42 protein-coding genes and 2 riboswitches are annotated in these 52,570 nt (G+C 52.5%); of the genes, 19 read left to right on the forward strand and 23 right to left on the reverse strand.

Annotated features, from left to right (window positions below):
- The first annotated feature begins 307 nt into the window (after positions 1-307).
- Positions 308-2,113: a glutamine--fructose-6-phosphate transaminase (isomerizing) gene (gene glmS, locus ABF463_RS02155; RefSeq protein ID WP_415531894.1), complete on the forward strand. Its 1,806-nt coding sequence runs from the start codon at positions 308-310 to the stop codon at positions 2,111-2,113.
- A gap of 91 nt (positions 2,114-2,204) precedes the next feature.
- On the opposite strand, the gene ABF463_RS02160 is transcribed toward glmS, so the two are convergent.
- The gene (locus ABF463_RS02160) at positions 2,205-2,825 is read right to left on the reverse strand and encodes a TetR/AcrR family transcriptional regulator (protein ID WP_415531895.1); all 621 of its coding nucleotides are present in this window, start codon (positions 2,823-2,825) and stop codon (positions 2,205-2,207) included.
- A gap of 159 nt (positions 2,826-2,984) precedes the next feature.
- Here ABF463_RS02160 and ABF463_RS02165 point away from each other — a divergent pair, with 159 nt between their 5' ends.
- Positions 2,985-4,706 carry an MFS transporter gene (locus tag ABF463_RS02165; RefSeq protein WP_415531896.1) on the forward strand — a complete coding sequence of 574 codons (1,722 nt, stop codon included), beginning with the start codon at positions 2,985-2,987 and terminating at the stop codon, positions 4,704-4,706.
- Between the two features lie 57 nt (positions 4,707-4,763).
- Here ABF463_RS02165 and ABF463_RS02170 read toward each other — a convergent pair whose 3' ends face one another.
- Positions 4,764-12,377 carry a GH36-type glycosyl hydrolase domain-containing protein gene (locus ABF463_RS02170; RefSeq protein WP_415531897.1) on the reverse strand — a complete coding sequence of 2,538 codons (7,614 nt, stop codon included), beginning with the start codon at positions 12,375-12,377 and terminating at the stop codon, positions 4,764-4,766.
- 216 nt (positions 12,378-12,593) lie between these two features.
- Here ABF463_RS02170 and ABF463_RS02175 point away from each other — a divergent pair, with 216 nt between their 5' ends.
- The 4 genes from ABF463_RS02175 to ABF463_RS02190 all read left to right on the forward strand — a co-directional run bounded on the left by ABF463_RS02175 (position 12,594) and on the right by ABF463_RS02190 (position 16,009).
- Positions 12,594-12,884, forward strand: a complete 291-nt coding sequence (locus tag ABF463_RS02175; protein WP_415531898.1) for a YerC/YecD family TrpR-related protein — start codon at positions 12,594-12,596, stop codon at positions 12,882-12,884.
- Positions 12,881-13,627 carry a class I SAM-dependent DNA methyltransferase gene (locus tag ABF463_RS02180; RefSeq protein ID WP_415531899.1) on the forward strand — a complete coding sequence of 249 codons (747 nt, stop codon included), beginning with the start codon at positions 12,881-12,883 and terminating at the stop codon, positions 13,625-13,627. Before ABF463_RS02175 ends, ABF463_RS02180 begins: the two co-directional genes overlap by 4 nt.
- A gap of 4 nt (positions 13,628-13,631) precedes the next feature.
- Positions 13,632-14,507 carry an Hsp33 family molecular chaperone HslO gene (hslO, locus tag ABF463_RS02185; RefSeq protein ID WP_415531900.1) on the forward strand — a complete coding sequence of 292 codons (876 nt, stop codon included), beginning with the start codon at positions 13,632-13,634 and terminating at the stop codon, positions 14,505-14,507.
- A 45-nt stretch (positions 14,508-14,552) separates the two neighbouring features.
- A riboswitch (Fluoride riboswitch) is annotated at positions 14,553-14,627 on the forward strand.
- A gap of 86 nt (positions 14,628-14,713) precedes the next feature.
- The gene (locus tag ABF463_RS02190; RefSeq protein WP_415531901.1) at positions 14,714-16,009 is read left to right on the forward strand and encodes a chloride channel protein; all 1,296 of its coding nucleotides are present in this window, start codon (positions 14,714-14,716) and stop codon (positions 16,007-16,009) included.
- Between the two features lie 51 nt (positions 16,010-16,060).
- Here the strand turns inward: ABF463_RS02190 and ABF463_RS02195 are convergent, their stop codons facing one another.
- Positions 16,061-16,741 (reverse strand): metallophosphoesterase, encoded by a 681-nt coding sequence (locus ABF463_RS02195; protein ID WP_415531902.1) that lies wholly within the window; start codon positions 16,739-16,741, stop codon positions 16,061-16,063.
- Between the two features lie 105 nt (positions 16,742-16,846).
- Between ABF463_RS02195 and ABF463_RS02200 the strand changes: the two genes are divergently transcribed.
- Entirely contained in the window at positions 16,847-17,014 is a 168-nt protein-coding gene (locus ABF463_RS02200; RefSeq protein ID WP_415531903.1) for a DUF1540 domain-containing protein, read from the forward strand.
- A gap of 62 nt (positions 17,015-17,076) precedes the next feature.
- On the opposite strand, the gene thrC is transcribed toward ABF463_RS02200, so the two are convergent.
- The 7 genes from thrC to rplS form a co-directional block, all read right to left on the reverse strand.
- Positions 17,077-18,576 (reverse strand): threonine synthase, encoded by a 1,500-nt coding sequence (thrC, locus tag ABF463_RS02205; RefSeq protein ID WP_415531935.1) that lies wholly within the window; start codon positions 18,574-18,576, stop codon positions 17,077-17,079.
- Positions 18,577-18,713: 137 nt separating this feature from the next.
- Positions 18,714-19,091: a YraN family protein gene (locus ABF463_RS02210; RefSeq protein WP_415531904.1), complete on the reverse strand. Its 378-nt coding sequence runs from the start codon at positions 19,089-19,091 to the stop codon at positions 18,714-18,716.
- Positions 19,078-19,701: a ribonuclease HII gene (gene rnhB, locus ABF463_RS02215; protein ID WP_415531905.1), complete on the reverse strand. Its 624-nt coding sequence runs from the start codon at positions 19,699-19,701 to the stop codon at positions 19,078-19,080. Before rnhB ends, ABF463_RS02210 begins: the two co-directional genes overlap by 14 nt.
- A 2-nt stretch (positions 19,702-19,703) precedes the next feature.
- The gene (ylqF, locus tag ABF463_RS02220) at positions 19,704-20,564 is read right to left on the reverse strand and encodes a ribosome biogenesis GTPase YlqF (protein ID WP_415531907.1); all 861 of its coding nucleotides are present in this window, start codon (positions 20,562-20,564) and stop codon (positions 19,704-19,706) included.
- Positions 20,565-20,609: 45 nt separating this feature from the next.
- The gene (gene lepB, locus ABF463_RS02225) at positions 20,610-21,179 is read right to left on the reverse strand and encodes a signal peptidase I (protein WP_415531908.1); all 570 of its coding nucleotides are present in this window, start codon (positions 21,177-21,179) and stop codon (positions 20,610-20,612) included.
- A gap of 23 nt (positions 21,180-21,202) precedes the next feature.
- Positions 21,203-21,763, reverse strand: a complete 561-nt coding sequence (gene lepB, locus ABF463_RS02230; RefSeq protein ID WP_415531909.1) for a signal peptidase I — start codon at positions 21,761-21,763, stop codon at positions 21,203-21,205.
- Positions 21,764-21,884: 121 nt separating this feature from the next.
- A complete protein-coding gene (gene rplS, locus ABF463_RS02235; protein WP_415531910.1) occupies positions 21,885-22,229 on the reverse strand; it encodes a 50S ribosomal protein L19 in 345 nt (114 codons plus the stop codon).
- Between the two features lie 318 nt (positions 22,230-22,547).
- Between rplS and ABF463_RS02240 the strand changes: the two genes are divergently transcribed.
- A complete protein-coding gene (locus ABF463_RS02240) occupies positions 22,548-23,231 on the forward strand; it encodes a GH25 family lysozyme (RefSeq protein WP_415531911.1) in 684 nt (227 codons plus the stop codon).
- Positions 23,232-23,281: 50 nt separating this feature from the next.
- Here ABF463_RS02240 and ABF463_RS02245 read toward each other — a convergent pair whose 3' ends face one another.
- From ABF463_RS02245 to lon, 4 genes are all read right to left on the reverse strand, one after another.
- The gene (locus tag ABF463_RS02245; RefSeq protein ID WP_415531912.1) at positions 23,282-23,779 is read right to left on the reverse strand and encodes a DNA-deoxyinosine glycosylase; all 498 of its coding nucleotides are present in this window, start codon (positions 23,777-23,779) and stop codon (positions 23,282-23,284) included.
- Positions 23,772-25,070 (reverse strand): diaminopimelate decarboxylase, encoded by a 1,299-nt coding sequence (lysA, locus tag ABF463_RS02250; RefSeq protein WP_415531913.1) that lies wholly within the window; start codon positions 25,068-25,070, stop codon positions 23,772-23,774. Before lysA ends, ABF463_RS02245 begins: the two co-directional genes overlap by 8 nt.
- A 78-nt stretch (positions 25,071-25,148) precedes the next feature.
- Entirely contained in the window at positions 25,149-25,769 is a 621-nt protein-coding gene (yihA, locus tag ABF463_RS02255; protein ID WP_415531914.1) for a ribosome biogenesis GTP-binding protein YihA/YsxC, read from the reverse strand.
- On the reverse strand, positions 25,766-28,201 hold the full coding sequence (gene lon, locus ABF463_RS02260; protein ID WP_415531915.1) for an endopeptidase La: 2,436 nt from the start codon (positions 28,199-28,201) through the stop codon (positions 25,766-25,768). The genes yihA and lon overlap by 4 nt, the downstream gene beginning before the upstream one ends.
- Before the next feature lie 204 nt (positions 28,202-28,405).
- On the opposite strand from lon, the gene glyA reads away from it, so the two are divergent.
- From glyA to ABF463_RS02285, 5 genes are all read left to right on the forward strand, one after another.
- Positions 28,406-29,665, forward strand: a complete 1,260-nt coding sequence (gene glyA / locus ABF463_RS02265) for a serine hydroxymethyltransferase (protein ID WP_415531916.1) — start codon at positions 28,406-28,408, stop codon at positions 29,663-29,665.
- Entirely contained in the window at positions 29,665-30,936 is a 1,272-nt protein-coding gene (locus tag ABF463_RS02270) for a replication-associated recombination protein A (RefSeq protein ID WP_415531936.1), read from the forward strand. Before glyA ends, ABF463_RS02270 begins: the two co-directional genes overlap by 1 nt.
- Positions 30,937-31,290: 354 nt before the next feature.
- Positions 31,291-32,055, forward strand: a complete 765-nt coding sequence (locus ABF463_RS02275) for a glycosyltransferase family 2 protein (protein ID WP_415531917.1) — start codon at positions 31,291-31,293, stop codon at positions 32,053-32,055.
- A gap of 9 nt (positions 32,056-32,064) precedes the next feature.
- Complete coding sequence (locus tag ABF463_RS02280) at positions 32,065-32,880, forward strand: hypothetical protein (protein ID WP_415531918.1); 816 nt, start codon at positions 32,065-32,067, stop codon at positions 32,878-32,880.
- A 25-nt stretch (positions 32,881-32,905) separates the two neighbouring features.
- On the forward strand, positions 32,906-34,330 hold the full coding sequence (locus tag ABF463_RS02285) for a lipopolysaccharide biosynthesis protein (RefSeq protein ID WP_415531919.1): 1,425 nt from the start codon (positions 32,906-32,908) through the stop codon (positions 34,328-34,330).
- A gap of 62 nt (positions 34,331-34,392) precedes the next feature.
- Here the strand turns inward: ABF463_RS02285 and ABF463_RS02290 are convergent, their stop codons facing one another.
- The 3 genes from ABF463_RS02290 to ABF463_RS02300 all read right to left on the reverse strand — a co-directional run bounded on the left by ABF463_RS02290 (position 34,393) and on the right by ABF463_RS02300 (position 35,807).
- Positions 34,393-34,713, reverse strand: a complete 321-nt coding sequence (locus ABF463_RS02290; RefSeq protein WP_415531920.1) for a DUF2752 domain-containing protein — start codon at positions 34,711-34,713, stop codon at positions 34,393-34,395.
- 119 nt (positions 34,714-34,832) lie between these two features.
- Positions 34,833-35,315: a DUF4190 domain-containing protein gene (locus ABF463_RS02295; protein WP_415531921.1), complete on the reverse strand. Its 483-nt coding sequence runs from the start codon at positions 35,313-35,315 to the stop codon at positions 34,833-34,835.
- A 72-nt stretch (positions 35,316-35,387) separates the two neighbouring features.
- Positions 35,388-35,807 (reverse strand): DUF4190 domain-containing protein, encoded by a 420-nt coding sequence (locus ABF463_RS02300; protein WP_415531922.1) that lies wholly within the window; start codon positions 35,805-35,807, stop codon positions 35,388-35,390.
- Positions 35,808-36,023: 216 nt separating this feature from the next.
- On the opposite strand from ABF463_RS02300, the gene ABF463_RS02305 reads away from it, so the two are divergent.
- Together ABF463_RS02305 and ABF463_RS02310 are read left to right on the forward strand one after the other, a co-directional pair.
- Positions 36,024-37,400 (forward strand): NAD(P)/FAD-dependent oxidoreductase, encoded by a 1,377-nt coding sequence (locus ABF463_RS02305; protein ID WP_415531923.1) that lies wholly within the window; start codon positions 36,024-36,026, stop codon positions 37,398-37,400.
- A 43-nt stretch (positions 37,401-37,443) separates the two neighbouring features.
- Positions 37,444-38,529 carry an undecaprenyldiphospho-muramoylpentapeptide beta-N-acetylglucosaminyltransferase gene (locus tag ABF463_RS02310; RefSeq protein ID WP_415531924.1) on the forward strand — a complete coding sequence of 362 codons (1,086 nt, stop codon included), beginning with the start codon at positions 37,444-37,446 and terminating at the stop codon, positions 38,527-38,529.
- 134 nt (positions 38,530-38,663) lie between these two features.
- On the opposite strand, the gene ABF463_RS02315 is transcribed toward ABF463_RS02310, so the two are convergent.
- The 5 genes from ABF463_RS02315 to ABF463_RS02335 all read right to left on the reverse strand — a co-directional run bounded on the left by ABF463_RS02315 (position 38,664) and on the right by ABF463_RS02335 (position 43,940).
- Positions 38,664-39,158, reverse strand: coding sequence for a DUF1648 domain-containing protein (locus ABF463_RS02315; RefSeq protein WP_415531925.1), 495 nt, complete (start codon positions 39,156-39,158; stop codon positions 38,664-38,666).
- 50 nt (positions 39,159-39,208) lie between these two features.
- On the reverse strand, positions 39,209-39,907 hold the full coding sequence (locus tag ABF463_RS02320) for an SdpI family protein (protein ID WP_415531926.1): 699 nt from the start codon (positions 39,905-39,907) through the stop codon (positions 39,209-39,211).
- Positions 39,908-40,050: 143 nt separating this feature from the next.
- Entirely contained in the window at positions 40,051-41,385 is a 1,335-nt protein-coding gene (locus tag ABF463_RS02325; protein ID WP_415531927.1) for an alanine/glycine:cation symporter family protein, read from the reverse strand.
- A 257-nt stretch (positions 41,386-41,642) separates the two neighbouring features.
- Entirely contained in the window at positions 41,643-42,773 is a 1,131-nt protein-coding gene (locus ABF463_RS02330) for a DUF4317 domain-containing protein (protein WP_415531928.1), read from the reverse strand.
- A 363-nt stretch (positions 42,774-43,136) separates the two neighbouring features.
- Positions 43,137-43,940, reverse strand: a complete 804-nt coding sequence (locus tag ABF463_RS02335; RefSeq protein ID WP_415531929.1) for a class I SAM-dependent methyltransferase — start codon at positions 43,938-43,940, stop codon at positions 43,137-43,139.
- Positions 43,941-44,129: 189 nt separating this feature from the next.
- Positions 44,130-44,309: riboswitch (cobalamin riboswitch) on the forward strand.
- A 183-nt stretch (positions 44,310-44,492) separates the two neighbouring features.
- Between ABF463_RS02335 and ABF463_RS02340 the strand changes: the two genes are divergently transcribed.
- Positions 44,493-45,614 (forward strand): NAD(P)H-dependent flavin oxidoreductase, encoded by a 1,122-nt coding sequence (locus ABF463_RS02340; protein ID WP_415531930.1) that lies wholly within the window; start codon positions 44,493-44,495, stop codon positions 45,612-45,614.
- A gap of 90 nt (positions 45,615-45,704) precedes the next feature.
- Here ABF463_RS02340 and ABF463_RS02345 read toward each other — a convergent pair whose 3' ends face one another.
- The gene (locus tag ABF463_RS02345) at positions 45,705-47,498 is read right to left on the reverse strand and encodes an ABC-F family ATP-binding cassette domain-containing protein (RefSeq protein ID WP_415531931.1); all 1,794 of its coding nucleotides are present in this window, start codon (positions 47,496-47,498) and stop codon (positions 45,705-45,707) included.
- Between the two features lie 389 nt (positions 47,499-47,887).
- Here ABF463_RS02345 and ABF463_RS02350 point away from each other — a divergent pair, with 389 nt between their 5' ends.
- The 3 genes from ABF463_RS02350 to ABF463_RS02360 all read left to right on the forward strand — a co-directional run bounded on the left by ABF463_RS02350 (position 47,888) and on the right by ABF463_RS02360 (position 52,061).
- Positions 47,888-48,811 (forward strand): AEC family transporter, encoded by a 924-nt coding sequence (locus tag ABF463_RS02350; RefSeq protein ID WP_415531932.1) that lies wholly within the window; start codon positions 47,888-47,890, stop codon positions 48,809-48,811.
- 472 nt (positions 48,812-49,283) lie between these two features.
- Positions 49,284-50,600 carry an MCP four helix bundle domain-containing protein gene (locus tag ABF463_RS02355; RefSeq protein ID WP_415531933.1) on the forward strand — a complete coding sequence of 439 codons (1,317 nt, stop codon included), beginning with the start codon at positions 49,284-49,286 and terminating at the stop codon, positions 50,598-50,600.
- Positions 50,601-52,061, forward strand: a complete 1,461-nt coding sequence (locus ABF463_RS02360; protein ID WP_415531934.1) for a methyl-accepting chemotaxis protein — start codon at positions 50,601-50,603, stop codon at positions 52,059-52,061.
- Positions 52,062-52,570 lie beyond the last annotated feature (509 nt).

The following is a 52,570-nucleotide window of genomic DNA, read 5'->3' on the forward strand; positions in this document are numbered from 1 at the left end:
CGAAGATACTTGGAGGGCAGCTTCCTGGGAAAATAGGTCGGTGCCGACACAAACAAAAGCGAAACAGTTAGTAATAACTGTTTCGCTTTTGTTTGTGCATATAAAAATAAATATAAGATATGGTGAGACCTTGACAATACAGTGAGAGCGGGTATGATGTAGAAGTAGAAATGATATGATGGTTATGATTTGCCTGTGAAACACACAGGCAAACGCGAAAAAGGCAAACATTTGATCATATAAATTGAGTTGTCATTTTGATGTGGCCACTGTTTATTGAACAGTGGGTGATTGGAGGGTTCGTCCTATGTGTGGCATTGTGGGATATGTAGGAGAAAAAGATTCAGCAGAGGTTTTGCTTGATGAGCTTGGAAAATTGGAATACCGTGGGTATGACTCGGCGGGTGTTGCCATTTTTGAGCAGGGTAAAATCAAAGTTGTTAAAGCGAAGGGTCACCTTTCCGCGTTAAAGGGCAAATTAAAGAAAGAAGGAACACCGCAAGGGGTATGTGGCATCGGCCATACGCGCTGGGCAACACATGGCAGTCCCTCTGATGTAAATGCACATCCTCATTCTGCAAAAAAAGTGACTATTGTACATAACGGGATTATTGAAAATTATCTGCACTTGAAAGAGATGCTCAAAACAAAGGGCTACACGTTTGTTTCGGATACCGATACGGAAGTCATGGCCAAGTTGATTGATTTTTGCTATCATGGCGATCCGGTAAAAGCCATCGCAGAGGCGCTGGGTCACACATGTGGTTCTTATGCGTTGGGGATGCTTTTTACGGATTTCCCAGAGCGCATCTATGCAGTGCGCAAAGATAGTCCGCTTATTGTGGGAGCTGGTAAAGGTGAGAATTTTATTGCATCTGATATTCCGGCAATTCTGAAATACACACGCGACTACTATTTGTTGGGTGAAAATGAGATTGCAGAAATCACGATGAAGGGCATTACGTTCCATTCACTCTCCGGTGAGATAGTCGAGAAAGAGAAACAAACAGCGACATTCGATATTGCCGCTGCCGAAAAGGGCGGATTCGCGCATTTTATGCTCAAAGAGATCTACGAGCAGCCGAAGGCATTGCGTGCCACAATCAATCCACGCATTCTCAATGGTCTGCCTTCTCTGGGGTGCGGCAATTTGTCCCATGTGGAGCGCGTGCACGTCGTTGCGTGTGGAACTGCCATGCACGCGGGTTTGGCGGGACGTGCTGTAATAGAAAAGTTTGCAAGGATACCGGTCGATGTGCATATTGCCTCTGAATTTCGCTATGGCGACCCCATTATTGGGAAAAACGATTTGGTTGTTATGATATCGCAATCTGGAGAAACGGCGGACACGCTTGCGGCGCTGCGCTTGGCAAAACAGAAAGGTATTCGGACCTTGGCGGTTGTCAATGTGGTGGGGTCTTCTATTGCACGTGAAGCTGACTGCGTGCTGTATACTTGGGCAGGACCGGAAATTGCGGTGGCTTCCACGAAAGCGTATTCCGTGCAGTTGGCAATGCTTGATTTGCTGGCCGTGCAGCTAGCCGTTGATCATGACCGGCTCAGCACACAGGAGGCACGTCTGCTCTGCGCCGATTTGCAAAAGCTGCCCGACGCAGTAGAAGAAGCGCTCAAATTGGACGCGCAATGCAAAGCGGCGGCGGAGGCATATGCCAAAGCGGACATGGCGTTTTTCATCGGGCGTGGTGTAGACTATCCGTCGTGCATGGAGGGCGCGCTCAAACTCAAAGAGGTTTCTTATGTGGAAAGCGAAGCCTATGCGGCCGGCGAGCTTAAACATGGTACAATCTCGCTGATTGTAGAGCATACGCCGGTGATTGCGCTGGCAACACAAAGCAACCTGTTTGGAAAGACTGTGAGCAATATTAGAGAAGTAAAAGCGCGCGGCGCCGAGGTTTTGTTGCTTTGCCGAAAAGGGAAGGATGTGACAGCGGATGTGGCCGACCATGTGATGGCCCTGCCCGAGGTTTCGGAATGGTTCATGCCGTCGTTGTCTGTGGTGCCGCTTCAGCTGTTTGCTTATCACATGGCTAAAGAACGCGGGTGCGACATTGACCAGCCGCGCAACCTTGCCAAATCAGTCACTGTGGAATAAAGCCGGCATCTCATTCATATAGGATGTCATTGGTTCGCCAAAAAGCCCCCGTACAGGAGTGTTTCCTGCGCGGGGGCTTTTTGGTGGTTGGTCAGTCTGCGATATCTAAATACCGATAAACTGCACGCAATCCTTCTTTGATAATGCGCTCTTGATCGATTTTATTTTCATAAAATGCAACCCGATCGATAAAGGCGTCAATCATTTCATAGAGTACAATCGCTGCCGCCTCAATATCGTGCACATGAAATAAATCGGTGGATTGCCGCATGAGACGGAGCAAAGTATCTTGAATTTGTTCCTTGTTTTGATCCAAGTGGAACTGTATTTCTGCGTCGCTGTGGTATAGGGCGGTCATTTCCAGAAAAAAGTTCTTATATTTAATGTGGATATCAATCATCTGAACAAAATAAGAACGGAAATATTCTTGAAAATCAATAAAGGAATGCTGCAATTTCTTTTGAAACATGTTTGTTAAGGTGCCAAATTCCTGCTGACATCGTCCCAGTAATTCCATGAAAATCATGTGTTTGTCGGTAAAATACGAATACAGGCAACCCGTGGATACCTGTGCGCGCTCCGCAATTTCCGGTGTGCTGGTGCGATAATAGCCTTTTTCGCAAAATAAAGCGTATGCGGCGGAAAGAATGCGCTCTTTTTTCTCAATGCTCCGCTTTTGACGGGGCATACGAATGGCGTTGCTGCCGGGCATAGAGATCCCTCCCTTGGCCTTATTATAAAAGCAAACAAAGAAGAAGTCAATAACACGAATAATCCTGTTTGTTTTTGTATTGACAAAAAGTTTGATAAGGCGTACAATCTCAACTGAAGAACATGAATAATACTTCGTGTATGAGAGGGAGAATATCATATGGATCAGGTAAGGATTAAATCCGCAGAACAAAGCAAAGGCGGTATACGAAAGATACTGGGATTTGCAGCGCTGATTATCGCAACCTTTATGGGGGTGATTGATGGGACAATCGTCAATATCGCGCTGCCGGATATCACGACCTATTTTCACACATCCCTGAGCGATACGGCATGGATTACCACCATTTACATCATGGCTCTGGCGGTCTTTATGATTACGGCATCCAAGCTTGCGGACCAATTTGGCCGGAAAAAGATGATGCTGATTGGCTTGGTGATATTCGGGGTGGCGTCGGCGCTGTGCGGTGTTTCTAATTCGTTGATGTCACTCATCGCCTTGCGCCTGTTTCAAGGGTTAGGCGGCGCAATTATCACGCCGGTAGTTATTCCTATGGTAATCGAACTGTTTGGAAAATCCAAAATGGCGTCGATGGCCAGCGTGATCGGGGCTGTCACTGGTTTAGCGGCGGCGGGAGGCCCTCCGTTGGGTGGTGTACTGATTCAATACGGTGGATGGCGCACCATCTTTTTTGTGAATGTGCCGTTTGCTGTTCTGGCATTCCTGCTGGTTGCTGCTTGCACCGATGAATCTTATGACCACACGGTTTCCAAGAAAGTAGATGTGTGGGGCATCTTGTTGTTAAGTGCCGCGATTTTCCTACTGTCGTTTGCGCTGCTGAAAGGCAACGATTACGGATGGCAATCCGTCGGCATAATCGGGATGTTCATTGGCGCCGCTGCGAGTACGGTTTTGTTTTTCGTTGTGGAACGAAACGTAAAAGCACCGATGATCGAGTTGGGTCTTTTTAAAGAGATGACGTTCACCATGTCCTCGGTATGCTATATGCTGACGGGGTTTGGGCTGGTCGGGTCCTCAATCATCTTTAACTATTTCTTACAGAATGTGCGGCAATACAAGGCGCTGGACGCAGCCTTTATTGTTATGTTTGCGTCGTTAACCGTCATTATTGCGATGCCGCTTGGCAGCCTGATCACCAGTAAATGGAGCGCCCGACCGGTCAACTTTTTAGGTGTGCTGCTGATGGGCGTCGGTTGTTTTCTGCTTTCGCGCGTCGGTATCCATACCGCCAAGCATGTGATGATTGCAGATATGGTCGTGGCTGGGGTTGGTATGGGATTTGCCTGCCAGACCATTGTATCGTCTATTAAGCATCTGCCGCATGAAAAAAGTGGATTTGGTTCAGGGATCGTGAACGCCGCCAGACAGATTGGCACCTGTATTGGCATTGCCTTGCTGGTTAGTTTGCTGGATACAAATGTGGCAAATGCAAAGACCGACCTCAAGCATGACGCGCTGCTGGATATTGATCGGATGTCTATTTCCGATTCCGTAAAAACGGTTGCAAAAAAGGATTTGCAGGACATCTTCCAAACTTCGGATACCGATAAACTGAAAACCCTGCAAACAAAACTAGAAACCGACGTGAAAAGCGCTGTGATCGCGCAGGCCGCACATCCGGACGCCGCGCTTCTGCGTCAGGCGAAGTCTCCTGCGGATGCACAGCTGTTGGTAAAGGCACAGTTACTCAAAGAGAGCGACAGCTTCCGGCAAGTCATGACGCGCGTCAACAACGAGAGAGATGACAAAATGGTAGGGGCTTTCCGCAATGTGCTTGGCATTGCGGCGATCATTTTGATGGTTACGTCTGTTTTTGGTTTGTTTACAGACCGCAAAACCCAAAAGATAACGGTGCAATAAGAATCACCTCATCAACAAAAAAGCGCACGGAACGCGTCTGCGTCCGTGCGCTTTTTGTTAGATGCCCAAATGAGCCGTATGCGTCCCGCCGTCCAATGGAATGGCGGAGGACGTTGTTCCATCTACCGTCAGGCCGCGTTCGCCTTCCTTTTCCACGTGCAGGGTGATATCACTCCCGTGCAAGTGCAGATGAGCGGAGAATCCATCCCAATCTGACGGCAGGGAAGGCGTAATAAGCAGTTCATGGGCGTGGATGTGCAGACCGAGCAGCTGCTCCAACACCACGCGGTAATACCAGCCCGCCGCGCCCGTGTATAAGCTCCAGCCACCGCGTCCTTCAATGGCAGGATTGGATGCAATATCGCCGGCCATCGCATATGGCTCCAGACGATAACGGTTGGCTTGTGCCGCATCGGTCGCGCGGTTGATGGGATTGAACCATTGTAAAATACGCCATGCGTCATCCGGGCGTCCGTCAGCCAGCAGGCCCGATGCCGCCCAGACCGCGCTGTGGGTATATTGTCCGCCGTTTTCCCGAATGCCCGGCGGGTAGGAGCGGATATAACCGGGATTGTGCGCGCCATGGTCAAACGGAGGCGTGAACAGTTTGACCAATTGCAGGCGGCCGTCTGCCAGATACTCCAGCATGGAGTCCAGTGCCTGCCGCCTCCTGTTCGCATCCGGCATCCCCGCAAGGGCGGCGAACGCCTGCGGCAGAATGTCGATACGGCATTCATCGCAGTCTTTACCGCCCAGTGGCGAACCGTCGTCGTAAAACCCACGCAGATACCATGCGCCGTCCCAGCAGTGCGCGTCTACCGCTTCACGCAAGGCGCGCGCCCGGTCTGCGTAAGCCTCTGCCCGCGCGTCGTCGTGCATACCACGGCAAATGGGGGTAAACCGGTCAAGCACATGCACGAGGAACAAGGCCAGCCAGACGCTTTCCCCTTTGCCGCCCGCGCCAACCAGATTCATGCCGTCGTTCCAGTCACCCGCACCAAACAGCGGCAGCCCGTGCTCTCCAGACGTGGAGGCGCGTTCGATGGCGCGCACACAATGTCCATAGACGGTATCTTGTTCGTCAGAGCGGTTGGGGGCGAAATAGCGGTCGCTTTCCGCGGGCTCCAGTTCCGGTCCGTCCAGATAGTGTATCATGGTGGTCAGAATAGAGTCGTCTCCCGTTTTCTCCAAATAGTCGCAGACGGTGAGCGGCAGCCAAAGCAAATCGTCTGAAATACGGGTGCGCACCCCGCGTGCACCACCGTCGCGCGGGGGCAGTTGGTGCCACCAATGCATGACATCACCCGCACGGAACTGGTGTGCGGCACAGCGATAAATATGCGATTTTACCAATTGCGGGTCCAGCAAAAGCGCCGCGCCGCAGTCCTGTAGCTGGTCGCGAAAGCCCCATGCACCGCCGCATTGGTAGAAGCCGGTGCGGCCCAGAATGCGGGACGAGAGAAATTGCCGCCGCAGCACGGACAGCAAATAGTTGAGCGGTTTGTCCGGCGTTTCCACTTCGATGGTATCGTCCGTATAGGGCAGTTGTCCCCGATAGACTGGCCGTTTTTCAGCAAGAGTTCCCGAGGATACATTGTTTTTGTCAGGCGGTGCATCCGCTATGTCGGTTTGGAGCGAAACAGGTGCGAGTGGAGCGGCGGCTTCCATCCGTGCGGAAACCGTCACCGGGACGGGCTGGGGGATGGGTTCCCCGAGAGCAGGCTCTGCGGACGCACTTTGCGGCCATTGCAATGCAAGACGTGCCATTTGCAGGGCGGCGTGTTCATTCGCGCTCCACCCCAGTGTAAAGAGCAGCGTTTTGTGTTCCCCCGGAGCCAGTTCGCCATGCTGTATCAGTGTTGCACACGGGTCGGGAGAATCTTCCTCCTTTCCTGCCCAATCGCCGGAAAGAAATGCCGCGCGTCCGGTCAGCAAAGTGCTTTCTCCCTGCGCCGCCAAAAAACCATTGCCGGTAATCACTGCCCACGGATTGGTCAGCAGCACGGCGTCCGCCTCCCGCCGAACCGACAAATAGCGGCGTACGCCCAGATGCACCCCGCAGACTGGTTCGGTGTAATAGGCTGCTTCATACGGCAATGTCTGTCCTGCCGTGTTGTGCAGTTCCACTGTCAGAACCTTTGCCATGAGATTGCCCGGTACCCGCACATGCACCGTACAGGCAATCTGCGCGGCTTCACAGGCATAACGCGCTTCGCCGTTGGTAAAGGTGACACGCGCATTGGCACAGAGGTCATAAATCCGCCGTCCCATACGCAGCAGGAGCAGTTCGCCGCGGTTGTCACTCACAGGGTCATTCAGCCAGGGGGTCAGTTTGTTTTCGTGTGCGTTGATTGCCCAGGTATAACCCAACGCGCGGTCAGAGACCAGTGTGCCGAAGGTACGGTTGGCAAGGATGTGGCACCACGGCGCGGGCGGCCGTTCTTTCCCGTGCGGGATACAGATGTCACTGTTGATGAACCCACCCGCATAAAACGGAAATGTCCATGCTTCGCCATCTGCCGGTTTGGGCGCGAGCAGTTCCGCGGCGGTGTATGGCAGGAACGTGGGTTTGGCGGACGGGTGCGCGATATGGCAGGCCACCGCACGCAGCAGGAGATGAATTTCCTCAGGGTGGTGGTTCAGGTTGATGGGATGCACGCCGCCGCGTGCGCCGATGAGGTAGTCGCTGCCACAGGCCTTTAAGATGGCATTGATTCCATCAGCCTGTGAGCGGGCGTAGTCGCCGCCCTCTCGATAGGTGATGACCAGATCGCAGGCAATGCCTTGCAGGCGCAGAACCCGGTGGGTGCGCACGTAAGCATCAAGCTGTTCGTTTGCGCCGTCAAATGGGAACAGGATGAGCGGCAGGTCGCCCGAAACGCCTACGCTCCACAAACCCGGCTGCCCCATGCGGTTCTGTGACTTCGCTTCCGCACGATGATCGCCGTCGCCCACCGGAAACAGAATTTGCGGCAGGATAAGTGCGGCAAGCCGGGACTCGATGCCGCTGCCGTTTTTCCCTGCCGCGCCGCGCAGAATGCCGTGGAATCCCTCGCGCCGCGCTTCGATCAGGCGGGCTTCGGCCTCCTCTTCGGTGTTGGCGGCGACCAGCAGCAGTGTGACGCTTTTTTTACCGTGCGCGGGTACCGGCAGGCGCAGGCGCAGGGCGGCAGATGCGTCCGGCACCGCGCCTGTTTTGTGTGAGAAAGGCACGTCAAACGCGCCCGGCAGGGAGGTGATACCATCCGGTCGTGTCAGCAATGCCGTGCGGTCCAGTTCAAAGGTAAACGGCACGTCCAGCTCCGCGAAGCCAATAGCGAGAAACGCGGGCAGTTCATTTCCGCGCGGGCGGCGAGCAAACAACAGAACGCGCGTGTCCTCTCGATAGGCCGCGCGCAGAAACAACCGGGAGAAAGCCGGATGGGCGGCCTCGTCCGCTGTCTTGGCGAGCAGCGGTTCCAGATAAATGAGCAGGTCGGCACGGATCGTGTGGGCGGAAAAATTGGACAGTTCCAGCTTACGCGCTTCACAAGGTGCCTGCCCGTGCAGGCAGACGTGCATGGTAAGCCCCCAGAACGCGCCCTCTACGGTATAAAGCGCTCCGTCCGGCAAAAACGCGGCGGTGCGCTTGACCGTGCTCTTTTGCACATAGAACGGCGCGGCGGTTGCGCTCAAAGTTTCCTTGCCTGCCCGTGCCAACACAAAAATACCGGTGGGCCGGCGCAGCAGATCGTCACATCGTTTGGTGAGATCGATCCCCCGAAACAGGGAAAAGGATGCCCCGCAGTCTGTCAGAACCAGCGTGTATTCGCCGTTGGCGATGGTATGGACACGCGGCGTGGCGGGGCTGACTTGCTCGAATTCCTCCCGCACGAATGGCCCGCGCCCGGGCTTGTCGGGAACCTCCCGGCGAGGGATATCGTTAAATACCACCGCACCGGATGGGATTTTCTCCTGCAACAAATCCTGTGCGGCGCGCATACTGCTGTTGCGTAAAAAACGCTCCTGCATCACGCCGCCGAGCAGCGCGTTGGCGCAGGCGACCATGCTCATCCCCACATGATGTGCCATATAACTTTTGACGATGGCGCTGCGTCCATTGGTACGCGTTGCAGTAAAGTCGATTGCCTCAAAAAAACCGCAGCGCCCGTACATACCCAGCTTTTCCAGATGTTCAAGGTTGCGCAGGCTGTCCTGCACATCAAATGGCAGCGCGAGGAATGTGGAGTAAGGTGAAACGACCAGGTCGTTGTCCATCCCGCGTTTGAGCGCCAGTTTTTGCACGCCGTGCGCTTCATATTGATAGTGGAGAGCCGCGTCAAACGCATAGAATCCGCTTTCAGAGATTCCCCACGGCACACCGTGCTTTCGCACGCGGCGCTTCTGGCAGAAGAGAACGAATTTCAGCGTTTCGGCGGAAAGGGAATCCTCATAGACCGGCAGCAGCAGATGCGGCATCAGGTATTCAAACATCGTGCCTGTCCAGGATACCGGGCCGGTGTACCCGTTCTGCCGGGTGAGGGTGCGCCCCAGCGTTCCCCAGTGGCGTTTGGGCACAATGCGTTTGGCTACGGCATAATAGCTGGCAAGCCGCGCTTCACTCATCAGCAGATCATAGTAGATATCGCTTAGTTTGTTTTCTTCCAAATCGTACCCGATGTGGAACAGCTTGCGGCGCTTGTTGTAAAGCGCTGCCAGATCGGTGTCATCCATCAGTCGGCGGATGCGCGCACGCAGCGGGGTGAACGGCGCTTCGGCGGCATAATCGCTCAGTCCCTCGTAGAGCGCCGTCAGGCAGCAGAGCAGATTGCCGCTGTCTACTGTGGAGATATACGCCGGGTGCAATGGTGCAAGCGTGCGGGTGTCGTACCAATTATAAAGATGCCCGTTCCATTTTTGCAGTCGCTCCATGGTGGATATGACGCCGTCCACACGGTGCAATAAAGTTTCCCCGTCGATCAACCCAAGATCCCGTGCCGCCAGTGTGGCGAGCAGGCCCAGCCCAATATTGGTGGGCGAAGTGCGATGCGCAATGGCGTGCACCGGGGCCTCCTGAACATTGTCGGGCGGCAGAAAATGTTCGTTTGCCCCCGCAAAATCTTCATAGTAGCGCCACATGGCCGCCGTATAAGAGCGCAGTGCCTCTTTGTCTGCCGGGCGCAGGCTGTCGTCAGCCGGGCGTGCGGAGCGTCCGGAAAGCCAGGCAATCAATGGTGTGACAATGAAAAACGCACCCGCGATACGCGCGGCGGGCGAGGGAGCGTTGAACAGAAAAAGCAGTCCGACTGCCATGGCGGGCCAGAAATGCCAGAAACCCGCACTGTGGTCGGTGCGAGCCTCGGTTTCCGCAGAGGTCGTCCATGCCAGCAGCCCTTTGCCGGTGTGTCGGCGATGGAGCGCACGGCAGATGGCATCGAGTGCCGTCCATGCATGGGCAGGTAGGAACAAATAGCCGAGAGCACCCTGTGCCAGTGCATTGACCGCCTGCGGCATCACTTTGCAGTGATACTTCCGTGAGAGCATGGAAGGTCCGCCTGCCAGCACGGTCAGCAGAGCATTCCACAATCCCGCGCCCGCTACCGATAGCACCGCGGCCGTGATGAGTAGCAGCGCAAGCGGAAGTGGAGAGAACGCTGCCAGAACCAGACAGACGAAAGCCAGCACCGGTGTGAGTGAGCGGCGCAGATTATCCCACAATTTAAAACGGCATAACCCATCCAACGGGGAATTGCGCCGCGTTCCGTCCGCGGAGGGAATGCGGCGGTGGAGAAAGTCGATGTTCTGCCAATCACCGCGTATCCAGCGGTGCAGGCGGGAAAACCAGGCGTCCGGCTGGGCGGGAAAACCATCGGTGAGTTCTACGTCGGACAGAAACCCGGCGCGCAGAAAACAACCTTCAAGGATGTCATGGCTGAGGATGCGGTTTTCCGGCAGTGCGCCGCCCGCCAGTTGATAGAACGCATCAACATGGATGAGTCCTTTTCCCGCGAAAATGCCTTCCCCAAACAGATCCTGATAAATATCTCCCGCCGCATTGTCATAAGCCGTCACACCGCCGCACCCTGCCATCACGCGGGAGAATGCGGTGCTGCCCGCCGATTCCAAATCGACGCCGATGCGCGGTGCGAGGATGCCGTATCCCCGTGTGACGGTTCCGCGTGCGGCATCGATTTCCGGTGCGTTGAGCGGGTGCATGGCCACGGAAACCATTTCCGCCGCGCTGTCCATAACCAGGCCGGTGTCGGCATCCAGTGCGATCAGGTATTTGACCTGCCGGACACGCGCCAAATCGCCTTCCACCGTTACGATGGACGTTTTTTCACCTTTGATGAAGCGCACCAGTTCAAGGATAGCGCCGCGTTTCCGTTCCCACCCTGTGAAATTTCCTTGGGTTTCGCAAAAACGGCGCGTGCGCAGAAATAGGCAAAAATGCCGTCCGTATTTCTGATTGAGTTTGGCAATTGCACGCATGGCGGAAGTGATGACCGCCTTATCCTCCGGACGTTCGGGCAGGCGCGCTTCTTTCAGGTCGGCCAGAATGCCGAACTGGATATTGCCACGTCCGTTGGCCATGTAAAACTGTTCAAGTTTGCGCATGAACGGGCCAATCTTTTGTGTGGAGGAAAGCAGAACGGATACCACGGCGAGTGTTCCCGCGTTTTCGGGAATCACACCGTCCAATTCAAGGCGCGGCATCTGCGTGACCGGTACGCCTTTCATAAAGAAATAGTCCAGGATGGGGCGGAGCGCTTCCCAAAGGGGAAGATAGATCGGCAGAGCCGCCCACAAAGCCCCCATCCAAGAGGACAGGGCAAGGGACAGTGCGAGCGGTGCAATCCACAGGGCAGCCAGATAGACTTTGCCCCTCGTATGTGGACGTGGGCAATCCAGCTCCTGTTCCAAAATGTAGTAGCCGACGTGACGGGTACGGGGCGAATCGCCGCTTTGCGCCAACGAGATCGCCAGTTCCGCCACCTTGCCTTCCGACATCCCGCGCTTTCGTGCAATCTTGGCCAAACGGGCGCGATAGCAGGCACGGGAGCGTTCGTCCATTTGCGGATAAATGCCAGCCGGGTCGGTGTTTAGGATGCGTTCAATGCTGCTTTGCTGTTCCACAATTTCGGAAAAATCGAACGTGGTTAGAAAATGCAGCGTGCGCACCGCATCAGACAGGATTGTCTCATCCGCCTCCTCTTTGTCTGGTTTTGAACAGGTCTGCGCGGCGCGATGGATAAGCGCTGTGCGCAGGAACAGCGGGAACGCCGCCAGTTCCGCGCTTTCCAGTTCGCGCGTTTCCCCAAGTGTCGTTAGAAACACGGTGATGGCGGTGGTGTCAATCTGCCCGCTGGCTGCCTCACAGAACCGTGCGGCATACCGATAAACGAGGGGAACGCGCGCGCCGTCGCAGGGCAGTGTTTCGGTCTCCTCTAAGGCACGGATGACCAATCGCCCTTCGCGTTCAAAGATATAGTAGTTATCAAACAGCCATTCGGATGCGCCGTTGACGGTCGTTCGCCCATAGACCAATTCCTTGTAGGCCGCGCGGATGCAAGCCAAGTCGGCGTGCAGACTTTTGCGCACCACTCCCGCTTTTGTCTGTCCCTGCGGTACGGTGCTTTCCACTGCTTCTTTTGCCGCCTGCTGCACAGCCTGTCTGGTGGTATCCTCCATGTTGTCCTCCCTCGCTTTGGCTTAGAATCAACCATATTTTGCCCAGATACAGGAAAAGCATACATCTTGTTCGAGAAGGGTGCGTGGTGACACGCCGCCGGTATCCTCTGGCTGCACTTAAACAAAAGCAGGCTGTGTCCGCAGTTTACTTTCTTATTTTATTGTGCTAAACTGTGAGCATTGAATCAAATCGTCCCATCGCGAGGAGGGGTTTGCGTGAACAGCAAGATTCAGAACGAACATTTGGATTATTTGTTCAAAACGATTCTGTCATTGGAAAATATCGAAGAATGCTATAATTTTTTTGAGGACCTCTGCACCGTAGCGGAGATTAAGGCGATGGCGCAGCGCCTGCATGTGGCGAAAATGCTGCGTGACCGCCATATTTACAGCGATATTGTGGCAAGCACCGGTGCAAGCACCGCGACCATCAGCCGCGTCAACCGCTGTTTGCATTATGGGAGCGAGGGCTATAGCACTGTGCTGGAAAGGCTCGAAAAGCAATGAGCGCATACGATGTGCTGGGCAGGTATTATGACCTGCTGATGCAGGAAGTGGATTATGAGGCGCGCGCCGACTATTTGCTGACGGTCATGGAGCGGCATGGCGTGAAACCGGGCACGGTACTCGATCTCGCTTGCGGAACCGGTTGCCTGAGCGCGGCGTTGGCACGACGTGGCTGTGAGGTGGTCGGAGTGGATGCGTCGGAGCAAATGCTCGCATTGGCGGCGGAGAAGGCCGATGGGCTGCCGAAGGGCAGACTGTTGTTCCTTTGGCAGGAGATGGGCGAACTCGACCTTTACGGAACAGTGAATGCGGCAATTTGCACGTTGGATGGTATCAACCATCTGCTTACGGAAGACGATGTCCGTCAGGCTTTTGAACGGGTGTCTTTGTTTCTGGAGCCAGGCGGCGTGTTTGTGTTTGATGTGAATACGCCGTACAAGTTTGCGAACATATTGGGCAACAATACATTTGTCTACGATTATGATGAGATCTATTGCGTGTGGCAGAATGCTTTCAACAGGGAAAGCGGTGTCTGTGAATTTTTGCTGACGTTTTTTGAACCGGAGGGGGCGCTCTACCGGCGACAGGAGGAAGTGTTTGCTGAACGTGCATATGCGGATGACCGGCTGCGCGCGCTGCTGTCGGATGCCGGTATGACCCCATTGGCGTGTTATGCTGATTTGTCGTTCGATGTGCCGGGCAAAACGGAACAGCGTGCGGTCTATGTGGCGCGAAAGGACTAAGGGCATGGGAAAATTGATTCGGGCAATTACCGGAGATGGTACAATTGTCGCATATGCATTGGATGCCACGGATATGGTGCAGAGAGCAGTGGATATCCATCAGACATCCGCGGTGGTTACTGCGGCGCTGGGACGCCTGCTCACCGCTGCGTCCATGATGGGCGTGATGCTTAAAGGAAAAGACGATAGCATTACCCTGCGGGTAAAAGCCGATGGTCCCGCAGGCACCTTGCTTGCCGTATCGGACAGTGAAGGAAACACAAAAGGTTATGTGGAAAATCCGGTGGTGGAGATTCCGCTCAACACGGCAGGCAAGCTGGACGTGGGAGCGGCAGTCGGGCATCACGGCACGCTGCAAGTGCTCAAAGACCTTAATCTCAAAGAACCGTATGTGGGGCATACACCCATCGTTTCGGGTGAGATTGCAGAGGATATCACACAATATCTGGCTACCAGTGAGCAGGTGCCGTCCGTCTGCGCATTGGGTGTGCTGGTCAATCCCGATTTGAGTGTGCGTGTGGCGGGAGGCTTTATTATTCAATTGCTGCCGTTTGCCGATGAGGCAGCGATTGAAAAACTGGAGCAGAATATCAAGCACGTCCCGGCTGTTACGACTGCGATGGACGCGGGACAGACGCCGGAAGACTTGGTACGGCAGGCGCTGGACGGGTTCTCTGTGGAGATACTGGATGAACGCACGGCCGGCTATGTCTGTGATTGCTCGCGGGAGCGGGTGGAAAACGCGCTGCGCAGCATGGGTGAAACAGAACTGCGCGCCATGATTGCAGAGCAGGGCGGCGCGGAAGTGGTGTGTCATTTCTGTGGGCAGAAATACCAGTTCAATGTACCGGAACTAAAAGGGCTGATTACACCAAAGTAAGCTCCTTCTTGACGGATAACCCGTGTTGTATTATAATGGATATATTGGATAGTAGGGAATGAAGTGCTCCCACGGCTTTTGCCGGAACTGCCGAATCAGGCTGATGACTTCTGCAATGACACATTGCGGAGTTATCGGCTTTTTTGCGCGAAAAGTACTTATTTGGAAGCAACTGTGTACGGAACATATGGAGGGGTGCGGAGAAGATGGATAAATGGGCAAAACGTATTCGCCTGCTGTTGTTGACAGCGGTGACAGGCATTGTAATGGGAGTCGTGTCCATGCTGTTTCTCAGGTCACTGGGTTTTGTGACCAACTTGCGGCAACGTCAGCCGCTGTTTATTGCGCTGCTGCCATTGGTTGGCTTTGGTACGGTGTTCCTTTACACGCGGTTTGGGAAAAACGCACAGAAAGGCAATAACCTTATTATTGAAAGTGTGCATCAAAGCACGCATGTACCGCTGCGAATGGGGCTGTTCACCTTTGTTTGCACAATCTTGACGCACTTGGCAGGCGGTTCTGCCGGACGAGAGGGCACGGCGGTCCAGATTGGCGGCACGGTCGCCAACGTGTTGGGCGACCGCTTTCGGTTAAACCACAGCAACAGGCGCATTCTTGTCATGGCAGGTATTAGTGCGGGGTTTGGTTCGGTTTTTGGGGTGCCGCTTGCAGGCGCATTTTTTGGGATGGAAATGTGCTTTGTCGGCAGCCTTGGCTATGAGGCACTGCTGCCTTGTTTCATTGCTTCGTTTACAGCTGATTATGTCACACGTGCGCTGGGAATTATCCATGCGGAACATGTCATTCACGCCGTTCCAGCCATCGGCTGGTATCCGGTTCTGATCGTTGTGCTGGCATCGATCGTGTTTGGTGTGTTGGGCAGGCTTTTTGCCGTCGGTATTCGGGCGCTCAAATTGTTTTATGCCCGTCTGGTCAGTCGTCCTCTTCTGCGGGTGTTGGTTGGCAGCGCGGTGGTGCTGGTGGTGATGTTGGGTCTGCGCGCCGTCGCGTTTGCCGGGCTGAGCGATTGGATGATCGGTTCGGGATTTGCCGGCAAGGTGCATTGGTACGATCCGCTGTTAAAGCTGCTGCTTACAGTGCTGACACTGGGAGCGGGATTCCAGGGGGGAGAAGTTACTCCGTTGTTCGATATCGGCGCGTCTATGGGTGGCTGGATTGGGCAGGTGGCCCATGTATCACCGTCGTTGCTTGCGGCGACGGGGATGATCGCGGTGTTTGGCTGTGCCGCGAATACCCCGCTCGCTACTTTAATGATCGGGTTTGAGATGTTTGGCGTCGGGGCGCTGCCGTATGAGGTCATTGCAGTGTTTGTCAGCTACTATGTGTCCGGCTATTCGGGGATTTACGGCGCACAACGGATTACCATCGGGGTACACGACACGGTGGGAAAACGGCATGAAAGAACGCTCGATGCGGTCGGTAATCAAAGCCTGACAGGTCATCTGATTGGTAAATTAGCTGAAAAAATAAAAAGCCGATGAAAAGTTTTCCTTTCATCGGCTTGGCAAAGCATATCGGATTGTAAGAGCAGTTTATTCAATTAAAAGTGGATCAAACTTGAGCTGATCGGCGGATATGAGCTGATAGGTGATGCCGCCGTGCAAGCCCTCTACTGCGTATCGTCTGGCGCGCCCATGTAGATGCCCATAATAGCAGCGCGTCACTCCGTGCGCCGCCAGCACGTCGGTGATTTCGGTGCAGGCAAAGTCTCTGTAGATTGGCGGGTAGTGCAGAAATACGATGGGAGGAAGCTGCTGCTTTTCCGCTTCGCACAACGACGTGTTTAACCGCCCGGCTTCACGCAGCAACACTTTTTTGTCGCCCTCGCTGTCATAGAACCAGCCGCGCGTGCCGCAAATGCAGCGCCCTTCCACGGGGCAGGCGCTGTTATGTACGAACGTTAAACTGGTAAAGCTGTTGCGCGCAAGGAATGCACGCATCTTAGCCATGGTGGACCACCAGTAATCGTGGTTGCCTTTCATCAGCACTTTGCGGCCGGGCAACGCTTGCAAAAAAGCAAAATCCCGCACAGTGTCCTCCAGCGACATTGCCCACGAGATGTCGCCGGGAATAACAACGGTGTCTTCCGGTTGAACGCGTGCGCGCCAGTTTGCTTCCAGCCGCTCTACATAGTTCTTCCAGCCTTCAAAAATATCCATGGGTTTTTTGGCGCCGAGCGAGAGGTGCAGGTCGGCAATGGCGTATAAAGACATGACATCCCCCTTCAATACAGCGCTCAATTGCGTTAAAAATAAAAAAGTGCTTTTATTTTTCTGTGGCGCGGGTACACTATCTATACGAAAGGTGGTGAATCAACCATGGAACAGAGAAAAATTATTCCCGGCATCCACTGTGAAGTGTCCAACTGCGCATATAACGACAAGCGCGCCAACTGCTATGCCAACGAGATCGAAGTCGGTCCCCATCAGGCACAGAAAAAAGATGATACGGTCTGTTCGACTTTCCGTCAAGGCGAACATCAATAACTCAAAGATTATGGTTCCTGACCGCGGGGATTTTCCCCGTGGTTACATAGAATATGCAATTTTTAAGCCAGATCCAGTGCCGCAAAAATGGTATCCTGCATTGCTTCTGCATCACAAACGCCTTGAAACCGCACAGGTTTTTGGAACAACGCAGCAATCTGCTTAGGCGGTTTGGAGAGCATGAGTTTAGAGAGTTCCTCCACCAGGACGCGCTGGTCGGTCTGTGTGGTCTGTTCGCCCCGAATCGCGTTTACCACATCGCCCGCAAATTTGTAAGGGCTGGCGGTCGAGGCGATGATGGTCTTGGTTTCGTCACCGCTCTTCTCGCGGTACTGTTGATAAACGTTCAGCGCGACTGCGGTATGTGGGTCGGACACGCACGCATTGCGTTCGTAAACGTCTTTGATGGTGGCGCGGGTGCCCGCGTCATCGCAGTATCCAGCCCAGAAATGCTCGGCAATGCTTTTTTTGATGGAGTCATCTACTTCATACCGGCCTGTTTTGGACAGGCTGTCCATGTAGTCACGCACACGGCCATCGTCACAGGCGGAGAGATCGTATAGCAGACGCTCCAGATTGCTGGAAATCAGAATATCCATTGACGGGGAAATGGTGGTATAGAACGGACGGTTCCGGTCATAAATGCCAGTCTGTAAAAATTCCGTTAATACATTGTTCGCATTGGATGCACAGATGAGCTTGTTGATAGGAATGCCCATCTTTTTTGCATAGTATGCCGCAAGGATGTTGCCGAAATTGCCGGTGGGTACCACAATATTGATATGTTCGCCCGCGGAGATGCGGTTGTTTTTAATCAGATCACAGTATGAGGAAACGTAATAAACGATCTGCGGTACCAGACGCCCCCAGTTGATGGAGTTGGCGCTGGAAAATACCATGTTGTGTGCGGCCAGTTTTTCTTTGACAGCGGCATCTGTGAACACAGCTTTCACGCCCGCTTGTGCGTCGTCAAAATTGCCGTGGATGGCGCTTACAAATACATTTTCGCCCTCTTGAGTCAGCATCTGCATCTTCTGCATGGGACTGACGCCTTGTTCCGGGTAGAAAACCAGAATACGGGTACCGGGCACATCACGAAAACCTTCCAAGGCGGCTTTGCCCGTATCTCCCGATGTGGCGACCAAAATGACCACCGTTTTGCCCGGATTGGCCTTTTTGGTTGACACGCTCAGCAGATGCGGCAGCAGTTGGAGCGCCATATCCTTAAATGCGCAGGTAGGGCCGTGCCATAGTTCCAGCAAGTAGACGCCGGGGTTGAGTTCGTAGAGCGGCGCGATGCTTTCCGTCTCAAATTTTTCTCGCGTATAGGCACGGGAAACGCAGTCCAGCACTTCACCGGGTGTAAAGTCGCCAAGGAAACGGCTTAGAATGTCGTTGGCACGTGCAACATAGTCCGAATCCGTCAGGATCTGTAAGTCTGTGTAAGACAGCCAAGGCATGGTTTCCGGCACAAACAGACCGCCGTCCTCCGAAATGCCGCGACTGATGGCCACCGAGGCGCTGACGGTGACATCGTTATTTCTGGTGCTTTTATAATTCATCATGTTATCCCCCAAATGGGTTGTTTTTTGTGAACAGAATGTCCGTATATAGACATGCTCGTTATCTTATAGTATATAGTAGTACATCTTAAAAAAACTGTCAAAGGAAAGCTTGGTTTTGCAAAGCTTTTGTGCGGCTAATAACCGGACGGCGCGGAAAAGGCATTGGGAAGGTGACGGATGGTACAACGGGAGAAATCACCGTCTGTGCCGGAAATCACTTCGATCACATCGAAGCGTGGCTGCAATGGGGTCGGATGGGCGGTGAGATACAGCAGCGCGGTTTTGACGATGCGCGCCTGCTTGCGGATATCCACCGCCTCACGCGGGAGAAAACGGGCGTTTTCCGCACGGGTTTTGACTTCCACGAAGGCGAGGTAGGCCTTGTTTGACGCAATGATGTCGATTTCTCCAAATCGCGTGCGGACATTCGCCCCCACAATGGCGTAACCATTACGCCGCAGATAGGCAGCAGCTGTGCGCTCGCCCAGCGCGCCGATGTCACGCGCCTGCATATTGCCTGCGCTTTTCCTCAAGGTTGCGCAGAAAATATAAGCGGTGGACGGGAGAGGGTCCATACTGCAAAATGGCTTCATAATGTGCCCGTGTGGGATATCCCTTGTGCTTGGCGAAACCGTATTGTGGGTATTTGGCGTCCAGTTCCAGCATGTAGCGGTCTCGGCTGACTTTGGCAAGGATGGAGGCCGCCGCGATACAGGCGCATTGCGCGTCGCCCCCTACCACGCAGGTGGTGGGGATGGAGAGATTGGGGTCTCGGTTGCCGTCCACCAATGCCGCCTGTGCGGGTACTTGCAGTGCGCTGACTGCTCGCCGCATAGCCAGCAGGCTGGCACCGAGGATGTTGTGCGCGGCGATCTCCTGCTCATCGGCGCTTGCCACCGCATAGGCCAATGCTTGCTCGGTAATGCAAGCGAAAAGTGCTTCGCGCTTTTTTTCACTCAGCTTTTTGGAATCGTTTACTCCATCGATTACCCGATCATGCGGGAGGATTACCGCAGCTGCAAAGACCGGCCCTGCCAGTGGGCCTCGTCCAGCTTCATCCACGCCGCAGACCTGCCCGAGCCCCTGCGCATACAGTGCGTGTTCATATGTCAGCCAATCCATTGTCAGTCCTCCGGCCATTCGAGCGTGATTTGCCCCAGTTTGCCGGCACGGTATTCTTCCAGGACTTTATCAGCAGCTCGCTGTGTGTCGGCTTCCCCGCCGGAAATGAGAAAACCGCGTCCGCGCGCGACGGATTCCAGCAGGGCATACCCTTCTGCCGGCAGTTTACCTTTGCATTTGAACCGGGTGGTCAGTGTTTCGGCGTAATGCGGAGCAAGCAGCTCAAGCAGGCGTGCTGCCAGTTCCTCGGTATCCAGCACGGTGTCCTTCACCGAGCCGATAAACGCCAGTTTTTCACCGACAGCCTTGTCCTCAAATTTGGGCCAAAGTACACCGGGCGTGTCCAGCAACTCCACGCCGCCGTGCAAAGTGACCCATTGCCGCCCACGGGTCACGCCGGGGCGGTTTTCCGCTTTAGCACGGCGCGCACCGGCCATCTTATTGATAAAAGTGGATTTCCCCACATTGGGGATGCCCACCACCAACGAGCGTATTGGGCGGTTCATGTCCTTTTCCGCATTGCGCGCGATTTTGTCCCGCAGCACGTCTTTTAAAAGGGGCAGAAACCCATTTATGCCGGTGCCGCTCTTGCAATCTACGGCAAGAGCGCGTATGCCCTGTGCCTGAAAATATGCCACCCAGTCGGCAGTTGCCTGGGAATCGGCTAAATCCGATTTGGTGAGCAGCAAAATGCGCGGTTTTCCGGCGCAGAGGGTATCCAGTTCCGGATTCCGGCTGCTCTGCGGCACCCGTGCGTCGGCCAATTCGGTCACGCAATCCACCAAAGACAGGCATTCCCCGATCATTCGGCGTGTTTTCGCCATATGTCCGGGGAACCACTGCACGGTCTGCATATCTGCCATTGTTTCCTCCATCCAGGAACGGGAAGACGGTGTCCGCCGTTCCGCTCATCGCACGGCGATGTCCGCCGTTTGCAGCACGCCGGTGTTGGGGAACAGGCGCAGTATGGCGTGCCCGAGCACGTTGCGTACATCTACCATGCCGATGGCGCCGCTGCGGCTGTCATAAGAGTTGTTGCGGTTGTCACCCATTACAAAAACGTGACCGGCCGGAACCGTTGCGGGCATGGAAACGGGTGCAATCCCTGCAAACGCGGTCGGTTCGCGGATATATGGTTCTTTAAGTGCATGACCGTCTACCGTAACCACGTGGGTCTGGTAATTGATATCCACGGTTTGACCGGCTGTAGCAATGACGCGCTTGATAATCGGCTGTTTTTCCACCTTGGTGTAAAGGACAACGATATCGCCGGCATGGGGTGTGTATCCTAATTCCAGCAAAATCAGATGGTCACCGTTCTGTAGAGTATTCATCATAGAGGGTCCGTCCACACTTACCGTGCGAAAGACAAATGTAAATAAAAAGATGATGAAAAAAACAGTGCCTGCCAACGTGCCAATCCAATCGTAGCATTCCCGCAGGAGATTGCCCGGCTGTACAGCTGAAGTTTGTTCCATGTTTATGATTGCCTCCCGTTGCCCTACCGCGCCAATGTCCCCACTTTGGACAACGGAAACAGGCGAAATATCGCATGACCAACGATATTTCGGTCATCGATCATACCAATAGCGCTGTACCGGCTGTCATAAGAGTTATTGCGGTTGTCGCCCATGACGAAGATATGGCCGGGCGGCACTTTAACCGGAAAAGAAACGTCGCCGCGTTCGCTTGTCGGCTCACGGATATAATGTTCTGTCAGCGCGATGCCGTTCACGTAGACTTTATGTGTCTCAAAATCGATGTTGACCGTTTGCCCGCCTATGGCGATAACCCGCTTGACAATGGGACCATCTTTTACAGCGCTGGAGGAAAGCACCACGATGTCTCCGGGTTTGGGGGTGTATCCGATATGGGATAAGATCAGTCGGTCGCCCGCGTGCAGGGTATTCTGCATGGAAATATTGACAACGCTTACCGTGCGGAATACAAAAGTGAAGAAAAGCAGGACAACAGCCAGCGCGAATACGATAGAGCTGACATATTCATACAGCTCATATCTTGCAGGGATGCGTTCGGCTGTGGTCGCGGTTGTATCTGCCATATTATTTCGCCTGCCTTGTCGGGAATAGATGTCTGTCTGACCAATCGTTTGGGAGAACCCATTTCCGCACAGTCAGGCTATCCAGTTGTATAACAAAAAAGGGACGTACCGTCCCTCTTTTTTAGCGCAATTGTTCTTTGACTTTGGCTGCTTTCCCGACCCGTCCACGCAGGTAATACAGACGACTGCGGCGCACACGGCCCCGACGTACGATCTCTACCTTTTCGACATTGGGCGAATGCACGGGAAAAACTCTCTCAACGCCAACACCGTAGGAGATGCGCCGCACGGTGAAGGACTCGGAGATGCCGCCGCCCCGACGGGAAATGATGGTACCTTCAAACATCTGGGTGCGCTGCCGATCGCCTTCTTTGATACGCACGGACACTTTAACGGTGTCGCCCACATTCAATTCGGGAATTTCGGCTTTCAATTGGTCCTTGACCAAATCCTGTAAACTGCTCATAGTATAATACGCTCCTTCGGCATAGAACATTCATGCCCGTCAAGCGGTGCAGAGGACTGTTCGTTTTCATTCTCGGTCACCCGGCAATGAAACCCCGCGGGCATGCGCACACGCCGCGAAACATTCAATAGCCCATATAGTATAGCATACTGCGCGGCATGTGGCAAGCGCCTTTTTTAGGGCGTGCTTTGCGGTTGTGGTAAGAACAGCCATATGGTATGCTTAACTCAACAAAAGAGGTGAGGGAATGTGAAAAAGATAAATCAAAAGGGAAAGCATTGGCGTCTAATAAGAAACTGCGCGGCGGGTGGTATAGGGGTGGTCATACTGCTTGCTGTGCTCCGTCAGATGGGTGTGTGGATTCCTAATGCGCTGTTTGTTCGCAACTACGTGGTGCGCGGCGCGGACGTGTCGGCTTATCAGGGAACGATTGATTGGAAACGGCTGTCCAGCCAGCCTATCCGGTTTGTATTTCTTAAAGCAACGGAGGGCGCCGGTTTTCAAGACAAGCAGTTTGCCCGCAACTGGGAACAGGCACGGCAGAGCGGTTTGGTAGTGGGTGCCTATCATTTTTTTAACTTTGATGTACCCGCATCCGAGCAGGCGGAGAACTTCATCCGAACAGTGCCCGTACAGGCGGGCGCATTGCCGCCGACGGTAGATGTGGAATTTTACGGCAAATTCAACCAAAACCATCCGGCGCGTGAAAAAGTGCGACCGATGTTGGATACCCTATTGACCGCGTTAGAGGAGCATTACGGGAAAAAGCCGATGCTCTATTGCACTGAGAGTGCTTATCATGCATATCTTACGGGGGCATATGTTCAAAACCCCGTCTGGATACGGAATGTGTGGTTAAAACCGTCCGTGCCGGCAAACTGGACTTTTTGGCAATATACCGATAAAGGCCGGCTGGACGGAACGAATGGAACCGAGCAATTTGTGGATCTGAATGTGTTTTGTGGCGGCGAACAGGCGTTTCAACAATTCGTGAGCGGATAATTAAGCAAAAGCCCTCCGCTGCGGCGTACCGCTGGGAGGGCAAAGAGACTTTATGTCAGATAAGGCGTTAACGCACGCCATGCCGTCAATTTTGCCTCAAATCCGCCGCGGGCATTGGCGGGGCTGGTGGACGGCAGACCGAAAAACGGCAAGTGTACCTGCGGGGCATGATACTTTTTGTAGAAACGCAGCGCAGTGCCGCCGTTTAGGAATACGGCGTGGAGGGCAGGACATTGGCGCACGAGACCGGGGATATCACTGGGATGTTCCGCATGAATGGCGCTGTCCGACGAGCCCTCCCGGACGCAGCTTTCCAATGTATCCCATAATGCAATGTGTTGGCGCAGCAAAAATGCCCGCTTGGTATCCGGTATCTGTCCGGGGTCATCACCGGTGAGCTCCGCTAAGATGCGCCAGAACGCGTTCTGCGGGTGCCCGTAGAAGAAGTTTGAGCGCAGAGATGCGGGAGAGGCCATCGTGCCGAGAATCAGTACGCGGCTTTCCGGCGTGTAAACAGGCGCAAAGGAAGAAACGCGGAAATCAGACATCGTTGTGCACAAGATCATCAAAGGTTTCACGCTTGATAATGACGCGCGGCTCTTGGTCGCGTATCATGACGGCGGCCGGTCGGGGGATGCGGTTGTAATTGGACGCCATAGAGTAGTTGTACGCGCCGGTGGCGAACACCGCGAGGATGTTTCCCGCTTCTGCCGGTTGGATGGCGGTGTGTTCCTGAATTAAATCACCGCTCTCGCAGCATTTGCCGGCGATGGTCACGGTCGCGGTGGGTTTCTCGGCGGCTCTGTCAGCTACCACCGCGGCATATTCGGCTTGATAAAGCGCGTAACGCGGATTGTCCCCCATGCCGCCGTCGATGGACACATAGGTGCGGATGCCGGGAATTTCTTTGACTGCGCCGACCGTATACAGCGTGATACCGGCGGACGCCACGATGGAGCGCCCCGGTTCCAGCATGATGAACGGCGTATCCATATCGCGTGCCAGGCAGGTCTTTTTCACCGTTTCCGAAACCGCTTCCATATAGCGGTCATACGGCACAGGGTCCTGCTCAGGTACATATTTGATGCCGAAACCACCGCCGAGGTTCAGCTCAGTGAACTTGGCGCCATGGCGGTCGCGCATGTCTGCCATAAAGTTGACCATAACTTCTGCGGCCAGCTCAAACGGGGCCAAATCAAAGATTTGGGAGCCGATGTGGCAGTGTATGCCGGTCAAATTGATGCCCGCCATGGTGATTGCTTCTTTGATAGCTTCTTCCGCCTCACCCGTTTCCAGCGCAAGGCCGAATTTGGAATCAATTTGGCCGGTGCGGATGAAATTGTGTGTGTGCGCGTCAATGCCGGGCTTGATGCGCAGCAACACCACGGCTTTTTTGTTCCGTTCAAGCGCCAGCCGATTGAGCAGCGCCAGTTCGGTGAGATTGTCTACCATAAAGCGGCCCACGCCGCAGTCCAGCGCATAATTGATTTCGGCCGATGTTTTGTTGTTGCCGTGAAAGCAGAGGCGCTCGGCGGGAAATCCTGTGCTCATGGCTGTGTAGATCTCACCGGCGGAGACAACGTCCAGCCCCATTTGCTCGTTTTCCATGATACGGCAGATTTCTTTGCAGCAAAATGCTTTGCTTGCGTAATAAACCCGCCCGTTGCCGTTGTAATAGGTCTTGATGGAATCGACGTATTTTCTACAGTTATTGACGATGGTTGCCTCATCCATCACGTAGAGGGGCGTGCCGAACGCCGCCGCGAGTTCCAGGGTATCGCAGCCACCGATGGTCAAGTGTCCCTGTTGGTTAACATTTAAACAATCTGAAACAAACATCTTGCAACTCTCCAGCTCGATAGATTTGTGGTTTCCGCAAGGAAAGCGATTTCCATCACGAAAAGGGAAAATAGGTTGTTATGATTCTTTTTGTTCGGCATCCGGCAGGGCGGCCGCAATAGCGGCGGTTAATTCTGCCACGCCCATGCCCGTGCGGGCGGAAAACGGGATAATGTGCGCGGCGTCCGCGCCGGTCTCTGCGGGGAACGCATTTTTACGGGCGGCCTGCTCGGTGGATTTCATCTTATCCATTTTCGTCATGGCAATGATGAACGGAATCTGCTGCTCACTGAAATAGTGCAGCATGTGCTCATCATCCTCCGTGAGCGGGCGGCGTCCGTCTACCAATTGGACAGCCATCGTGACTGGCCGTCCAATCAGATAGCTTTCCACCAGTGACGACCACTTTGCCTTGTCCGTGCGGGCCGCTTTGGCATAGCCGTAACCCGGCAAATCCACCAGCCGGAAATCCCCGGGCCGGTCGCATCGGTAGAAGTTGACTGAGACCGTTTTGCCCGGTACCGAGCTGACGCGCGCGAGACTTTTCTGGTTGGCCAACTTGTTGAGCATGGAGGATTTGCCTACATTCGAGCGCCCCGCAAAAACAATTTCCGGCACGGTATAGGGCGGTATGTCTGCCGCGCGGTAGGCGGGCTGCTCAAACCGTGTGTGGACGAGCAGAATCTTTTCAAGGCTCATTGTTCCACCACCCCGGCAGACAGATGCCCGACAGGTGCGGTCGGCACCGGGATGACCGGCGCTGCCTGTGCGGCGGCCTCTGCACGGGCTATTTCTGCCTGCGGGGGAAACAGAATGGCGTTTGGCAGTACAGTATCCATGTGGTCGGCGGGAATGAAACGAATGTGGTCTTTCACAATCTTGTCGACTTCGACCAAATCCGGCTGATTTTCTTTGGGGATGATAACGGTGCGCACACCTGCTCGATAGGCTGCCATGGTCTTTTCGCGCAGGCCGCCGATGGGCAGCACACGTCCACGCAGGGTGATCTCGCCGGTCATGGCCACGTCGCGGCGCACCGGCAGATTGAGCAGCGCTGAAGTGAGCGCAGTGGCCATAGTCACACCCGCTGACGGGCCGTCTTTCGGGATGGCGCCCTCCGGTACGTGGATGTGAATGTCTTTGGTTTTGTGGAAGTTGTGGTCGACACCGAGTTTGTCGGCTTTGCTGCGTATATAGCTGATGGCGGCCATCGCGGATTCTTTCATGACGTCGCCGAGTGAACCGGTTAGTTCCACCTTGCCGCTGCCGTCCAGTACAGCGACCTCCACCGGCATCGTCTCACCGCCCACCGACGTCCATGCAAGGCCGGTGACTACGCATTTTTCGTCTTTGGCGGGGATGCTTTCGGGGCGGAACCGGTGCGGGCCGAGCAGCTGTTCCAGTTTTTCCGAGCCGACCGTGACCGATTTCTGTTCTCCGGCCGCGAGGATGCGGGCGGTTTTCCGGCAAAGCGAGGCAATTTGCCGCTCCAGACGGCGCACACCTGCTTCACGGGTGTAAAAATCAATGAGATCATATAGCGCGCCGTCGGATACTTTCAGCGTGCGGCGGGTTAATCCATGCTTTTGCAGCTGCTGGGACAGCAGGTGCCGCTTGGCAATCTCAAATTTCTCCTCGCGGGTGTAGCTGGGCAGTTCGATCAGCTCCATGCGGTCGAAAAGCGGTGCGGGGATGGTATCGATGACGTTTGCGGTGGTGATGAACAGCACATCGCTCAAATCGAATGGAAGCTCAATATAGTGATCGCGGAACGTATGGTTCTGTTCGGCATCGAGAACTTCGAGCAGTGCGGAAGACGGGTCACCTTGGTAGCTTTCGCACATTTTGTCAATCTCATCAAGCAGTATAACGGGATTGCGTGTGCCGGCCTGTGTGAGGGCGGCAAGGATGCGACCGGGCATAGCGCCGATATACGTCTTACGGTGGCCCCGAATGTCCGCTTCGTCCCGAACACCGCCGAGCGAAACACGGGCAAACTGCCGCCCCATGGACTTGGCAATGGCGCGGGCGATGGTGGTTTTGCCCACGCCCGGCGGGCCCTCCAGGCACAGAATCTGCCCCTTTTGATTGGGGGCGAGCTTACGAACGGCAAGACTCTCGAGAATGCGGTCTTTGACTTTTTTCAATCCGTAATGTCCGGCATCCAGCACTTTTTGTGCCTGTGCGAGGTCGATTTTGTCGCGGCTCTCTTTGTTCCATGGCAAAGCAAGGCAGGCATCCAGCCACCCGCGCACAACGGTTGCCTCGTGGCTGCCCTGCGGCATCCGTGTGAGCCGGTCGGTTTCTTTATGCAGCCGCTTGGCGGTTTGCTCCGGAAGATCCAACTTCTGTATGGCCTGGTGATAGCGGTTCACTTCGTCGGTATCATCGTGTTCACCCAGCTCTTCCGCAAGGGTCTTCATCTGCTCGCGCAGAAAATATTCGCGTTGACCTTTGTCGATCCGGTCCTGCACTTTCTGCGCAATCTCATGTTCAAGGCGCAGAACATCGATTTCCTTGTTCAGCACACGAAGAACCAGCGTCAGCCGTTTGACGGGGTTGAGTTCTTCCAGCACAGCTTGTTTATCTTCCAACTGCGGCAGGATATTCGAAGCAATATAGTCCGCCGCCTTGCCTGTCTCCGTGGCCGCTACAATCTCGGTCAGCAGTTCCTCGGGCAATTTGGGGCCGATTTCGGTGTAATCCCCGATCAGGTCCTGTGCGTGGCGAAGCAGTGCCTGCGCGACTGCGGGACGCGGTGTGCGGCCGGTGTCGGCACAAGGCTCCAAAGCGGCGAGCAGAAACGGCTCTTCCTGCGTGACATTCAGCAGGCGGGCGCGATACAGCCCTTCTACCGACACTTTAATGTTCTCACCGGAAACATGCAAAAGCTGCCGGACGCGGGCAACGGTACCCATGCCGTGGAAACTATCCGCAGCCGGGTCCTCGGTGCGGATATCTTTTTGCGCGACCAGAAAGAGCAGTTGGTCTGCTTTCATAGCTTCATTGATGGCAAAGACGGATTTTTTCCGGCCTACATCAAAATTCAGTAAAGTGCCCGGAAAGACCGTCATGCCTCTAAGGGCCAACAGCGGCAGCGTCAAATTTTCACGCGGGGTTTGAGTATTCATCAGGTTTCCTCCAGAGACAGTGCGTCCGTGCGCCTTGCGCGTCTATTTTTCTTATTATATGATAAGAGCGGCTGAATTTCAACAACATTCGATTTCCAGTTCCCCTTGAGCCCTTGCGCTCTTGCTGCATGGCGGGTATAATAAGGTAAATTACGCGTTGCCGGGGCGAGACAGGGCGCGCACAAGAGAGGATGTAACACTGCAATGTATGCGGATATGCTGGATACGATCGGATTTGTAAAACAAATGGACGCGGAAGTCGGCGGGGCGATGGAGGGCGAGCTGAAACGGCAGCGCCGCAACATCGAGCTGATTGCGTCGGAGAATATTGTATCTCCGGCAGTGATGGCCGCCATGGGTTCGGTTCTGACCAATAAATACGCCGAGGGGTATCCCGGCAAAAGGTATTACGGCGGATGTGCCAATGTGGACGAAGTGGAAAACATTGCGATTGAACGCGCGAAAAAGCTGTTTGGTGCGCAATATGCGAATGTGCAGCCGCACAGCGGCGCGCAGGCCAATACAGCGGTCTATTTCGCGTTGCTCAAACCGGGTGACACCGTGCTGGGCATGAGCCTTGCGGCGGGCGGACATTTGACCCATGGATCGCCGGTCAACCTGTCGGGCAAATATTTTCACTTTGTATCCTATGGCGTAGATGCCGAAACCGGACTGATTGATTATGACGCGCTGCGCACACTGGCACTTGAAAACAAGCCGAAAATGATTGTGGCGGGCGCAAGTGCCTATCCACGTGTTATCGACTTTGCACGCATTGGAGAAATCGCCAAGGAAGCGGGCGCACTGTTCATGGTGGATATGGCGCATATCGCCGGTCTGGTCGCGACGGGGCTGCATCCGTCGCCGGTGCCTTATGCCGACATTGTCACCACCACTACCCACAAAACGCTGCGCGGCCCGCGCGGCGGTCTTATCCTCTGCAACAAAGAGGAACTTGCCAAGGCAATCAACAAGGCCATTTTTCCCGGCACACAGGGCGGCCCGCTGATGCACATCATCGCTTCCAAGGCCGTTTGCTTCGGCGAGGCATTGAGTGATGACTTCAAAGCCTATCAGACACAGATTGTCAAGAATGCGTCGGCATTGGCGCAGGGTTTGTTAAAACGGGGCATCAATCTGGTTTCGGGCGGCACGGACAACCACCTCATGCTGGTGGATCTGCGCGGTACGGGCGTGACAGGCAAAGAACTGGAACATCGGCTGGACGATGTGTATATCACGGTGAATAAAAATGCAATTCCGAACGACCCTGAGAAGCCATTCGTTACCAGCGGCATCCGCATCGGCACCCCGGCGGTGACCACGCGCGGCATGGTGGAAGCGGATATGGACAAGATTGCGGAGTTCATCGCCGTCGCGGCAAGCGACCGGTTTGAAAAAGAGGCCGAGAGCCTGCGCACGGGTGTGAACGCCCTTTGCGGCAAATACCCGTTGTACGAATAATGCCTCCGCTCGCAGACCGGCTGCGTCCGAAAACGCTGGATGAAGTGGTGGGGCAGCGTCATCTGCTTGCGCCGGACATGCTTCTGCGCCGTGTGGTGGAGACCGGTCAGATTCCCAACCTCATCTTTTATGGCCCATCCGGGGTGGGGAAGACCACGGTAGCGTCTATCCTTGCCCGGCAGGCGGGGAAGACTCTGCATAAATTAAACGGGACCAATGCATCCACGGCGGATATCAAAGCCATTGTGGGTGAATTGGACACGTTCGCAGGGATGGACGGGGTGCTGCTTTATCTTGATGAGATTCAGTACCTCAACAAAAAACAGCAGCAATCCCTACTGGAATTTATCGAAGATGGGCGCATTACGCTAATCGCTTCTACGACGGAAAACCCGTATTTTTATATCTACAATGCGATTCTGAGCCGCTGTACCGTCTTTGAATTCAAAGCGGTGCCGCCGGAGGAAATCGCCAAAGCGGTTCGCCGGGCATTTTCCGTGATGGAGCAGGACAAGGGGCGGCCTATCCGTGTGTCAGATGCCGTGGTGGCGCAAATCAGCATGGGCTGCGGCGGGGATGTGCGCAAGGCGCTGAATGCGGTGGAACTGCTGTCCCTCTCCGCCAAAGAGTTGAATGGGGAGCTGACAGTTACAGCAGAGGATGCGCAGGCCGCCGCACAGAAAAGCGCCATGCGGTATGACCGTGAAGGGGATGAGCATTACGACCTGCTCTCCGCGCTCCAGAAATCTATGCGCGGCTCTGATCCCGACGCCGCGGTGTATTATCTGGCACGGCTGCTGGAGGTGGGTGACCTGCCATCGGTTTGCCGCCGGCTGATGGTCTGCGCCTGCGAAGATGTGGGACTGGCATATCCACAGATTATCCCCATCGTAAAGGCAAGTGTGGACGCCGCGTTGCAGGTTGGCTTGCCGGAAGCACGTATTCCGCTGGCGGACGCAGTGGTGCTGGTGGCGACCGCACCGAAATCCAACAGTGCCTATCGGGCGGTTGATGCGGCGCTGGAGGATATTCGAGCGGGGCGGGGCGGACCCATTCCGCGCAGTTTGCAGAACAAGCATTACGATGGTGCAGATAATACCCATAAGGGGCAGTTCTATCAATATCCGCACGATTTTCCCGGTCGCTGGGTGGCGCAGCAGTACTTGCCCGATGCACTCAAGGACCGGGTTTACTACCGTTTCGCCGAGAACAAGACCGAACAGGCCGCTAAGTCCTATTGGGATGCCATAAAAAAGAAGCGAGAGAAATAAACGTAATTCGCAACACAGCTGGCAAGGGAGAGCCCTTGCCAGCTGTGTTTTTGTGCGACGATTGTATAATACTATTTGTAATATCCATGCGTATTATGCAGACTTTGAATAGATTATGCCGAAAAAACGGAAGTTGACCGGAGAATCATGCGTCGTTCTTGTTTTTTCATCTTTATAAGTTTATACAAAGAGTGATTTTTTGCTGAATTATGCGGATTTCGGACGGTTTGTGTTGAAAAGGCGGCATATGGTCGGGAGCCGTTCATATTTCTTGTCTTTTCATCATTTGCGCAATGGTGTATAATGATACCGCTGCCCATCGCTCTGTATTCAATCCGTTAAAGAAGGTGGCCTATGCCTACGTACGCAAATGAACTGGTGTCCATCATCACACCAGTCTATAATAAAGAACGTTATATTGCGCAAACCATCGACTCCATCCGCGCGCAGACGGTTGGCGATTGGGAACTGCTGCTTATCGACGATTGTTCCACAGACCGTTCTGCTGCAATCATTGAACAGTATCGCAAACAAGACGTGCGCATCCGTTACCACAAGCTGGCACAGAACGGCGGTGCGGCAGTGGCACGCAACGAAGCGCTTACCCGCGCAAAAGGGCGTTATGTGGCGTTTTTAGACGCGGATGACCTTTGGAAGCCGGAAAAACTCGAAAAACAGCTGGCATTTATGCGTGACAAGGGTGTGGGCTTTACATATACCGCTATCGAAATGATTGATGAAAATGGTGCGCCGCGCCGGGGAAAACGTCCGGTGCGGGAAAAGGTGGACTACCATTACCTGCTTTCCAACACGATCATCGCTTGTTCCTCAGTGCTGATGGACCGGGAGATTGTCGGTGATTTTCGGATGCCGCTGGTGCGCAAAGGGCAGGATTTTGCCACTTGGCTTTCCATCCTGCGCAAAGGGCATATGGCGTACGGACTTGATGAAGCGCTGGTGCTTTATCGGGTTGCGCCTGGTTCGATTTCTTCAAATAAATGGGCGGCGCTTGCACGCACATGGCATATCTACCGGAAGCAGGAACAACTGCCGCTGGTTTCGTCCCTCTGGCACTTTGGTCTGTATACGTTTCATGCCATCAAAAAATACTGGATGTGAGGTGTGCGGGTGGAACAGTTTGATTATGTGTTTGTGGTGCTGGTCTATCGAAACCCGCAAGATCTGACAGGATTTTTGTCTTCATTGCAAAAAGTTGAAGGCAGTTACAGGGTAATCGTCGTCAACAGCTTTTATGATGAATTGACCCGTTCGCAGACGGAATCGATTTGTAAAGTGCAGCACTGCGATTTTTTGAACGTGCAGAATAACGGTTATGGTGCTGGGAACAATGCGGGTATTCACTTTGCGTGTGCGCACTATCGCTTTTCATTTCTGGTGGTCAGCAATCCGGATATTGAAATTCTGTCGCTGCCCGCTGCGGTGCTACGCCATAAAGAGGAAACCGTCCTGCTGGGGCCGCGGGTGTGCACGGAAAACGGCAAGCACCAAAACCCCTATATGCCCGCGCATAGTGTATTGCGGGAGCGGCTGATGCGTTTCTATGCAATGCATCCACGAAGCATGTTGCCGTTTTACATGGCGGTTGCGCTCAATAAAACACATCGCATCCTGTTCAACACCCTGTGTGAACGAAGGGAACGGCGGGTTTATGCATTGCACGGCAGTTTTTTGCTGTTTTCCCAAGCGGCGTTGGACAAGCTGGGCGATCCGTTTGATGAACGGATGTTCCTGTTTCGCGAGGAAGACCATCTGGCGCGGCGTGCAAAAGGGATGGGCATTCCGATGCGGTATACGCCCTCCATTCAGGTGCTGCATCATGAGGATGGCAGTGTGCGCTTCTTGAGTGCGCAGACCAAGCAGTTTGCGCTCCATTCCCTGCGGATATATTTCGGCTTGCAATCAGAGCGGCGAAGCAGCGTCTAATCGCCGTGGACAAAGGAGGATGTGCGTGGCAAACGGCATCATTAAGCGAGGCATCGCGAACATCAAATATGTTTTGCTCTCCCAGTTTTCATATTATATTGTAACGTTCTTTACATCATTTATATTGCCTGGCGTGCTCGGCGTGGTGCCGAACGGCTATTACCAGATCTATTTTTTCTATACGACCAGTTTTGTCGGGCTGATGCATATCGGCTTTAATGATGGTGTATTCCTCAAGTACGGTGGTTACGATTTTGAAAAACTGCCGCAGGAACTGTTTCGTACGTTCATGCGGATGTATATCTGCATGAACGGGATTGAGACGGTGGCGGTTCTGCTGATTGTGCTGATGGAACCTAACGCCAATAAGCAGTTTGCCTTTACGTTTGCAGCGTTCGACATCGTAGCCATCAACCTTTCAACATTACTCAACTACATCAATCAGGCGACCGGGCGCATTAAATTGTACAGTTTCGTCGTAGTGGCGGAAAAGGTGCAGATTGTCGCTGGCCTTGCCGTAATGCTCTTGCTTCACCATATAGATTTCCATGCTGTCATCGTGTTGGATTTTGCTGCCAAGGTGGTAGTGCTGTTCGTCAACGTCTACTGCTGCCGGGATCTTTTTTGGGGTGAGCGTGTGCCATGGCGTGCCGCGTGGGGGCCATACTGGGACAACATTCGCGTGGGTGTCAAGCTCATGATTGCCAACGTTATGGCCATGTTGGTGATGGGTGCGGGCAAGCTGATGATGGAACGTCTCGGTTCAGTGGCCAATTTCAGTGAATATTCGTTTGCGACCAATGTCACCAACATTGCCATGGCATTTATCTCGGCGGTGGGGCTGGTGCTGTATCCCGTGCTTTGCCGGTTGGAAAAAAAGACGCTGCCGTACTATTTTCAGCGCATTAACCGGTTGCTTTGTGCATTCATTTTCACGATGATGCTGCTGTATTATCCGTTGGTGCCTATCATCCGGGTCTTTCTGCCAAAATACGACGCGGTGCTCGCTTACCTGCCATTGCTGTTTCCCATCGTCATCATGCAGAGCAAAATGCAGTTGCTCATCAACAATTATTATGAGTCCCTGCGGGAAGAAAAGGCAATGATGTGGGCGAATATCTCCGCAGTGGGGCTGTTTGTGGCAATTGCGCTGCCGCTATACCTCTGGCACCCATCGGTGATGGTCATTGTATGGGTGACGTTGGGCGTGTTTTTCTGGCGCTGCTACGCGTCCGAACTGTTCCTCAAGCATAAACTGGGCATTCACAGTATGCGCAACATGGTGGAGGAATGGGGCATGGGTGCCTTGTTTATTCTCGCAAACAGCTTGCTGGGCTGGGGGCCGGGTTTGGCGGTGTATGCCGCCGCCGTTGCCGTTTATCTGCTGGTTTACCGCAAAGAACTGGTGCCGGCTATGCGCACGATGCTGAAAAGCGCGTTTGACAGGTGAACAGGGTATCCTGTTGACTGTCAAACGCGCCAAATAGGAATATACAGAAAAAGAATCAAGGCTTACCGGATGAACTGCACGAGGAAGAACACCGCGTCCACCGCGCCAACGGCGGCGAATAACACCGGCTCCAGCACATGCAATATGCGAGGCATTTGTGTTCTGACAAGCCATATGCTCCGCAAGATGCTTTCGAACAGGCAAAAAATGTACAGCAGTACGCCGGGTGGACTCATGCGCCAGGCTTGCGTGAGCTGCCCGTGCCCCATGAACGCAAAAGTGCGCGTCATGCCGTCCACCGGGCACCTGTATCCGGTGGTGAGCTGGAAGATACAGACCGTGTGCAGAGGAATATTGAATCCGCCGAGATGTGCAGTGGTCATCCGCCCGTCAGTGGTGAGAAAAAACGACGCGAGTACCGGCAGTAAAGCCAATAGAAGAAATATGAGCGAGATGAATCGCTCAGAGCGGCACGCCTGCGGAGGCGATGAGACAGCGCGCGTCATGAACGGGAAGACTGGTACTGTTCGATGATGCGGTTGTATTCTTGGGCAAACTCATTTCTGGATGTCGGGTTGCTGAAGATAACGGCGACACGTATGAGCGCAATGGTTACAATGCCGATGGCGATGGCTGAAAGGATGATACCCGCAAGTGCCATGCCGTTCCCGCGAAGGCCTGTCTTGCGGATGCGCGCTTTGGCGATGATGCCTAAAATCAGCCCGATGACAGCGGGAATCAAGCCAATGCCGCAGCAGGAGAATACCACGCCGATGATACCAAGCACCATGGATGGCGTTGCAAATCCGTCTTTGGGGCGTTCATCGTAGGGATTGCCATTTCTGTATGAAGAGGTGTTGTTCTGATAAGGGGGTGTTTCTCCCCAGCCGCCGGATGTTTGCGTGGCGCTGAACAGGTAACCGCACTTTGGGCAGACAATGGCGTCGTCTGCACATTCATTCTGACATTGTGGGCAAGATTTCATAATAAATCCTCCTAAACGGCCATATGTGCCGCCGGTCGCTATGTTTCGTCAATTTTTAGACAGGAAAAGCCGTTATGCGGTGAGATGGCTGTCGTCTGATTGGCTAAAGCCAGGCGCATTGTCGTAGTTGTCGGTCCAGGATGATACCATACTGCTGACTACAGAGATAAAAAACAAGGACACGAGGGCGGCAATGAGGAGTGCGAAACCGCCCGTCACCAGTCCGGCAATTGCCATGCCGCATCCGTTTTGGCGTCTTCGCGCGGAGCAGAGGACGATCAGACCAAAAATGATGGCAAGAATGGCCGGGACGATGCCGATAAAGACCAAAGAGAATACCACACCGATGATGCCGAGCACCATGGAGGCGACTGCCAGCCCGTCACTGGAGCGGGGCGGATATTGTCTGGATATCGGCAGGGGAGTGCCGCAGATACCGCAGAACGTATCGGAATCGGCGCAGTTTGCGCCGCATTTTGGGCATTGTTTCATCGTTCTTCCTCTCCTTGTTGACGCCGCATATCTGTGAAATTAGGCTGTGCGGTGTTTAGTGGTAGTATACAGGATTTCTGGGAAAAGATAAAGGGGCAGAGGAACAACCCGCTGCACAGAGCTTGAGAACCAGACTTTTCCAGACTTGTTGTTTCTACGCGGTGCTTGTATAATAGAAAACGGTTGTCGCGTGTGGCGCGGCGGGGAGGAAGCTATATGATTCAATCGCATTATGATATCGCGATTATAGGCGGCGGCATTGGAGGACTAATGTGCGCTTGGCGCCTGACGGAAAAATGTCCGGGCGCGACGGTGGCGATTCTTGAAAAGGGAGCGGACATCAACCGCCGCCACTGCCCCATTGTAGCGGGCGAGACACAGGCTTGTGTGCGATGCGAAAGCTGCGCCATCATGGAAGGGCTCGCCGGTGCGGGTGCATTTTCGGATGGAAAATATATCATCTCTCACGAATATGGAGGTTGGCTGCCCGAATTTTTACCGGATAAAATGGTAGTGGATTATATCGAGCAGGCCGATCGTATTCTGGTATCCTGCGGGGCGACGACAGAGCGTTTTCAGCCCAATGACGCACTGAAAAAAATCTGTCTGGCAAAAGATCTGCATATGCAGCAGGCAGTGGTTAAACATCTGGGCACCGACGCGAATCTGGAAACCATGCAGCGCATGGTGGATCAATTGCGCCCGAAGTGTTCTATATTTACACATGCCGAGGTGACAGATGTGCAGGCGGACAGCCACACAGTATCTGTTCGTATGCCGGACGGGGAATATACCTGTACGGCAGACAACGTCATCTTCGCGGTGGGGCGCGCGGGCAGCAGCTTTTTCTCCTCATGGTGTGCGCGCAATCATGTGGAGTTGCAGAACAACCAGGTAGATGTTGGTGTACGGGTAGAACTGCCTGCCATGCTGTGGGACGATTTCTCTAAAAAAATCTATGAGCCTAAAATCTGGTATCGCAGCAAAGGATATGGCGACGTGACACGGATGTTCTGTTTCAATGAACGTGGACAGGTGGTCACGGAAAATACCGGGGGCATCCTCACGGTGAACGGCCACGCCTACCGTGACCCCGCTAAAAAGACGGAAAATTCCAACTTTGCACTGTTGGCTACTATGCGGTTTACCAATCCATTTAAAGAGCCGATTGCATATGCTAAGCATGTTGCCAGCCTCGCCAATTTGATCAGCGGCGGCAGCGTGCTGGTGCAGCGGCTGGGAGATTTGGAGCAGGGACGGCGTACCGATGAAAAACGCCTGCGGGACAGTACCACCCGTCCCACGCTAAACGCGGTGGCGGGTGACTTAAGCCTGTGTATGCCCAAGCGGCAGCTTGATAACATCTTGGAGACTCTGCACGCGCTGGACGGTATCGCACCGGGTACCGCCAACCACGATACGTTGCTATACGGTGTAGAATGCAAATATTACTCCGCGCGCCCGGCAGCAAATGACTTTGAGCTGGAAGGCTGTAAGAAGATCTATGCCATTGGAGACGGCGCCGGGTTTACACGTTCGCTTGCGCAGGCATCGGCCAATGGTCTATACCTTGCGGATAAACTGGCAAAATAACGCATAGATATATAGGGACGGAACATGGAACGGGGGAACATTTTTGAAAAGCATCATATTGACCGGCGGGGGTACGGCAGGGCATATCACACCGAATCTTGCACTTTTGCCATTGCTGAAAACAGCGGGGTTTGCCATCTCCTATATCGGCTTGAAGAACGGGATGGAAGAAGGGTTAATCCGCCCTACGGGGGTGCCGTTTTACGGAATCACCGGCGGAAAGCTGCGCCGCTATGCGGATTTTAAGAATTTCACAGACCTGTTTCGTATTGGCGCGGGTTTTTGGGAATCAATGGTGCTGCTGCGCAAGCTCAAACCGGATGTGCTGTTCAGCAAGGGTGGGTTTGTGTCTACGCCGGTGGTGTGGGCGGCAAAACTCTGTGGCGTGCCGGTCGTCACCCATGAGTCAGACAGTACCCTTGGCCTTGCCAACCGCTTGAGCGTACCCTTTGCAAGGAGGATTTGTTATACATTTCCGGAGAGCGGCGCCGGTTTACCGCAAAACAAAGGGGTGCTGACCGGTCTGCCCATCCGTGAACAATTGCTGCGGGGAAGCAGGGAAAAGGGGCTGGAAATCTGCGGGTTTTCCGCAAAAAAACCGGTGCTGGTGGTTACGGGCGGCAGCCAGGGTGCGGCGTTCATCAACCAGATGGTGCGCCGCTGTTTGCCCAAGCTGCTGGATGTTTTTCAGGTTTGCCACCTATGCGGCAAAGGCAACGTGGATGAACAGCTCGAGCATACGGCCGGTTATCGGCAGTTTGCGTATGTGACCGATGATTTGCCGCATATCTTCAATATGGCGGATGTGGTTGTCACACGCGGCGGTTCCACCAGTTTGTTTGAGTTGCTCGCCCTGCAAAAACCGATGGTTATTATTCCATATTCCCGGAAAGCCAGCAGGGGCGACCAGATTATCAATGGGCGGTCCTTTCAGAAGCAGGGGTTTGGAGAGCTTCTGATGGAAACGGATACAAACGGCATGGAGATGATGCCGGCCGCGTTTCTGCGCGCCGTGCGGCAGGTTTATGAAGATCGTGACCGGTACATTGAGAATATGCAGAAAAGCCCGGCACGCGGCGGCACACAGAATGTGTTTTCCGTGATCTGCGAGGTGGCAGGCGTGTCGTAATACATACCCGCCCGTGCGGAAATTTGCCCAAAGCACCTGTATGTCTGTCAGCCCCGTTTGACAGATGCATAGGTGCTTTTTAATGGGTGGCGTCCTCACGTTTGGTGTTAACATTTACCGGAAAAGCATAGCGTTCAGTCGTTATCATAGGGGTGCGCCAGCCTTTTGGCTTTGCGGCTGACATGGCTGATATAAAATGCCACAAAGATCAACAGAATAGCCACGGGAATGCAGTCCAGCCAGATCAAGGCGATTTGCGCTGTTGCCATACAAATGGTGATGATGAAAAACGTAACTTCCACACACAGCTTGCTGATAATGAGGATGGTTCGGTATGCGGAATGGAGATAGGCACGGTTGCGGTCGTTTGTTTCAATGGAAAAATTCCAGCTTGCGGGCATACGTTCAAGTACCGTGAGAAAAGCATAGATGCCCACGGTAATGATAGGCACGATGAATAGTTCGTTTCTGCTGCCCCAGCGGGTGACGTGGTTGGAAAGGTCATAATGCGCGGGAATGCGCGCGGGGAGCAGAAGCCACATCATAGCCGTGTAGACGAACTGGCCGATGAGCAGCAGGATGCCGACCCATTGCAAGACGTTTTGCAGCCGTGTGTTTTTCGTTTTCAATCTGTCATACCCTCTTCACAAAGCATGTGATAAACGAAGTCGCATGGGAATTATTCATTTCCGGGCTTTTTGCGCGTCACGGTGTAAACGATGATGCAGACAATCATGACCGGATACAGCAATTGCTGAATGAGGACGGCGGCTGTATTGGGAATAAACAGCAGGAGACCGATTACCAGCTGCACAAGGCCGCAGACAATAAGCACCCGTCCGGCAAACCGTTGTGCTTTGTACCAGATGGCTTTGCTTTGCATGGTCGCCGAAAGACGTACGCCAACCAAAGGGTTTTGCGGTACTCTTGGCAATAGGTTCCCGATGACGATCTCTAATATGCCGGAGAGCGTACAGACCATGCGAATGGTCGCCGCTGCCGATAGGTGAGCGTGCATTAACGGTGTGAATTCCATCACAAAAAACGCAAGGAGCGACAACAGAACGGTTAGGAACATGCCTACGCCTTTGATAATCATCATGGCGTCCTGCAAGTCGGTGTCGCCATGTATACTCTGTGGGAATTTTTTGACGAGCAAGGCCATTCCCTGCGCAAACACAACGCCGAAGAAGCCCATAGCAACGCTGCATATCACCGTTATACTGTCTTTGTGATGGAAGCCGTCTGCGCCATGCACGCCATAGTGCGTGATGACGATTTCCGGCAGATACGGGTAGGCCAGCACATAAAAAATAACAGGCGCGCTGGCAATGGCAATTTCAGCCAGCAGCAGATTAGACGGTTTCCATTTTGCCATACCGGTTTCTCTCCAATAATTCCCTAAAACTTTAAATATAGGATAGCAGTCCCTACTGTCTTTTGCAAGCCTTGTACACAAAAAAACATGGTTCTTGCCGCGTGCCATAGCGGCAGTTGTCACATGGTGTAAGTCGGAGCGCATTATCTCTGTAAAATACCGCCGTGGCGCATTTCACGCCTTGTTTCCCGGGCGGCGACGCCGCTGAGAACCAGCACGGACGCAAGATTCGGGATGGCCATCAGCGCGTTGGCAATATCGGAAAAATTCCATGCGGCAGTGACCGAAACAACTCCGCCGAAAAAGATGACGGCGATATACAGACACTTATAGGGGCGTATGGCATGTGCGCCGAACAGATATTCCACTGCTTTTTCGGCGTAATAAGACCAGCCGATACAGGTGGCAAAGGCAAACGTGAACAGGGAAACCGCCAGCACAGCAGGCCCGACCACAGGGACGCTTTGGAAGACAGCGCTGGTGAGTGCGCCTCCGTCCAGCCCTTGCTGCCACAGGCCGGAATTGACCAGCATGATGCCGGTGAGCGCCGCCAGCACCACCGTATCCCAAAAAACACCGGTAGATGACACCAGCGCCTGCCGCACCGGGTTTTTGCATTGGGCGGCGGCATCCACAATGGGGGAGGACCCCAGTCCGGCTTCGTTGGAAAACAGGCCGCGCGAGATGCCGAAGCGTACGGCGTCTTTGGCAGTCGCTCCCAGAAATCCGCCAATTGCCGCGTGCCCGGAAAATGCGTCGTATAAAATCAAGAAGATGCTGTGTGGGATACTGCGCCAACCGATGCCCAGAATAAAGAGGTTGCTGAGGATATATAAAGCGCCGGCGGCGGGAATCAGCCAATTGCAGACCTTGGAAATGCTGTGTATCCCGCCGAGGATGACGAAACCAGTCAAGAGTGCGACCACAAATCCGCTCAATACCGGCGGCGCACGGAACGTCTGGTGAAACAGCGTCGCAATGGAATTGGACTGTACGGAGGCGCCGACCCCCAAAGCCGCGATGGCGGTAAAAAAAGCGAACACACAGCCGAGCGGCCTGCAATGCAGACCGTTTTCCATCACATACATTGGCCCGCCGGCCATTGTATTGCCGCGTTTTACACGGAATTTGACCGAAAGCAATGCCTCCGTGTATTTGGTCGCCATACCAAAGATGCCGGATAGCCACATCCAGAAAATCGCGCCCGGTCCGCCGGCGGCCACCGCAGTTGCCACGCCGACAATATTCCCGGTTCCCAATGTGGCGGCAAGCGAGGTGGTGAGGGCCGCAAAAGGGGAAACGTCTCCGCTGGCTCCCGCTTCTTTTGTTACAGAAAACCGGATTGCTTTTCGGATGTGGCGCTGGATGCCCCGCATCCGAAAAGTTAAAAACACATGTGTGCCCAGCAACGCACAAAGCAAAGGCGGGCCCCATAGCGCTGAAGACAGTGCTGCCAGCAGGTTTTCCAAAACAGGCACAGTGGTTCCTCCTTTTTAGATATCTGTGCATGTATATGTTGGTATGGCGAAAAAATACATCGGGCGTTCGTCCGCATTGCCAAAAGGATGGCCGGGGCTTGGTGCATCGGCGTGCATACCGTTGCAAACCGGCGGGTTATTAGACTTTCAAAGGACTATGCAATTCGTACATTTTTTGCTGACGTTATGGTTGCTATTTCTCACGTATCCAGTTTGCTGAAGCGCTTTTGAGTATGGGTTCCACCCCCTTTACTCTATCAAGAAATATGGATGTTTACACCATTCACTTCGATGCCCTCATTAACGCGTATGAGAATATATTTTGTGCCGTTGATGATGCGTGTTTCGATCAGGTCACTGTGGCCCTGGCTCACGTTGATGGTGACATCGGGCGTACGAACCTCAATTTTTCGGGTATCCACGATATTGCGCGGGCTGAGTTTGGCATCGGTACCAAATTCGGTATCATAGTTGATATCAAATGTAGCTACGTTCGAATCAGAAACCCCGCAAGACTGCAGAACACTTTTGACTGTGCCTTTGGAGATTACCAAAGGGTCTGTTTCCTTATTTGCTTTATGCTCCTCAATCATGCCACACAATTGATCGTTAACCGACTGTACCACTTCATAATTGCATTCATCTTCAAGGGCATTTTCCAACATGGATTGGAAGATTTCTTTCTGCTGTGCGGCCGGCATGGGGATGTCGGTTTTAAACACCGCATCAACAAATTCAGCATGACTCTCTTTGATATCGCGTGTATAATAGAGCGCATTATAAATGTTGGCACAGCGGTCATCAAAGGACGGGAACATAAAGCCAATTTCCGGTGCCGATACGAGCCAGTCCTCCTTGCAGTTGTGAAATTCATTTTCAACAACATAGTAGCCCAAAGCGGGTTTCGTGGGTTTAATCGGGCAGATGCTGCACAAAATGTATGAAAATACATCTGAGGAAGCATCATCTTGTTGGTTGCTATCTTTCGAGCGGTAGGGAACGTCATATATATCATGTGTTAACAGAATCAGATAGTTGCCTTCTATAGAGATCACTTGTATAACATTCTGAAAAAAGGTCTGTACGGCGTCCTCATCCTTTAGGGATGAATTTTTAAGCTTCATCAGTAACTGATGCTCGGCGCCATCCACGACCTGCTGCGTCTCGAATGAGATGTCAATCAGATTTTTTTCAAGGGTGCCAGATAACGTCCGTTTGATAATAGACAGGAATCTTTCGGACTCCTCCTGTGACATCGAAAGAAGTGACTGATCGAACTGCGAAACAATTTCGCGTTGGTCGTTTACAAAGCATCCGCGTATGTGCGTAATATTGCTCGTTTCCTGTCGGAAGCGGCGGCGAATTTCTGCGACTTCTTTTTCGTTCATAATAGCCTCTTCTAATATAGTATATGGTTTTAGCGGTTCCATAAATCAGCATGTTCATCCGGGGTTTTCCGCTGGAATCCATAGTATAACACATGTCGGGATGGACTTCAAAGATGTCAGTAGAAGAGCAGAATGGAATAACAAAAAGGGCGTTTCAAAAGACCCGTCGGACAGAGGCGTAGGTTTTCCAATCTGACTGAAAATAACTGGATTTGAGTTGCACTACAGCCCCGCACTCCGATTACGCAAGCAAAAGCCCGCTGGCCAGCGTCCCGTTTTCGGGCACTGGGCAGCGGGCTTTTGTCTGTTATTTGTAACACCGTCTTAGAGCACATACACCGACAATCGTCATGCAATAAGCCGTTATTTGACGGCAAGGCGCATGCGATAGCCGAATCGAATGGGATATCGTTTGGTTCCCATTGCTTGGCGCACTTTTTTCTCAAAAGTATCGTAAAAGGATTGTGCTTCTTCCACACCGGCCTCCAGTAAAGACTGCAAATCCCCTTGGCTCCATGCCAGACCGATAAAGCGCTCCGCGTCGGTCTCTTCTGTTTGGGAAAACAACACCTCACGTACATAACGAAATTTTCCGCTCTTTTTCAAGTTTTCGAGATGTTTGTTTTTATCCCAATGCTTATACCGATCTTTCGTTTTATGGTTCTCTGCGTGCATCCGATGTAACACATCAAACAACTCTTCGTACGCTTTCTCCGCCTCCCAGTGACAGACTGGCGGCCAATCGCAATCAAAGGCGGAAAAAATACCGCCGGTTTTTAAAACCCTTGCGATTTCCGGAATGGTTTTATCGGGGTCCATCCAATGAAAGGATTGGGAACAAGTCACCAAATCCGCACTGTCATCCGGCAAACCGGTCTGGTCAGAGAACGCATGGATATACCGAATAGAAGAGTCACTTGCCGTGCGGTTTTGTGCAATGGAGAGCATCGCATCACTGGGCTCGACCCCTATAATATTGGCCGCGTATCCCGACCATCCGGCTGTAGATAACCCGGTTCCACAGCCAATATCGACCAGGACGGACGGCTGATGTCCGAGGTATTGCAGGAGGATGGAACGAACCTCCAAGGGTAAAGCCGGGCGCACCTGATCGTAAAAATCAGCAAATTTCGAAAAACGATCCGCATTCTGATGTGCGATTTCCAAAGTTAACAGATCCTCTCTGGTTTGTTTTCCTTTATTATAGTTGGAATGTGGTAAAAGTCAACGGCATAGATAAAATGCCCCGGTATGTGAACCGCACCGCAGAATCATAGCACTGTTGAAATTTTTGTGGTTATAATAGTATCATAAACCAATTGACATTTTGCTGAAAGGGCATATGATATAGGTAACAACTAAATACAGCAATACGGTTGCATCAACCATGCATCAATAGGGAATACGGTGAAAAACCGTGACAGCCCCCGCTACTGTGAGAAGGACAAAGCCTCTTTTGCACCACTGGGAAACCGGGAAGGATGAGGCGGCGGATGAATTTAAGTCAGGAGACCTGCCGTATTGCGTAGATATAATGTCTTTCGGTGGGAAAGAATTATGTAGCGTCGAAATATCTCCACACACCAGCAAGCGTGTGGGATTAGGCATACATGACCAGACTGCCGGATACAGTCTGGTTTTTTCTGTGCACCGATGTAAAATAGGTTGTTGATAACGTGAAATCAAGCATGTATTTGTTAACGGAGTTGGAGAGTAAAAATGATGCCATATTTTGATCAGGAACCACTTGTGATTGGTGATTTGGTAATAAAGACCCCTGTTGTGCAGGGCGGGATGGGTGTGGGCGTTTCCCTTGCAGGGCTGGCCTCCGCTGTGGCAAACGAAGGCGGGCTGGGTGTCCTTTCTGCGGCGGCGGTCGGCATGGTGCACAAAGCCGGCTTTAGTGTACAAGATAATATTGCCGCGGTAAAAGAAGAAATCCGCCGTGCCCGAGGAAAAACCCAAGGGGCTCTGGGCATCAATATTATGGTGGCACTTAGTGATTTCGGGGAAATGGTAAAGGCCTCCATCGAAGAAGGAATCGACGTTATTTTTGCAGGGGCAGGGCTGCCGCTCAATTTGCCTTCGTATATACGGGAAGGATGTAAAACCAAATTGGTGCCGATCATCTCGTCTGCGCGTGCTGCAAAAGTCCTTACCAGACGCTGGCAGGAAAAATATGCGTATACGCCGGATGCGTTTGTGGTTGAAGGCCCTATGGCTGGCGGTCACTTGGGATTTCATCGGGATCAAATCGACAATCCGGCGTATCGGTTGGAAAATTTACTGCAGGAAGTTCTGCAAGCCATTCATCCGATTGAAATGCATGTGGAGCACAAGATTCCAGTTATCGCGGCAGGCGGGATTTTCAGCGGGGCGGACATCAAACGGTTCTTCCATTTAGGCGCATCCGCTGTGCAAATGGGTACGCGGTTCGTCGCTACAGATGAATGTGATGCAGACATCGCTTTTAAACAAGCCTATGTAAATTGTAAAAAAGAAGATATCGGGATTATTCAAAGCCCGGTTGGAATGCCTGGACGCGCCATTATCAATAGCTTTCTCCGTGATGCCGAGCAAGGAAAGAAGCACCCGGCGGATTGCCCGTTTCATTGTATCGTAACCTGCAAGCAGCAGCAAAGCCCGTACTGTATTTTCAAAGCGCTCATCAGTGCGTGCAGAGGTAAATTGGCCAACGGCTTTGCTTTCGTTGGGGCCAATGGATACAAAGTAAACGAGATCGTATCAGTCAAAAAATTGTTTGAAACACTATCGCAGGAGTACCGGCAAGCTACCGTGCTGCAGGAGAAAGAGACGGTTACGGCCACGATCGTCCCGTGAAAGGGCGATCAAGCGTGAATCAATTTGCCGCTGTGATTTGCAACGGGAAACAGGGTATTTTTTTGCGGTCGCTTGTGGGGGGGTTAACGTTCAGCCGCGGTTATTTTGTTTGGCTATTTTCTCAGACAAGTCGTTTAAATACACCCAGCGGTCCATTTTGGCGTTGAGCTCTGTTTCAAGCGCTTTCTTTTTTGCAATCAGTTCAGGCAATATGACATAGTTGCTCGCTTCTTTGAGGATTTCAAGATCTGCCGCTGCAATTTGTTTCTCCAATTTAGCGATTATATCGTCGATCTGGTCATATTCACGCTGCTCGTTGAATGAAAATTTCAACTTGGCGGGATGGCTGGGTCGATTTGTCTTTGACTGATTGGCTGCTATTTTCGGTTTCTTGGGCGGATCTGATTCTTTAATTGCCATATAATCTGAAAAACCGCCTACATAATCACGGATGTGACCGTCCTGTTCAAAGGCAAAAATGTGTTCCACAACTTTATCAAGAAAATAGCGGTCATGTGAAACAACGATTACTGCGCCTGAAAAATCCTGCAAATAGTTTTCCAGAATGGTAAGGGTCTCAATGTCTAAGTCGTTTGTAGGTTCATCGAAAAGCAAAACATTTGGCGCCTGCATGAGAATCCCGAGCAGATATAATCTGCGGCGTTCGCCTCCTGAGAGTTTGCCGATGGGCGCATACTGTGAATCAGATGTAAATAGAAATTTCTCAAGCATCTGGGATGCGGTCAGCGTGCCTTCCGGCATTACGACCTCGGCGGATATGTCCTTGATATAGTCTATTGACCGCATATTCAAGTCCATTTCCTCACACTCCTGTGAGAAATAGCCGATTCGCACGGTTTCGCCTATGGTGACCAGACCGCTGTCGGCAGCGATCTTTCCGGTTATGATTTTTAAAAATGTGGATTTTCCGCAACCGTTTGCGCCAACGATTCCAATGCGGTCGTCGCGCAGCAGATTATATGAAAAATCGCGTATCAGCTGACGGCTGCCATAGTGCTTGGAGATGTTGCTGATCTCAATGATTTTTTTACCGAGTCTTGCACTCATGGAATTCATTTTCAATTTTTGCTGCTCAAGGTCAACGGTTTGCTCATTGAGTGCTTCAAAGCGTTCTACGCGGAAACGCTGTTTGGTACCGCGTGCGCGCGGACCTCGCTGAATCCATGCCAGCTCCTTTTTGAGCAGGCTCTGCCGTTTCCGTTCACTTGCAACCGCCATGTCTTCCCGTTCTACTTTCAGTTGCAGGTACTTGGTGTAGTTTGCATGATAGGTATATAAATTTCCTTTTTGTAGTTCAACAATCTGGTTTGTAACGCGGTCAAGGAAGTACCGGTCATGTGTCACCATCAATATTGCGCCGGTATAGCGCGCAAGATAGCGCTCAAGCCAATCGACCATATCGTTGTCCATGTGGTTGGTTGGTTCATCCAGAATCAGTATTTCCACGGGCGTCACCAGTGCGCTTGCCAGAGACACGCGCTTTTTCTGTCCGCCGGACAGTTGACTGACCAGCCCGTCGAAATTGGTGATACCCAGCTTTGTCAGAATGGCTTTGCATTCATATTCTTTTGATTCACGCTGTTGTTCGGAGATACCCCGCAGCACCTGGCTTAATACAGTGACACCGTCCTCAAAAATCGGGTTTTGTGGCAGATAGCCTATGCGCACGTTGCCGGGTTTGGTAATGGTTCCGCTGTCCGGCATTTCTAATCCCGCGATGATTTTGAGCAAGGTGGATTTTCCCGTGCCGTTTGTTCCGATTACGCCGATTTTATCCCCGGTGTTGATGCCGAACGTAACATTGTTTAATATTATTTTTTCACTATAGCTCTTGCTTATTTTTTCCGCAGTTAACAGCAGCACAATTTTATCCTTTCGCTTTGCGGCGATTGATCGCGTGATCTGTCGCGCAGAAATAAATGGTCGTAGCCGATCGTGTCCAGAAGCTGGGTTCCAGTTTTGAGCAGCTTACTTTTTAAAGCACGACGGTGATAACCAGTGGATTTTGTTTGGTCGAACCCGCTTGGTCGCTAAAGACGAGTATAACATATACGTTACGGAAAAGAAATATACAACATTGACAGGGGAAATCTGGTTTGCTATGATACTGTTTGCATAGTTAAATAGAAATATAGAAACTGAATCTGTTTATATCGGACCAATTGATCGGATTTTATAATTCTATTGCATCATTAGAAATGACGGTGAAAACCAACAATTAAGAAGCGCACACAAATGGAGATGGATACATTTTGGCTTTCATTACGGTACTTACGCAGGTCTTGATGGTGTTTGCGCTGATGGCCGTGGGAGTGCTTTCCAATCGGCTGCATTTTTTGCATGATGACGCTGCACGGGATATTACGAAGATATTAATTTATTTTGTTTCGCCCTGTGTGATTTTGCGGGCGTTTGACCAGCCGTTTTCCCGTGCGCGCGCATCCGGACTTTTGGTGTCGTTCGGCGGTGTGATGGCCCTTTTTGTGCTGTCGATTATAGCCGCACGGCTGATTTTCCGTCCTCGGATGATACCGGATGCGGACCGCAGGCGGGTGTTGGAATTTGGCACCGTATATTCAAACGCGGGTTTTATGGGTGTGCCGCTATTACAAGCTGTAATGGGTGCACAAGGGATTTTTTATGGTACACCCTATCTGGCGGTATTCAATCTGTTCTGCTGGACACATGGGTCTTCTCTCTACGAAGGGAAACCTGATAGAAAGACGGCTTGGAAAATTCTGTGCAACCCGAACATCATTGCGATTGCGGCCGGACTCGCCATGTTTTTGTGTGCGGTGCGGCTGCCATCGCTCGTCTCTATGGGCATTGGATATCTTTATAATCTCAACACCCCCCTGTCGATGATTGTCATTGGAAATAGCCTTGCAAGGCTTCACCCGCGCACATTGCTTGCGGATAGAAGTATTTGGCCGGGTGTTCTCATGCGCAATCTTTCCATTCCTCTTGCGGCGTTCGTAGTGTTTCGAGTCACCGGCTTGCCGCGAGCAGTGTGGATGCCGACTATCCTGCTCTCGGCTTGTCCGGTCGCCGGCTATTGTGTGCTGTTTGCCGGCGTGCACGGTAAAGATACAGCGTTTCCTACCAGGATGATGGCCCTCTCCACGTTGCTTTCAGTGGTAACCATTCCACTTGTGGTGGGCCTTGCGGCGCTGTGACGATGCCGAACAGGCGATAGTGCCTTTATCATCTTTAAAACGGTTTTTGAGCGATGGCAATGTTATTTGACGAAATTCGACAATTTATTCGGGTAGCTATCGTCACTTTACATGTGGATATTCTTCTGGAGAAACTATATAATTTTCATAGGTGAATCTAAATAAAAATGACACGGCTGCCAACGCATGGTCTGATGAACATGCGCTATTGGAGTGCAGACTCATGCAAAGACTGGATAGTCAGGTTGCCGTGCAAAAAGCCATGGCGTCTTGCTGTGGCTTTTTGTTTTACCGGATTTTATTTAAAGGAATGGGATCCAATCAGATGTATTGCAGGATGAAATGTGCGGCGTGCCTTGAACAGAGTGGCTCTATCAGGGGAAAGCACAATACAGGAGACTGATGCAGCTTTCAGACAGCAATCATCATGCGAGAATCAACCGATAAGATAAGCAAATAAGGAGAGTTCGTTGTGAAAAAAGAAAAGAAAAGAACCATTTCCCAAAAAATCACTCAATCCATCATCTTCATTGCTTTATTAAGCAGCATCGTCGTCGGTCTGGTAGGAATTATCAGCTTGGCAGTTGTCGACAACGTATCCCATCAAATGTATAAGCAGAATATTATTCCGCTGACACCCTTATACAAGGCGTCTACCGACTTATCTGCAGTGCGGGTCAATTTAAGAACGCTTTTACTAAATACGGGCGATCAAAGCGATACGATCAGGGATCTCAATGCTGCGTTTACGGACATGGAACAGCAATTTGAGAATTACAGTAATAATATATCCTCAGCAAATGAAATGGAGAATTACAACCAAATCAAAAAATGCCTCTCCGAATATTCAACCATAATCAATCAGTTTGAAAAATTTATAGCTGCGGGTGATAAGACACAGGCGCAAGCGTTGATTACAAATGCTGTTACAATCGTAAACGACATGGATCGGGCTTCAACGAATGCGTTTAGTATTAACGTGAACCAGGCAGACAGTCGCTATGAGTCACAGACGGTTCTTTTTTACATTGTCATAGCGGGCATACTGGCGGTGATTGGGGTGTTTGTTTTTCTCGCTACGCGAGCAGGCAAACGTGTTGCCCGTTTTATCAGCGAGCCGATTCAAAAAGTGGTACAAGCGGCCATTTCCATCTCAAAAGGTGATTTAAAAGTAGATATAGATATTTCCACGGGCGATGAGACGGAAATTTTGGCCGATGCATTCAAAAAAATTGCCGAGTCGCTTCGCCATCTGGAGGCGGATGTGCAACGCTTGATTTCTGAAACACTGGAAGGCAGGCTGGATACCCGCGCAGACAGTACGACTCACGAAGGCAGCTACAAAGATATCATCGACGGCGTGAACAAGATGCTGGATACTGTAAAGGAGCCGCTTGATGTATCCTCCGCTTTTATCCTTAAATTAGCAGACGGTGCGCATCAAGATGACATCCCCAACGCATACAAAGGATATTTTGCGGATTTGGTCGACAATTTAAACCAAGTCAGGCATTCCATTTATATACTTGAAAACGAGTCGGCCAAACTGGCCGAGGCGGGTCTGAGCGGAAATCTGGATGTGCGGGGCGATCAAACAAAACTCAAAGGCGTTTTCGCCCAAATCATCCAGGGCGTTAACCAGACCTTTGACGCAATTAAAGAGCCGTTGGATGTGGCATCCGCTTTTGTCAGCAATCTTGCGCAAGGCCAGCACCAACCGAATATGGACAATGCCTATAAAGGCTATTACGCGGTGCTTATCGACAATCTGAATCATGTTAGGGAATAATTGGAATATTTGATTGCTGAATCCGCCAAGCTTACACAGGCCGGTTTAAGCGGCGACCTTACCGTGCGCGGGGATGTCGGCAGGCTGAAGGGCGGATTTGCCCAAATTGTTGACGGGGTCAACAAAACGCTGGATTCTATTATTGTGCCACTGGATGAGGCGGTCGCTGTGTTGGGCAAAATGGAGCAAAATGATTATACAACCCCAATGTCTGAAGAGTATCCGGGGATGCTGCACGATTTTGCTGAATCCATTAACGGCGTGCGCAGTCACCAGTTTCATATCGGCAAGATTTTAATAGAAGTTGGGAACGGAGATTTGAGTTCCCTTGAAGAGCTAAAGAAAGTCGGGAAATTCTCTGAAAACGATCGGATGACTCCCGCCTTGATTGCCATGATGCAGGCGATAAGTGACCTGATCGAAGATGTCAACATGCAGGCGGCGGCAGCCATTGATGGAAACTTGAAGGTTCGCGGTGATCAAAGCAAATTTAACGGCGGTTACAGCGCAATCATCGAAGGGATGAACCGCACCATGGAGGCGGTTGCCGCACCGATTGAAGAGTCCGCTTTGATTCTCCAGGAGCTTTCACACGGAGATCTCACCGTTAAGATGACCGGTGAATACAAGGGTGAATATAATCGAATCAAACTATCGATGAATCAGGCGATTCATGCGTTCAACGAACTGCTTTCCGCAGTCGTCATTTCGGCGGATCAAGTCGCTTCAGGTTCTCGGCAGGTTTCTGATGCGAGTCAGTCACTTTCACAAGGTGCTACAGAGCAGGCCAGTTCTGTAGAAGAATTGACAGCGTCCGTTACGGAAATCGCTGCGCAAACCAGGCAAAGTGCCGCCGATGCCGCAAAAGTAGATTCTCTTGTTGGCGATTCGAAAGCAGAAGCCCAATACAGCACTGAAAAAATGAATGAGATGCTAAATTCGATGCGGGAAATCAATGCGTCTTCTACCGATATTTCCAAAATCATCAAGGTCATTGATGACATTGCATTCCAAACCAATATTCTGGCTTTGAACGCGGCGGTTGAAGCGGCACGGGCAGGCCAACATGGGAAAGGGTTTGCCGTTGTCGCTGAAGAGGTCCGAAATCTTGCGGGGAAAAGCGCTGAAGCCGCCAAGGAAACGACTGCACTGATTGAAAGCTCTATCAACAAAGTGGAAACCGGGATGAAAATTGCAAACGAGACCGCTCAAACGCTGAAAAGAATATCGGAGAGCGTTCAGAATGCGGCGGTCCTTGTTAATGGGATTGCTGAGCAATCCAATGCGCAGGCTACCGCTATCGCACAGATTGATCAAGGCTTAATGCAGGTTTCCACAGTTGTCCAAACCAACTCCGCCACTTCAGAAGAGAGCGCCGCCTCCAGTGAGGAACTCTCTGGACAGGCCGATATACTCAAGCAGATGGTTGGCAGGTTTCAGCTGGACACTGCTGCCCTGTAAGATATAGCGGTGTTTTGCTACAGCCTGTTTTATGCGACGTGATGCCGGCTGGCGGTCCGTGCAGATCAAACACTTGACTTTTTCGCGCTGAAGAGATATAATAAAGCCGAAATTCCTTAAATTCAGGCTTTTTGAGAGCCTCTTCAAGCAAAAAAATTGACCGCTTTCCCATGGAAAGTACAGGCACAACGGGTCAATGCCAATTGGCAACTTTCGTTGCCTTATTGATTGAGTTAGAAGCTCAAATTTTATAAGTTGGTTACTTAAAACCAGTGCAATCGCACACTCAACTTGTGAAACGGTCAATAAGAGTAGTAAAAGTAAGTTTTTGCTGTATAGACTCTGAAAGTCCTGCATTTGCATATGGAAACGCCTTTATGTAAAGGTGCGTTCAATAAGCAAAATTGCTTTTGTTTCAAAACGCAAGTGATATGCGGTTTACCGCTATGCACTTGCGTTTTCTGTTTTGTCATTCATTTTTCGATTATTTTATAATGAAATAATCATCA

Source organism: Ethanoligenens sp. (assembly GCF_047718355.1).
In the GTDB taxonomy this organism is placed as follows: Bacteria; Bacillota; Clostridia; order Oscillospirales; family Ethanoligenentaceae; genus Ethanoligenens.

What these genes read in the sequence shown, in the direction of transcription:
- ABF463_RS02300 (WP_415531922.1), bottom strand. Translation starts at nt 35,807, where the DNA reads ATGAAACAATGCCCAAAATGCGGCGCAAACTGCGCCGATTCCGATACG.
- ABF463_RS02275 (WP_415531917.1), top strand. Translation starts at nt 31,291, where the DNA reads ATGCCTACGTACGCAAATGAACTGGTGTCCATCATCACACCAGTCTAT.
- ABF463_RS02195 (WP_415531902.1), bottom strand. Translation starts at nt 16,741, where the DNA reads ATGTCTTTATACGCCATTGCCGACCTGCACCTCTCGCTCGGCGCCAAA.
- ABF463_RS02305 (WP_415531923.1), top strand. Translation starts at nt 36,024, where the DNA reads ATGATTCAATCGCATTATGATATCGCGATTATAGGCGGCGGCATTGGA.
- lepB (WP_415531908.1), bottom strand. Translation starts at nt 21,179, where the DNA reads ATGGAACAAACTTCAGCTGTACAGCCGGGCAATCTCCTGCGGGAATGC.
- ABF463_RS02340 (WP_415531930.1), top strand. Translation starts at nt 44,493, where the DNA reads ATGATGCCATATTTTGATCAGGAACCACTTGTGATTGGTGATTTGGTA.
- glyA (WP_415531916.1), top strand. Translation starts at nt 28,406, where the DNA reads ATGTATGCGGATATGCTGGATACGATCGGATTTGTAAAACAAATGGAC.
- ABF463_RS02170 (WP_415531897.1), bottom strand. Translation starts at nt 12,377, where the DNA reads ATGGAGGATACCACCAGACAGGCTGTGCAGCAGGCGGCAAAAGAAGCA.
- lon (WP_415531915.1), bottom strand. Translation starts at nt 28,201, where the DNA reads ATGAATACTCAAACCCCGCGTGAAAATTTGACGCTGCCGCTGTTGGCC.
- ABF463_RS02330 (WP_415531928.1), bottom strand. Translation starts at nt 42,773, where the DNA reads ATGAACGAAAAAGAAGTCGCAGAAATTCGCCGCCGCTTCCGACAGGAA.
- lepB (WP_415531909.1), bottom strand. Translation starts at nt 21,763, where the DNA reads ATGGCAGATACAACCGCGACCACAGCCGAACGCATCCCTGCAAGATAT.
- thrC (WP_415531935.1), bottom strand. Translation starts at nt 18,576, where the DNA reads ATGAATTATAAAAGCACCAGAAATAACGATGTCACCGTCAGCGCCTCG.
- lysA (WP_415531913.1), bottom strand. Translation starts at nt 25,070, where the DNA reads ATGTTTGTTTCAGATTGTTTAAATGTTAACCAACAGGGACACTTGACC.
- glmS (WP_415531894.1), top strand. Translation starts at nt 308, where the DNA reads ATGTGTGGCATTGTGGGATATGTAGGAGAAAAAGATTCAGCAGAGGTT.
- rnhB (WP_415531905.1), bottom strand. Translation starts at nt 19,701, where the DNA reads ATGGATTGGCTGACATATGAACACGCACTGTATGCGCAGGGGCTCGGG.
- ABF463_RS02190 (WP_415531901.1), top strand. Translation starts at nt 14,714, where the DNA reads ATGGATAAATGGGCAAAACGTATTCGCCTGCTGTTGTTGACAGCGGTG.
- ABF463_RS02210 (WP_415531904.1), bottom strand. Translation starts at nt 19,091, where the DNA reads ATGCAGGCGCGTGACATCGGCGCGCTGGGCGAGCGCACAGCTGCTGCC.
- ABF463_RS02180 (WP_415531899.1), top strand. Translation starts at nt 12,881, where the DNA reads ATGAGCGCATACGATGTGCTGGGCAGGTATTATGACCTGCTGATGCAG.
- ABF463_RS02290 (WP_415531920.1), bottom strand. Translation starts at nt 34,713, where the DNA reads ATGACCACTGCACATCTCGGCGGATTCAATATTCCTCTGCACACGGTC.
- ABF463_RS02165 (WP_415531896.1), top strand. Translation starts at nt 2,985, where the DNA reads ATGGATCAGGTAAGGATTAAATCCGCAGAACAAAGCAAAGGCGGTATA.
- ABF463_RS02270 (WP_415531936.1), top strand. Translation starts at nt 29,665, where the DNA reads ATGCCTCCGCTCGCAGACCGGCTGCGTCCGAAAACGCTGGATGAAGTG.
- yihA (WP_415531914.1), bottom strand. Translation starts at nt 25,769, where the DNA reads ATGAGCCTTGAAAAGATTCTGCTCGTCCACACACGGTTTGAGCAGCCC.
- ABF463_RS02200 (WP_415531903.1), top strand. Translation starts at nt 16,847, where the DNA reads ATGGAACAGAGAAAAATTATTCCCGGCATCCACTGTGAAGTGTCCAAC.
- ABF463_RS02320 (WP_415531926.1), bottom strand. Translation starts at nt 39,907, where the DNA reads ATGGCAAAATGGAAACCGTCTAATCTGCTGCTGGCTGAAATTGCCATT.
- ABF463_RS02160 (WP_415531895.1), bottom strand. Translation starts at nt 2,825, where the DNA reads ATGCCCGGCAGCAACGCCATTCGTATGCCCCGTCAAAAGCGGAGCATT.
- ABF463_RS02295 (WP_415531921.1), bottom strand. Translation starts at nt 35,315, where the DNA reads ATGAAATCTTGCCCACAATGTCAGAATGAATGTGCAGACGACGCCATT.
- rplS (WP_415531910.1), bottom strand. Translation starts at nt 22,229, where the DNA reads ATGAGCAGTTTACAGGATTTGGTCAAGGACCAATTGAAAGCCGAAATT.
- ABF463_RS02245 (WP_415531912.1), bottom strand. Translation starts at nt 23,779, where the DNA reads ATGTCTGATTTCCGCGTTTCTTCCTTTGCGCCTGTTTACACGCCGGAA.
- ylqF (WP_415531907.1), bottom strand. Translation starts at nt 20,564, where the DNA reads ATGGCAGATATGCAGACCGTGCAGTGGTTCCCCGGACATATGGCGAAA.
- hslO (WP_415531900.1), top strand. Translation starts at nt 13,632, where the DNA reads ATGGGAAAATTGATTCGGGCAATTACCGGAGATGGTACAATTGTCGCA.